The following is a 57671-nucleotide window of genomic DNA, read 5'->3' as shown; positions in this document are numbered from 1 at the left end:
GCTACGGCAAATACACTTATTAAAGGTGGTTTTAAAATTTACGATCCCACCAACAAGCTCGTTCTGGATGCATTCCCCTTTTCTAAAGGTATTGTAACATCGGGAAAAGGCATAAATCCAGTGAAAGCTTTGGAAGCCCTTAGAATGAGAAAAGACCTGGTTATGGATGCGAGCAGGTTGATTGGAGAAAACTATGCGCTGCGAATTGAGCCTTATCGCATTCGAGTGTCCCGCAATTATTTCGTAAAAGGAACAGATCAATTTGAAATTGCGAAACGCAAGGCGCAAACCGGGAATTGGAATGGAGCGGCTTTGCATTGGGAACGCGAACTCGACAACCCAAAGTCTAAAATTGCAGGGAGAGCTTGCTATAACATGGCCATAATTAATGAAATTAACGGCGATTTAAGTACTGCCATCGAATGGGCCTCAAAAGCGTATAGCGATTATAATAACAAAGAGGCATTACGTTATTTAAATATTTTGAAATATCGGGCATCCCAAAATCAGAGGTTGGTGCAGCAACAATGATAAGTTAGCTTCATTTAAACTTATTATTGGTGTTTCAAATTGTTTCTCCAAATTCATAAATTAAAAAAATCATGTACTTTTGCATCACTAATTTAAGATTACGATGAAGGCTTATATATTTCCAGGACAGGGAGCTCAATTTACAGGTATGGGCTTAGACCTCTACGAGCAGTCTCCTTTAGCTCAAGAATTGTTTGAAAAGGCCAACCATATCCTTGGCTTTAACATTACAGATATTATGTTTGAAGGTTCTGCGGAAGACCTTAAAGAAACGAAAGTTACCCAACCCGCTATATTTTTACACTCCGTAATTTTAGCGAAAACATTAGGAGCATCCTTTAAACCCGACATGGTTGCCGGTCATTCACTTGGTGAGTTTTCGGCATTGGTTGCCAATGGCACCCTGAATTTTGAAGATGGTTTAAAACTCGTATCTCAGCGCGCCAAGGCAATGCAGAAAGCCTGTGAGTTACAACCCAGCACAATGGCGGCTGTATTGGGTTTAGATGATGATGTTGTAGAAAAGGTGTGCGCCATGACCGAGGGTATTGTTGTGGCCGCAAATTATAATTGTCCTGGTCAACTTGTGATTTCAGGAGAAATTGATGCTGTTAATTCAGCTTGCGAAGCTTTAAAACAGGAAGGAGCCAAAAGAGCCTTAGTGCTGCCCGTTGGCGGGGCCTTCCATTCACCGCTTATGGAACCTGCACGTGAAGAACTCGCTGCTGCGATTGAAAATACGTCATTTAGCCAACCTAATTGCCCGATTTATCAAAATGTAACAGCTCATGCTGTTACTGAGGCATCAGATATAAAATCGAATTTAATTTCTCAATTAACCGCTCCGGTACGTTGGACGCAGTCGGTTCAACAAATGATAGCCGATGGTGCCACTCTGTTTACTGAAGTAGGTCCGGGTAAAGTCCTTCAAGGCTTAGTTAAAAAGATAGACAGAGAAGCCGAAACGGTTTCGGCAACTTTTGAAATCAATTCCTAGATGAAATTATCTTCTCGTTCTATTTTTATTATCGGTTCCATCGCCCTGACCATTGCTATTGACCAAATTTCGAAAATTGTTGTTCGTGCTTACATCGACCCCAGAGAAGTGATCCCTGTTCTTGGAAGTTATTTTACACTTCATAACGTGGAAAATAAAGGCGCCTTTTTAGGTATGGGCAGTGATTTAAATGAACCTCTTCGAATTATTCTATTACTTATTCTGCCTATCCTTGTTTTGGGTTTCGTCCTGCGCTATATATTAAAGGACAAAACCTTGGACAAGTGGTCCCTGTTCGCGTTTTCTGCCATTATTGGTGGCGGTATTGCCAATGTTTTTGACAGGATTGCCTTTGGTTCAGTTACAGACTTCTTTTTTATCAAGCTCACAGATACCCTAAGAACAGGTATTTTCAATATAGCTGATTTATTCGTTACTACCGGTATGACTATTTTAATTATTGTCAGTTTGAAAAAAAACAAAAATAAATAAGCCACCTATCATCCTTAATAATGACAGGCAGCTTAAAAAAGTAGTTGATTAATTAAAGGTTGGTATAAATGTATCGTCAGTTCCTCCTAGGGTATAAAGTATCTTCAGGAAAATCCGATTTAGACCGGTTCGAAGAGGCTTATAAATAAAAACCCAAAGCACAACTGCTTAGCTTCTAATTTTCTGTTCCCATTTCCAGGCAGATAACAAGGCGTCGTCTAAAGTAAGATTCGTTTTCCAGCCCAGTTCTTCATTCGCTTTTTTCGTATCTGCATAAGCCGCAATGACATCACCTTCTCTTCTTCCGACGATCTTATAATTTAATTTCTTGCCCGAAACACGCTCGAAGGATTGAACAACCTCAAGAACGGAACTTCCTTTTCCCGTACCGAGATTAAAGATCTCGTAGCGCTCCTTATTCTTATTCTTTAATAAGCGTTCAAGAGCGATGACATGTGCTTTGGCTAAATCAACCACATGAATATAATCTCTGATGCACGTTCCATCTGGCGTTGGATAGTCATCACCAAAAACCGACAATTGTTCGCGAATTCCAATAGCCGTCTGGGTAATGAATGGCACTAAATTTTGAGGTACTCCTATAGGTAATTCTCCTATTTTAGCAGACTCATGTGCCCCTATCGGATTAAAATAACGCAATGCTATGGCTTTTAAATTCGGTGCCACCTTGCAGGTATCCTTTATTATTTCCTCTCCTATCTGCTTGGTATTACCATATGGTGATTCGGCTTGTTTTACAGGGGCATTTTCGGTTATAGGCAATTCATCGGCCTGACCATATACCGTACATGAAGAGCTAAAAATAAAACAGGCCGAAGGCAATTTCTTTAATTCTTTTAATAGATAAACCAAAGTCCCAATATTATTTTCGTAGTACAACAGGGGTTTTTCCACGCTTTCTCCTACTGCCTTACTCGCAGCAAAATGGATAATCCCCTTTACATCATGATGTCTTTTGAAAAAACTTTCGACCTGGTCTTTTTCTTTTAAATCAATTTGTTCGAAAATTGGTTTTACTCCCGTTATGGACGTAATACCATCCAAAACATTAATTGAGGAATTCGACAGATCATCAATAATAACGACTTCATACCCTTCATTTTGCAATTCCACCACGGTATGCGATCCGATAAATCCCAAGCCTCCGGTGACCACTATTTTATCCATTTATAAACTTTATTATGGTTGATGTAATGTATTCAATTTGCTCGTCGTCTAATTCCGTATGCATTGGTAAGGAAATCACTTCCCGGGTCAATTTATTGGTGACGGTAAAGTCAGCTTCATCATAGCGATCGTCTGCATAGGCTTTCTGTTTGTGCAAGGGTATCGGATAATATATGCCACAGGGGATGCCCAAAGCGTTTAAATGTCCGGCTAAAGCATCCCTGTCAACTCCAATAACTCTCAAGGTATATTGATGGAATACATGACAATCACAATTGTCACATAGTGTAATACACCCATTGGACATCTTGGGGGTAATGATTTGATCTATGCCTTTTAAGGCTTCATTGTATTTTATTGCGGCTGTTTGCCGTGCTTTGTTATAAGCATCCAAATGTGGTAATTTAGCATCCAAGACGGCTGCCTGGATACTATCCAATCTGGAATTTACTCCAACCACATCATGATGGTAACGTTCGTACATGCCGTGATTCACAATACCCCTTATGGTATGAGCCAATTCGTCATCATTAGTAAAAATAGCACCCCCATCGCCATAACAGCCCAAATTTTTAGATGGAAAGAAAGACGTTGCCCCCACATGTCCGATCGTTCCGGCCTTTACCTTGTTGCCATTGGAATAGGTGTAATTTGCACCAATGGCCTGGGCATTGTCCTCTATCACGAAAAGATTATGTGATTTCGCTATTTCCATTATCGCTTCCATATTGGCGCACTGACCGAATAAGTGCACAGGTACAATGGCCTTTGTTTTGGAGGTAATGGCCTTTTCTATGGCTTCAATATCAATATTGAAATCATCCTGGTTAACATCAACCAAAACGGGTGTTAACTGTAACAGGGCAATCACCTCTACCGTTGCTGCAAAAGTGAAATCGGCCGTAATGACCTCATCACCAGGCTTTAAACCCAAACCCATCATCGCAATCTGAAGCGCATCCGTTCCGTTAGCACAAGGAATAACATGCTTTACCCCTAAATACCGCTCCAGATTCTTTTGAAATTCATGTACTTTGGGACCGTTTATAAAAGCCGTGTTTTCGATAATCTCCTGAATTGCAGGATCTAGAGTTTCCTTAATTCTTGAATATTGACCTTTAAGGTCTACCATTTGTATTTTCTTCATCTTTTCCTGGTATATGATATAGCTTAAAACAACCCGTCCCATGCCTTTTCAAGCGTTCAAAAATACAAAAATCATATAGCTTATCTATAGTTTTCTTCTAAAGAAATGTATTTTAGCAAAAACAATATTAGGGTGGGATTTATATATAATGGGATTATTCAATTTTTTGGTTTGACCTTAAAAATAATTGCGGGTTTCAATCAAAAAATTGCCTTAGGTGTACAAGGACGCTCCAAAACGTTTGACATCTTACGGAAAAATTTAACCCACGGGGACAAGACCCTCTGGTTTCACTGCGCCTCTTTAGGTGAATACGAACAAGGGCTACCCATTTTTACTGCATTGAGAAAACATTATGCCGACCATAAAATCATTCTTAGTTTTTTTTCTCCATCGGGCTATGAAATCCGTAAAAATTCATCTGTCACCGACCTTGTTATTTATCTGCCTCTGGATACCAGGCAAAATGCCAAACAATTCATAGATCTTGTAAACCCTGAACTTACCGTATTCGTGAAGTATGACATTTGGCCTAATTACTTAAACACGATTAAGAAAAGGCACCTTCGCGCTATTTTGATATCCGGTGTATTTCGGGCTGATCAGCGTTTCTTTAAATTTTATGGTGGTTTATTCAGACATGCGCTTTTTGCTTTCGAACATATCTTCACTCAAAACCAGGCCTCCAAAATTTTACTGGAATCCATTAATTACCTGGATGCCACTGTTTCGGGAGATACCCGTTTTGACAGAGTGTCAAATCAATTACATCAAGACAACAGCTTGGATTTTGTTGAAACTTTTAAGCAGGATGATCTGTGCATCGTTGCCGGCAGCACCTGGCCCGAAGATGAGGCCTATCTCGTCGATTTTATAACTTCTGCCTCCTTTACAAACCTGAAAATAGTCATTGCTCCTCATAATATTAAACCGAGTCAAATACGTAAATTAAAAAAGGAATTGCCAGTAAGAACGGTTTTGTACTCCGAAAGTGATTACACTTCACTCAAAAACAGTCAGGTGCTTATATTGGATACAATTGGTTTACTGTCCAAAGCTTACAGTTATGCCGATATTGCCTATGTGGGTGGTGCGGTGGGCCATACAGGTTTACATAACACCCTGGAACCTGCAGTCTTTGGTGTTCCAATACTTATTGGTCAAAATCATAAAAATTTTCCTGAAGCCAGAGCCATGATTGATCTCGGTGGCATGTTTTCAATTTCCAGTTCAGAAGATCTCCAAGCCCGTTTAACAGAACTAATTTCGAATAAGACATTGCGATTGTCTTCTGGTTCTAAAAACGCAGATTTTATTAAAGAAAATCAAGGAGCCGTCATCCAAATACGTAATTATCTTCGTATATAGGGCTAAAATTAGTTGGAATCAATCTTATATTGATTCACCGAAATGTCAAGACATTGACTGAGGGACTGAAAAAAGTAATTAACACTAAATCAATAATTTATGAAAAAAGTAATTTTAAGTTTGGCGCTCGTTATGGCATTAGGTATCGTCTTCACTTCATGTCGAGATACTAAAAAAACCGATTCTGTTGAAGAAGCTGTTGAAAATGCCACTGAAGCCGTAGAAGAGGCCGCTGAAGATGTTACTGAAGCAACTGAAGGGGCCATGGAAGAGGTCGGTGAGGCCGTTGATGATGCCTTAGAAGCTGCTGATGATGCTGTTGAAGCAGCCGAACAAGCAGTTGAAAAAACTAAAGATGCCATTGAAAAATAAGAGAGGTATAAACTCTAACTTATTAAAATTTTTATCGAAAGACCGCTCTCAGCGGTCTTTTTTTTTCATGGCGGGGCAAAGCAGCCCTTGTTGTCACAGCATAGTTTTTTTAAAATACCAACGGATCGCTACGGTGCACAGTTCGATCAACCCGGTATTATGGTAAATTTATCATACCTGACCCTTTAGGTCATTAAGGTTATCTTGGAGGCGACATGAAGCCGCTTCAAAATCCCATTGTAACCTCATTTATAAAGCCTTTATACGCTGGTGTTAACTGAGTTTTTGAAGGCTGGTTGAGGCACTAAATGACTTTCAAATCATCCTGAAGTATACCCCTTTTATAAACGATCCCAGCGTCTTACTTTTTATTGTATCTTAGGGAACTGGGGGACTACTAAGGACACTGTTTTGGGGATTAATTGGCCCATTAACAAACGTCCATTTAATTTAAATCCTGGTTGAAAAAGTCAAACATTATACTCGCCGTCATTGTCCTATCTCAATTCTGTTGTACCTCCCTGTGGTTCGCAGGTAATGGTGTAATGAATGACCTTGTTTCAACCTTTCAACTCGACAACAGTGCCTTAGGAAATTTGACCTCTGCTGTTCAATTTGGTTTCATTGTTGGAACCCTTGGTTTTGCTGTGTTGACGATAGCCGATCGTTTTTCACCTTCGAAAGTATTTTTTATTTGCGCACTTCTTGGCGCCATTTTCAATCTGGGCCTGATTTGGGATAAGAATGGTTTAGCTAGTTTATTGTGCTTACGATTTGTTACCGGCTTTTTCCTTGCCGGTATCTATCCCGTCGGAATGAAGATAGCAGCCGACTACTTTGACCAAGGGCTGGGCAAATCCCTCGGCTATCTTGTGGGCGCGCTCGTAGTTGGTACTGCCTTTCCACATTTACTCAAGGACATGACCGGAACCCTGCCATGGAAGCTAGTGCTGTTTATCATTTCATGCGTCGCATGTTTTGGTGGCTTAATTATGGTGATACTCGTACCGGACGGTCCCTTTAGAAAACCCAGCCAAAAGACTCGATTATTGGCTTTTATACAGGTGTTTAAAGATGACACCTTTCGTGCATCTGCTTTTGGTTACTTCGGGCATATGTGGGAGTTATATACGTTTTGGGCCTTTGTTCCTATCATGCTTCAAACCTATGCGATGGCACACCCTTCAATAACATGGAGTATCCCATTACTATCGTTTTGTGTCATTGGAATCGGTGGTGTGGGATGCGTATTGGGAGGCTATATGTCTGAAATCTTGGGTACCAGAAAGATGGCTTCTACAGCCCTCTTACTTTCAGGGTGTTGTTGCCTCATTTCTCCACTTGCATTTACCATTCCGTATGGGAATCTGTTTCTTGTCTTTTTACTCTTCTGGGGTATAACGGTCATTACGGATTCGCCGCTTTTCTCAACAATGGTGGCCCAAAGTGCTCCAGTAGAGCTCAAGGGTACCGCCCTTACAATTGTGAACTGCATCGGATTTTCAGTTACCATTGTTAGCCTCCAGATCATGACACTGCTTAAAGCCTATACCGACTCCAGCAGTGTTTATACTATTTTAGCCTTAGGTCCGCTATTTGGTTTATTTGCACTTTGGAGAATATCTGCCGTATCATAAACCAATGGCGTCCTTTAAGTGATTTGGAAAGCGCTACCGCTATGCATAACAACATCTATCCCCTATCCCAAAGAACTATCGATTAAACTTGATTTTTTTTAAAACCAATAACGATGTGAATTACAATTCAAAAATGATGTTAAAACCTGTTAAATGTCTATTAAAATTCTCTATAACACTGCTAAAGTGTCCTATATTTCTTCAAATTAAAACTTATTTTTACAGCCAAAATTGAAGAAAAAGGAATGATAATTAAACAGTGGCTTGGATTTATTCGAAAATATTTTCAAAATACCATTTTCTTTTGGGTTTTAATGTTTAACCTAAGTATGGCACTAGCCCAGGAAAAATCCATTTTAATCGTGGGTTCTTTGGTTGAGGATGCGTCAGGTCAACCCGTTCCATATGCAACTGTCGCCCTATACGATGCAACATCCAGATCACTAATAACCGGTGCTACAACAACTGACAATGGTTCGTTTAAAATAAAAACCTATAGCAGGGATTTCTACGTCGAAATTAGTTTTATGGGCTATAAGACGAAATCCATTTCGGAGTTTCAGGTAGTCGATGGGAAAGTAGATTTAGGTATCGTTCACCTCGAACCGAATAACCAAGCACTTGAAGCAGTGGATGTAACCGGCGAGGTATCCAAAACGGTGTTTAAACTAGATAAGCGTGTATTTAATGTGGGCAAAGATATAAGTTCGACCGGAATGAGTGCTCTCGAAGTTTTAAATAATGTCCCTTCAGTGAATGTCAGTATTGAAGGTGCCATAACCTTACGCGGGAGCAGTGGTGTACAGATCTTGATAAACGGTAAACCTTCAGTTCTTGCAGATCAGTCGAGTAACGCCTTGGGCACCATTACGGCAGATATGATTGAAAGTATTGAGGTCATCACCAATCCATCGGCTAAATATGAAGCTTCAGGGACATCGGGTATACTGAACATTATCATAAAAAAAGAAGACAAAGAAGGATGGAACGGTTCGATTTCTGCAAATACGGGATCTCCGGATAATCACAGTATTGGAGGTAGTATAAACCGAAGGACAGAAAAATTTAATCTATTCACACAATTTGGAGTTGGATACCGTTCGTTACCCGAGAATAATGAAGCCAAGAACAGCAACCTCATTAATGGTGAAACAGTTTTCAGTAAAGGCAAAGAATTTCGAAATGAGACGTTTTTCAATATTACACTGGGTACTGACTATCACCTGAACGAATTCAATGTGTTTACCCTTTCAGGCAATTTTGCTTATGAGATTGAAGACCAGCCGTCGGAAACCAATTTTAGTTTTTTCGAAGAAAACAATCTGATATCCAAATGGGTGCGAAAGGAAACTACAGATGCCGATAATCCGAAATGGCAATACGAATTCAACTGGAAGAAAACGTTCCCGAACAACGAAGAACACACCTTTCAATTGAGTGCTTTGGGAAGTTTTTTCGGCAAAGATCAGGCCTCTTTTTTCACAGATACAACTCTCGAAGGCGATAATGTCGATAACAATCAAAGGACAGCCACCACGTTTCAACAGGCAGATTACACCTTTAAAGCAGATTATGTCGACCCCCTATCAGAAGAATACACTATTGAAACAGGGGCTCAATATGTGATTAATGATGTGGGCAACGATTTTACAGTAAAGGATTTAATAGATAATGTATACGTTACGAATGACAACCTAACCAACAATTTTGAATGGAACCAAAAGGTATTGGGCATATATGCCACCGGTGCTTACGAAAATGACATCTGGGGCATTAAATTAGGGCTACGAGTTGAAAACACCGATCTTAACACACTTCTTACCAATACGAACGAAGCCAATTCACGGAATTTTACCAACCTCTTCCCGACGGTTCACTCCTCCTATAAATGGAGTGAGAATTTTTCGCTTCAGCTTGGCTATTCTAAACGTATTTTTAGACCCCGCTTATGGGATTTGAACCCCTTTTTTAATATCAGGAATAATTTTAATATCAGGGTCGGTAATCCGAACCTTCAACCTGAATTTACCAATTCATATGAATTGACCAGTATTTACACTATTGGAAAAGCCTCGATGAGTTCCAGTTTATACCACCGTTATACCACTGACGTCGTTGTACGTGTTTCAACCTTTGAAAACAACGTTACCGTAAGGAGACCGGAAAACATAGGCACAAATTCAACCATTGGTTTTGAAACCAACGGAAAGTGGAGTCCGAATACATGGCTTACCCTGACGGGTGATTTCAATTTCAATTATTTTGATCGCAAAGGAACTTTCGAAAGTCAGGTTTTTGACTTTACAGGTCGGCAGTGGTCAACCCGTTTAGGATCTAAAATAGGGCTCCCGTCTGACATTGACGTCGAATTGAATGGAAATTACCAATCCGGGTTCGAAACGGTACAGGGCGAACAAAGTGGTTATGCCTTTATGGATTTTGGATTGCGAAAAAAAATATTAAAAGGTAAAATAGTTCTTAACCTGGGAATCCGAGATGTATTTGCCAGTAGGATTGAGGAACGGTTTATAAATCAGCCTACATTTGAAGTCTACAATTTTGAACAACGCGGCCGTTTTTTTACGTTTGGAATAAGCTATGGTTTTGGGAAGGGGGAAGCGATGACCTATTCAGGTAGAAGAAGGTGATCCTTACAGGCTATGGCTTTTAAATGTCTTATGATTTTCCTCACCATCATATTTATTGATTTTCTAATTTAATTAGAACAGATGAACAATGAATTGATGCACATCAGTTAACTCATTTAGAATGCTATCCCTTTTTATGAATTTTAAACAGAACACGCACAAGCATTGATAGGGGAATTATCAATTAATTTAGTAAAAAAACACAATGAAAGTGCATCTGTAACGCTCAGGGAATATCAATATCTTCCAGGCCACTCTTCATTAAGTTTTATAACTTGAATTTCATCTTGATGAGCGGTTAGTATCCTTTTTCCTGTTTTAAAGTCCTTCACCATAACAGCGCGATCATATTACTCTCCCAAAGCAGTGTATGCCACATAGGTTAATTGGTCAGTTTTAAAATTATTCACTCCGCACGAATAAAGAACTAAGAATCGGATATCGGTCTGAATATAGAATAACCTCGACACAATCTTTCAGCCGATTTAGCTTTTTAAGACGACTGTTTATAACTCCATTAGTCTAATACACGCTTTATCTTACGGCATTTAATATATTTGATTTGTGAGCTGGCATATGAGAAGATAACTAGTCTATCTGTTTAGTTATTCATTAAAATTCAAAGAGTGAATACAAACCGTGTGTTGTCTCGAAACAAAACCTATTAAGTTGTGTTTATTTCGAACAATAGAAAATGATAACAACTCAATGTAATGAAGAATAAATTTCTTTCTTTCACCATTACTTTCTGGGCATTTGTTGCCTGGACACAGCAACCCGTTGACTTTGTAAATCCCTTTATAGGAACTGAAAATTCAATACGCCCATCCATTTGGGAAGCAAATGGAGGCACTTATCCTGGGGCGGTCCTACCATTCGGAATGGTGCAGGCAACCCCGGAGGATTATCACTATAACACACGGTTCATAAAATCCTTCAGTCTACTGAATCATATCAGTGGCTATCCTCATGGTTCTAAAGGCAATTTTCAGATTATGCCTGTTAGAGGTGATTTTTCCGACATAGCAACAGTAGGATCGTCTTTTCGACATGATAATGAAATCGCAACACCAGGTTACTATTCGGTGTTTTTAGAGGATTATGCAGTTCGATCAGAAATGACAGCTACTGTTCATGCAGCCTTTTTTAGATTCACTTTTGAAATGGGAGAATCAAACGCCATTTTAATCCATGACCTCGACGAAGCCCATCAAGACCCTGCGGGTAAGATTACTGGAAAAAGTCATGGTTACCATTTTGTTTTGATGTTCGATGCCCCTTTGGATACCGTTAATTTTAATGGTAACGGTCTTCTTCTCAGTCTCAAGGGCAATGTGTCTGAAGTTTTAGTAAAAATTGGATTTTCCCCAACATCAAAGGAAAAAGCAATTGCTAATCTTAATGCTGAAATTCCGCATTGGAATTTTAATTTAATAAAAGATACGGCTCACGATGTATGGAATGAACAGTTAAATCGCATCATTGTAGAAGGCAACAATGCAACCGATAAAGAATTGTTTTACACTGCCCTTTACCATACTTATTTGGCTCCACAGATTATTTCAGATGTGAAAGAACCAAATCGTTATGCTAATCTCTCACCATGGGATACCTATAGGTGCAAACAACCCCTGTTAACCCTGCTGGATTCGGAGATTCAAAAAGATATGGTTCAATCTGTGCTCGATCAATATGAAAAGGACGGGCTAATGGATCCAGGACCCATGACAGGCGTTCACAACATTCCTATTCTGACTGATAGCTATTTTAAAGGAATTGATTTCGATATTAAAAAAGCCTACAAGGCCATGGAGACCAGTCTGATGATCCCGCCCTATGGCAGAAAGGATATAAAAAGCTTTTATGAACACAATTACGTGCCTGCCGAAATAGGTTACTCGGTTACTAAAACAATGGAATACGCTTATAATTTTTGGGCAATGGCCCAAATAGCCAAAGAACTTGGAAAAGCATCCGATTACAGTCAACTTCTAGAAAAGAGCACGTATTTTAAAAATATTTATAATCCTGAAACCAAGTTTATGACGGCAAAAACCAAATCAGGAGCCTGGGCAGAAGGAGGTTACAGTGAAGGGGACAAATGGTCATACAATTGGACATGTACCTATGATATTCAGGGTTTAATCAATCTGGCCGGTGGAAACGAAGAATTTGTAAAACAATTGGATACCTGTTTTTATACCGGACACTATTTTCATGACAATGAACCACAGTTACACAATGCCTATTTGTATTCCTATGCAGGGCAACCATGGAAAACACAGGAAACTGTGAGAAATATTCTTGATTTGGATTACAGCAATCATCCTGGTGGAATCTCCGGAAATGACGATTTAGGAGCACTTTCGGCATGGTATGTTTTTAGTGCAATGGGCTTTTATCCTGTTTGTCCGGGAAAAGCGGAATATGTTATTGGAACGCCGCGCTTTGAAAAAGTTACTATTTCACCCTTCGGCGGTAAGCCATTTGTTATCCATTCCAAGGAGGTGTCAAAAAAAAATAAATACATACAATCCGTAAGTTTGAATGCTCAAGAATACTCCAATCTTTGGCTGAGTCATCAGGACATAGTTTCAGGTGGTACGCTAACCTTTAAAATGGGTGAAAAACCAAACATCAGAGCTATTCATCATAGTGCTTTACCATTTTCAGAGACTAAGACATCACCGGAATTTAAAATAGAAGAATGGGGGCTTTCAAAGAATAAATTTGGAGCAGGAGATCCCGTGGAAATTTCTATATTAATAGAGAATAATACTGCCTGTGCAGGCACTGTTCCAATAACTATTTTTATTAACGACAAGATAAAAACAACAAAATGGTTTCTTGTTGACGGCCCGGGTCATACCTTTAAAACTACTTCTCTAAAATTTTATAAACCCGGCACATACACAATTAGAATAAACGAGGAAGGAACTAAAACATTTGAAATAGAAGCAGATAAAAAGGCTGAATTTAGTTATGAAAGTTTGAAACTGCCGTTACCATCTATAGCCAAGACAAATACTGACGTTGAAATTAAAACGAGATTGAAAAATATTGGGAGTTTCGCAGGAACGGAACGTGTTGAATTAGTGATAAACGGTAAAATAACTGACCAGTTAACACTGCATTTGGAACCGGGAGAGGCTAAAAACATAAGATTCGAAAAAACGTTTCCTAAGGGGGGACATTATGAAATTCAGGTGGGTAAAACAAAAGCTGAGACCTTGTTGGTTTATGGGCCTGAATTTTCTGAAGAAGTAGTATACAATAAACGTATTAAACCTATAATGGCTTATGATTTTAACAGTCCTGGCGTATCGGTTATAGAAGATTTCTCCTATTTACATAATCCCGCAATCGTGCATGGTGCAGTCGAATGGGTGGATGGTATTTTTGGAAAAGCAATAAAAACGAACGCTTTCAGAACGGCCTATATTGAAATTCCCAACCATCCTAAGTATGATAACATTGCCAACGGAAAGATTATGACCATGATGCTTTGGGTTTATCCTTTAGATGAAAAAAATTTTTCCGATATTATCAGCAAAGGTGATTTGAACGTCATTCAGGTAAGGGCAAGTAATACAGAAGTGAATTATTATTCCGGTGGATATCAACGTGGGGAAGCCTATACGCTTTTACCTGAAGACTGGAACAGAAACTGGCATCACCTTGCCGGCGTCAGTGACGAACAAAACTTAAAACTCTATATAGACGGACAACTCATGGTAACAAAACCATTGGAAGAGGGTATTAATTTTACAGGTACAACAGATCATCCATGGAATATTGGACGAAATGCGAGCCACCCTGACCGTGTATTTGACGGTTATATCGATCAGCTGATGATTTTTGATAAAGCCCTTTCACAGAAGGAAATAAAGGAATTCATGCTCTTTATGAAAGATTGAACTCAGTAAACTTCATTATATTTAACCATTATGAACGCAATTAAATCTATGGGAATGAGATCAACACTTCTTTTTCTAATGGCCCTCTTACTTTTCTCTTGCGGAAAAAAAACAGGCAGCAAATCAGTTCCGTCAGACAAGGCTAACCAAGTTAAATTAGCAGCATATAACGTGGAGTACAGTAAAAATGCCTCGGCATCGGAAATCGGAGAGGCTCTCAAAGGCTATAATTTTGATGTGATCTGTTTTTCTGAGGCGCCCGGCGGAGATTGGACAAAGGAGGTAGGTTCGATACTGGGCCTGAATCATATTGTAGTCGGTAAGTACTCCACCGCAGGACATGAAGATAAGTACAAAACGATTGCCAGCAGGACCCCTTTATTTCATCCTGAGGAAGTTTTGATGGCCGATACACTTCATACCGCTACCCGAGCTCAAACAAAAATTAACGATACTGAATTTACTATTTATTCTGTTCATTTTCCCTTTGGATGGAGAGATCAGGCCCATATTGATGAGACTACGAACAAAGTCCAAACTTTTGTTAATTATTTAAAAGAACGTCAAAATAAAGAGTTAGCTATAGTGGCTGGTGACTTTAATTTCATACCAATACATAAAGACAGCATAAACGCCTATCACAAAATGTTTATAGATATCAACCTCGATGTTCATTGGAAAGCATTGGGCATAGATTGTACAAAACGCAATACATACAATGCACTGGTACCAGAGGACCATGGCAATGGTGAAGTCATCGACCATATTATGTATAATCCCTCTAAAATGAACGTTCTAGACGGTAATATTATTGAAATGGAAAAACCATTATCCGATCATAAACCGGTATGGGGATTGCTCGAAGTAAAATAAATGGTCCGGAAAAAGAGTATGTGGTTATTTTTAACTTTCAGTGGACCATACATTTCATAGTCTATTGACTCGAATACGATTGAACCGTTAAAAATCACCATTCTTGCATCGATTTCACTTTGGGCGTTTTCACCTGATGACCATCCGCCCAAAGCGGGGCAAACAGGACGGAAATGGTCGTCTCCGCATTAATTTCTTCCAATTTTATTTCCAGCCTACGCACGCCCTGATTTATTTTTTGAGGTGCTAACTGTACCGCGGATTGTTGGGTAAATCGGGCATGCTCCGGAGATAAAAGTCTCACTTCCAATCTTTTTTCTTTGATGTTAAGCATGGCCAATTTTCCGTTCTCAGAAATCTTAATCTGAGCATCAGTGGTGATACCCCATTTCAATGGTGTAGGATGTTTTGGTGTTATTTCATCTTGAATTAGAATTCCCTGGTGCCCTTTTAAAAGTAGCGCTCCCCGAGTAACTTGCCACGATTCTGCGGGATAAGCTGTGCTCAAGTCAATAATTCCAAATGGGGTTTCAGACATTGTTTTTACTTTTATAAATTTGGCATTACCCAATACATCCTGACTTCTTTCTCCTAGCATTGGCACATTATGACTGTCCGAAAGCATCCTGTAATATTGCCAGCGCTCACCCCGTTTTCTTTTATCAAAATATCCAGGTAAATTGTAATAATCACTACCTAAATCACGAACCCAGCGCTCCCCCAACGCGTCCAATTCAAAATTACCAAGATCCAGATGCCCATGATTTACGGCATTATATCCCGCTTTTATGGCGAAAAATAAAGCATTCGGATTATCCCATTCGCTGCGAAACATCATGACTTCCACATCGCCGTCAAAATATTTGACCAACTCCTTGGGTTGATCGGACAAGGAGGGGGGATAATACCAGATGACATGTTCTGGTGTTGCTTCTAAAGATTTCATGACGGCATGTTCATGATTCGCAAATGACTCATTGCCGTATCTATTGGCTAACCATAACATACAGGGGGATGAACCCATCCTGTTCCTTTCAGCACTATCAGCAAAGTTGAACATATAGCCTGTCGGGCCTTCACAATACATCATAAAGTAGCCTGTTTCTGCCATACCCTCAATTTCAGAAAGACCAAAATCAGTACCTAATGCTGTCCGCATAGCTTCGAGTCCATAAGCCGTATACATCGTAGCATAATTCCAATAGGCAGGCCCTTCCATCCAAGCGCCATCGGGTCCATAATTAAGTAATGCATAAGGAAGCGAAGCCACAGCCTTAGAAACGATAAAATCTGCATATTCGGGGTCCGACTCCCCAATAGCCAAAGCGCCAACTATCAAACCCCCATTACACACCTGATTCCAATTATGCTCGTCTTTTGGCCATCCGTTATAACCTAGATCCTTTCCGGAAAGCCCATTCTTACCCGGTTCTAAGGCATGTTTTATTAATCCTTCTTTAATCGTTAGTCTTTCATCGGGCTTCAAATAGGCATACAGCCAATCATATCCTACACCAACGGCATGCGACATTTCGGCGACATCCAGGAAATGTGAGGTATTCCAATCCATAAAGGACACCACCTGCAACAAATTTTGTTTTGCAGCCGCTGCATATCGGTCTTCACCAGTCCATCTATACGCTAACCCCAGGGCATAAATACGAGCACGACAAGCTCTGCTTACATGTAACAAACGCGGACCAATAAGTGTGTGCTCTAAAGGTGTAGCCTCCAAATATCGATTTGCTGCTGTTATGACGTCATTTATGTAGCGCTGCAGCAATGTATCTGACTTCGACAGAACTTTCAATTCGTTCAGTCTGTCATCCGTCAATATTAAACGTGGATGATCTGCTTTGAAATGAGAAAGTACTGCCTGAGGCGCTCGACGAAGTAAAGGATGCTGAGCAGGAAGAGATAGCTGAACCGTCAACAACAAAAGAAACATACTATTTTTCATAAACATTATGTTAACTTTTTACAAGTTACTCAAAATAATACGTTTCCCTTTTCAGAGCCATTAGAAAATTGCAGTGTCAATTTAAAGTTAGATTCAGTATAAAATTAGCATATGCTGTACTTTGGCTTCTTATAAGAAGACATTCTTCAAGATAGTTAAGAACCTGAAACTTCTCCTGTCTTCCGATATAGGAGCAATTCCAGAGCGTTTGAAAAACAAGATAATGTCATCAAACATATATCTAGGTTAAACTTATTAAAATAAAAAAGCCAAAACGTAAGTTTTGGCTTTTTCCATGCACAACATATTAATGTATTGTCGAACAAAATATTAGAATTGTTTCATATTTAAGGAAAGCTTTTTGGATTTATTTAATAAATTCGACAAAATCAAGATCAACTATTTTAAAATTGGCATTATTTTAAATCTACAATGGATTAATTGAATCTAATTCATAAATAAATTTACTTTAATATATGTCTGAACTACTTTCTGAATTTAAGTTCTGGATAATTTTCCTTGTATTAAATTATTTAAACTATTTAGTTGTTTATATTTTGCATTATCGAAAGAGTAGGTTTTTACCCTATATCCGTAATCTAAAGAACAAAAAAATTGGGCTAATAGCTGAAGGTAATTTGGACTTCTTTAGATACAGTGTTGAAATATCCTTCATTATTATTATTTCTCGTTTTTTTGATTTACATAATTTTTCAATTCCTCTTCTCATACTTTATTTTATTTTTTTAATTTTTAACTTCTATCAATATTCATTTAGAAAAATATATGAAACCGAGCCAATTATATTTAATGACTTAAAGCTGATAAAAAACGGTATGGCAATAATCTGGCATGAATCAAAATTTAAGGTTTTAGTCGGAATTATTATTTCGATTTGGTTTCTGTTTTTTTTGAATAAGCTACTTAAGGTTTATCTCATCAGTAATTACGAGATGCCTCTATCTCAAAGCTTTATTTTAATAAGTTTTGGCAAATTTTTACTCGTTGTTTATTCAGTTTATAAATTTAAAAAAGGCTATAGAGATTATCCTAATGACATCTATCTACGCTACCACTTTACTTCGATAGAATTATTCGTTAACCTTGTAAAAAGTTTTGATTGTTATAAGTTATCAAAATTAAAATTTGGCAATAACTATAAGATTGCAAGGGAAAATATTGATATTGAGCTTAACGATATTGCTCCTAATATACATTTCATTTTTGTAGAATCATATGGATCACTATTTTACAACGAAAAAAAATTACAAATTCAAGCCTATAAAACTTTAAGAGACTTTAAAAGAAAAATTAAAGACAAAGGTTTTGGTGCTATTTCAAATTTCAGTGAATCTACGACGACCGGAGGTCAATCATGGCTTACATATACGTCAGTCCTTTTTGGTTATAGAATCGATAATAATACATTATTTGAAAATCTTTTGAATGATCCACATTTCTGTAATAGTAATGGATTCATGCAATTGTTTAAAAAAATGGGATATACCAATTATAATCTGAACCCTATAAATCCTATAAATGGTATCACTGTACCATATGAGGCCATGCGAAAGATGTATAGTATTGATCGCTGGATTTTGAATAAGGATATTCAATATACAGGTGACAAATATGGTTTCGGCGCTGCTGCCCCGGACCAATACTCTATGAATTTCACTATGGATATAATAAAAAAGGAAAATAAAAAACCTTACACATTCTTTTATTTAACCAAAAGTTCTCATTCACCTTTTCCCAAAGTTGAATTAGTTGATGACTGGAGAACCCTGAACCATACCAATGGAAGTATTCATGAACACAAAGGATTTCTAAAATACCCAAGTTTAGACGACTATGCCCAAGCCATAAACTATCAGATTATGAATCTACAAAGGTTTATTTCTGATAGTGATAATAATGATGATATATTTATTGTTTTTGGAGATCATCAGCCACCAATTTTAAGTAATCCGAGCTCTGATGGTTTAAAAACACCTGTTCATATTATTTCTAAAAATCACAAATTCTTAAATGAGTTTAAAGCGTTTAATTTTGTTGAAGAATTGTCAAATGCGACAAAGAGCATAAAACATGAAGCGTTCTATTCTATATTTTTAAGAGCATTTTGTAAAAATTATGCTAAATCTTATGCAAACATCCCCAAATATGAACCAGATGGGCTTCAATTTTGATAAGTTCTATGAAAGGTGGATTCTAATAAGTGGTTTAATACATCTTACAGGGTTTATTATCACCTATCTGAATGGTTCTTCAGTTATTTGGAGCTTACTCTGTGTTATAATTTTCGGTATATACTTATTTAAAATTATAAGTGTTTTGCCAAACCTCCCGTTTATTTATGGTTATGCTAACTGGATTAGCATTCTAAGATTACTCATTATAATCACTTTACTTGGAATTTTTCCATTACTTAAAGATTTACAACTCTTTTTGTTTTTTTTGATCGCCATAATATTGGATGGCATCGATGGTTTTGTAGCAAGAAAACTTAACAGTGTCACCAAGCAGGGTGGTATACTCGATATGGAGATAGATGCCTTAATGGTTCTTATATTAACTTGTATTCATGTTATTAATTTTAAGATCTCCTTTTGGATTGTTTTACCTGCTAGTTTCCGGTATATTTATGCATGGATACTTTATGTTCATCCTTTAAAAAGTAAAAAAGAAATGCTTCCCAAAATAATAAGAGCCACTATTGCCGTGTGTTTCTTTTTAGCCCTATTACTTCCGTTTGTTGTAAATTCTTTAATTAGTGATATCATTATAAATATATCAGGGGTGTTAATAATGCTATCTTTTGCTAGTTCTTACTTAATCAACAAAATAAAATCACGTACAAAGTGATATAATGTTACATAGGTAAATGAAAAAATATTTCAAAATAAGAAAAAATTAAATGCGTATTAAAAGGGCAGTTAATTTAATATTCCAAGCAAAATAAAGTTGAAGCTTTATTTAATTGAGGAGTACGATTTAAATACGATTTAAAATTAACACACTTAATTCGCTTAATTATTATATTTCACAATAATGACGACCTAAAGTAAAGTTAATGCTATTGAGGCTAACAATATGCTCTGATAAGAAATTATTTATTAAAAAGCTCTTATTGAAATAAACTTAATTAATTGTAAAAGTCAATATCGTTTCTCCCTGCTACTATAATACAATAGTCCATCTGTTTTTTTTGATAGAGCCTTTCAAGCAGTAACGCCCCAAGATAAGTTTCTACAAGAGTTTTAACACTTTTAGTAACTATTTTCCTTAAAAATTTAAATAAGAAAATTAAAATTATTAAAACGAATTTCGATTTTATATTCACTTTATCTGTAAAGAAATAAAGGTTAATAATATTTAGACCTTCTTGTTCCATAAGTTCCTTAAATATAGGGACGGAGAACAACGATGGGGCATTCCACAATACCATTTGTTGTTTACTCTCGGCAGAAGGGTGAATAATAAAATCATCTGCAATGATAAATACGGTATCCTGATGCGAAGCTTTTAATAAATTTTTGAGTGTTTTTGAATAATTCGTACTATGTTTTAAGGATTCAATGGCTATGATGATGTCAAATTTTTCATGATTAATTGGTTCATCAAAGCTCTGATTATGAAACTTAATTGAAGAGGTTAAATTTAGTTTTTTCAATTGAGAATTTGCAAACTCAATTTCCTTTTCACTTATAGAGATACCAAGGCCAACAGCTTGCTTAAATTTAGCCAATTTAAAAAGTGTATTTCCAGTACCGCATCCTACATCTAATACAGACGACCCCGCAGGACAAAGTTCTTTTTTTAAAATCCAGTCCGCGATGTCTGTACAATTATCTTCAACAAATTCTATACGCTTATGAATAGGGTAGGCTTCCTTTTTTGAGAAAATTTCGAATGTAAATAAAGTATCATATATCTCGGCTATTTTACTCATTGTTTCTTCAGATGAAAAATAAACTCATAGGCATAAGAAATACGCATTGGAAATTTTATAATTTTGCCTGTGTTTATTTTTTTCCAAGGCTTTAAAATATGCATCATCCTGTAATAAGGCCAATGATCAGGATAAACTTTTACAATTTTTAAACCAGCATTTTCGAATAGCGTTTTCCATTGTTTAAAGTTCAGGGCATCCTGATGCCCCTTTCTGTTATATAATTTCAATGGTTTAAGTAAAAAGCGCCATGTAAAATTCTCTGAATTTCTTACCATATAACAAATGTCCGCCCCTTTTTTTGTTACTCTCAATTGTTCTGAGAGAACTTGTTCTCTATCTATCATTCTTTCAAGAGAACCTAAACAAGTTAAGGAATCAAAAGTGTTATCCTTGTAAGGTAACTTTTCGGCATTACCATGGGTGATATGTGCGCTCGGACATAATTTTCGGCAACCTTCTACAGCAACTTCAGAAAGATCAATGCCATAACATGTTACATCCTTATCTTCAAGAACCTTTAACATTAAGCCAAGACCGCAGGCCACATCTAAATGCTTACTTTTAGGTTTTGGATTCAATATTGTCACAAAAATTTCATAAGCCCTTAGCGGTCGTAAGTATCTTAAACCTCTTGTTTTATAAATATTGTCAAACCAAGTTTTGATTTGCTCTTGCTCCCTATTTACTACCATAAGTACCTTGGTGTTTTTTCCTTATATCGCAAATACTCATTTCCATATTTACTTTCCAAAAAAGTCTCTTCCATTATGATTTTTCCATGAAAAATCCAGAGGTAAAGAGGAAAAATAATCCATAACAGCCAAAATTTAAAGCAAAGCAATAAACCAAATATAGTTAAATGCATTCCTATTGTTATAGGGTTTCTGCTAAGCTTAAAAATTGCAGATTCCACTAAAGATTTTCCATAGTTTTTTCTCAATGTTATTGTCCCTTTAACAGATATTACGCGACCCAAAATAGCAATAAAAACCCCTGTAACAACAATGTGAAAAGGCATTATTTCAATATTTGAATTCAACAAGAAAAGAATAGAAATAAACAGTGGTGATAAGTAAAAGAGCAGGCTGATTAGGAATCCAAACAGCGATCTTAGTGACTTTAATGAAAAAAAAGCCTTTTCAGAAGAAATTATAGAAACCGTAGAGGCCTCGCTAGGTATAGGTAAAACCAATAAATCAAGGACGAACGAAAAATAAATGCAAATAATGATTACACTAATCCACATATTGAAATAGCTTTAAATAATTTGAACTGGCGCGATCCCAAGAATAAGAATCAACAGTTTGCGAATTCGCTTTAAATGGGTTTGCCAGCATCTCCTTAAGGACCCGATACATATCTTTAATATTAAAAGCATCTACCATTCGACCATTTTCAGTCGAAATAATCTCTGGTGCTCCCCCTGTGTTGAAGGTAAGCACAGGTGTTTCATTATATATTGATTCGTAAAAGACCAACCCAAAACTTTCAGAAAAGGAGGTATGCAACAATAACTTATATGCACTATATGGCACATTCTCAACAAAACCTTTAATTTCTACAAAAGGATAACTCTTTAACTTTTTGGCCAAATCTTTATTTACAATATGACCATAAATGTCAATTGAAATTCCATCGTGAACTTTTAATAAATCGAAAAGTTTAATTGCAAGATTATACTTGCGTTCATCTATGTTTCCAACCATCAAAACCTGTCTTGATTTATGCTCTTTTATACATTCTTGATTCCCTCGGCTAAATCCATTAGATATGAAATGTAATTTTTCTTCGTATTGGATTAAGTTAATTCTCTTAAAATTGGAAACAGCAACTAACGCTTTGGCTTTTTTAAAAATATAAGTGTAAACAGTGTTAAAAAACAAGTTTTGAAAATATGATTTAGTATTTAGTTTAGACAATTCTGGCCAATTATCGTGATAGGTAAACACAAAAGGCGCTTGTGCTACTCCTAACAAAAAAGCATTATAGAAATCTCCATAAAAAATAGTGCAATCGTCCTTTAATCTCATTATTTTAAATAAAGCATCAATCCAATAATTTGTTTTTATGAATTTAACATTTTTGATTTGATGATTTCCAATTTCAGTACCCAAAACAGTTATACTTTCAAATTGGTTTTGAATTCTCGAGAACACCTCGCAAGTTGCTTTTGCACCCCCTGAAAAATTTGTTCCAAAACGAGTAGTTAATATGACCAGCTTATGTCTCATAATTAACTTTCATAACTAGCTGAAGCCACATGAGATTCCAATAATTCTACTTTTAGCTTTAAATTATTATTAATCTTTTTCTTAATTTCCCCATGAATGTATTGCGCAAGATACTCCGTAGTTGTTAATATGCCTTTAAACTGTGGTAATTCATCCAGGTTTTTATAAGCTAGTTCGCTTAAGACGTTTTTAGTAATTAATGATGCTTCACCTATATCTATAACTACATTTTTACTGTTTAACTTTTCGCTCATGAACGTTACCTCTGTAACATAAGTAGCTCCGTGCATATTTTGAGCTGCACCGAAAAAAGGATCTGGAAGTGAATGAGCGATCATAATATGATCAGTAACTTTTACACTAAACATAATAAATAATTAATAACAAATGATTGTACTTAAATTTTTTATTTCATTTCTCCGTAACTGTTTGTAAAACTCAGGAGTGTCTTTAAAATTAATTTCGTTATCCAATAGATAGGAAAAATCTATTTCAGCAATCAAGTCAAATACCAATTGTTTTCGTTTTGTATAATTCCAGACTGGTAATTTTTTATGCGGTATTTGACTCACCTGTGATGAAATGACTTGCTTTCTTCCATAATGAAATTCCGAACCTAAATTTAAAGTCGTATTCCTGCTACCATACCAACTCAACTCGATTATTTTTCCTTCATGTCTAGATAAGGATAATGCCTCTTGAAGTGCTTTTTGGTCACAAGTAGAATTAAATATGATATCATAGTCATTCATTGATCTTTCAGGAAGACCATGTGCAAGATGTAACCCCTTACGGTGATTATTTGTTTCAGCAACCTCAATATTGACCCCGGGTATTTGATTCACCAGGGCAGCAATTAGGCCTCCTATTAAACCGTATCCAAATACTAATACTTTATCTCCAATAGCAACTTCAGAATCCCAAATAGCATTTACTGCAGTTTCCAAATTACTGGCTAAGGTAGCGGACTTAAGATTAATCCCTTCTGGGACTTCTACTAAATCGTCTTCTGAAACAATAATAAAATCCTGATGAGGGTGCATTAAATGAACGTTTTTCCCAATCCAGAACTCTGGCCCACTAATCACTTCGCCTACCACGGAGTAACCATAGGTGAAGGCATCCATTAGACTGCCTTTCATATATGGTACTGCCATTTGTTCTGACAATTCATTTGAAAAATTTTGAGTGATAATCGTTCTTTCGGTACCCAGACTGATCATGGAATAAATGACCTTAACCAATACGTCTTTTTCTTCTAGATAAGTCTTCTTTAAAGACTTAATCCAAGATTTTTCTTTGTTATGCCATATTTCATTTAATTCTATTTGCATCTTATAAATTGCCTATGAACATCATTTCATCACCTATTGGAAAAAAACGAACAGATTTAAAAACAATGGCATCACTTATTTTACCGATATTGCCAAATTCAAATGCATTCAGACCAGATCCTAATATTTTACACGAAAAATGAATCTGCACCTGATCTAGGGCATATTGCTCTAAAAAGCATGATGTTGTATATGAACCACCCTCTATGTAGACCGAATAAATTTTCTTTTTAGCAAGTTGATTCAATATGTTGTGTAAGTTAAATGGAGTCTCTTCTGATATCTCTATACAATCACCAGAATCACGAAGATTCTTGGGACACTTAAACACTATGGATGAAGGCTCTATAGCGTTATATTTTTCTAAATTTAAATTACCTTTTCCGCCAAGAATAATTTTTACCGGGTTATCTCCGTGTACTTTCCTAACATTTAACCTGGGATTATCTATTTCTAAAGTTCTCGCCCCGACCAGAATGCCATCACATAAGGCTCGCATTTTGTGGGCATGAATTAGGTTTTCTTCGTTACCAATCCACTTACTATCACCATGATTTGTTGCAATTTTTCCATCCAAAGTCTGTGCAAAATGAGATATTGAAAAACACTTTTGATATTTCCTTCCAAAGAAATTAGCAAATGCATAAGGCAAGTAAAATTTAAGCTGTTCTATATCGGCATCATTGACTAAGCTTTTATCTAAAATTTGAATATCAAAAAAACAATCTGTTAATGGGTTAATTTCATTTTCTATTTCAGTATTAACAGATATCAAAGCACATACATTTTCACCAGCTCTATCAAAACTCACCTCTTCAGATAAGCCAACAAAAATTTTTTCAGGTAACTTACTTGCAATTTTAAGCTTTGTGCGTATTTTAACTATAACGTCCCAAATATCAAACATCCCTAGAAGTTCTGGGAAAACAGATGTCCCATACGGTTTTTTTTGGTTTTCAAATACTCCGCATTATCATTAGAAGCTTTAATTTCAATAGGCAAACGTTCAACTACCCTAATATTTGAATGTTCGAATGAATTAATTTTTTCGGGATTGTTAGTTAAAAGACGAATGTTAAAAATACCTAAGTCTTCCAAAATTTCTATAGCATCTCCGTAATCTCGTGAGTCTTCATGAAATCCCAATTCCAAATTAGCATCTTTAGTATCAAATCCTTTTTCCTGCAGATTATATGCTTTTAGTTTATTTATAAGCCCTATTCCTCTTCCCTCTTGTCTTAAATAAACTACTACCCCGGCATTTTTATGGGCCCATTTCAAAGAATACTTTAATTGTTCTCCGCAATCACATTTAACCGAGCTAAAAACATCTCCAGTCATACATTCAGAATGTATTCGTACGTCAACCACTTTTTTCGAATTCAAACTTGATGTATATAACGCAAGATGAGGAAAATCTTCAATTGTAGACCTATATGCTTTTACTAAGAATTCACCATATTTAGTTGGTAATCTCGATTCTACTAAAAATTTACTTTTGTTCATTCTTCAAAATCATAAATAATTTTTTTTCTTCGTGTATGCTAAATACTTCTGGATAAAGTTAAAAAAAGTAATAAAACAATCCTATCTAAATTATTCTGTCAGAAATTACAAGATTAATTCTTAAACCAAAGTCGGTATAGTAATTTTATAAAAGCTTTTTGATGATTTATTTGCTCTAAGAATATTATTTTATGGTTCTGCTACACGTGAATTCGAAAATACTGATCATATATCCTAAAAACAAAAAAATAAAAGATTACCAATTTTCGTAAAATTCATGGCTATTAGCACAGTCGAGCATTATAAATAAATATGGAGAGAACTTAAAACGAATAAAAAAGAAAACCCTTATAAAAGAAATGATTTATAAGGGTTTCGTACTGAAGGCGGAAGTACTTTGATCCGAAAACACAAACAAGCTCAATCATTATAAAAGCTATTCTAATATCAATAAAAACAGTACTTTCAAGCATATGATACAATTTCCTTTTTTGACTTAGTTTGCATAAATTTGTATAATATTTTGTTCAATCGTACAACAATCGTACAATTTTTTAATTAATGCATGGCAGCTGTAAACTATCTATATCGCTCTAAAAAGGATAAGGCATTTTTAAATTTAAGACTGCTTTTCACATACGGTAATACAAATCACGTTATCGGTGGTAAAACCAAATTGGAGGTTTCCAAGCTGTATTGGGATAAATATCACCCTCAGAAAAACCCAAAGGATATAGACATCAAGAATCAGCAGGTTAAGATTAATATGGAGCTTAATAAAATTGAAAACCATATCCTTAAAGCCTTTCACAATACTGCTCCAGAGACAATAGATAAAGAATGGTTGGCGAATCAATTGGATTTATACTACAATCCACCTAAAACAACAAAAGCTTTACCTAAGGAGCTTCTAAAATATTTTGACACTTTCTTAGAATATAAAAAAACTGAAATCACAGATAGTACTATTAAAAAATATAAGGTCGTTAGGAATCTCTTGGGAAAATACGAGTTAACATTGCCTAAGCAGTTATTAATCATAGATGTAAATGAAGATTTCAAAAGAAACTTTGAAGAATACTGTATAAACAATAATTATAGTGTAAACACAATTGCATGGGCTATTCGATCCATTAAAACAGTTTGTAATCATGCCAAATTTAACGGCTTGGAAACTGATAATCAATTAGGAAGAATGAAGCCAAAATCCTCAAAAGTAGAGAAGATATATTTAACAACTAAAGAGCTAAATTCGATTGAAAAACTCGATGATAAAAAACTTAACGAGAGCTTATTAAACGCAAGGGATTGGCTAATAATAAGCTGTTACACTGGTCAGCGTGTGTCAGATTTTATGCGATTTACCAAAGACCAAATTAGGATTGAAAAAGGCAAACACCTTATCGAATTTACCCAAAAGAAAACTGGCAAGAACATGACGATACCTTTGCACCCCAAAGTGTTAAAGATATTGGAGGAAAGGGATGGTGAGTTCCCTAGGCCTATTTCAAGCCAGAAATACAACGACTATATTAAAAAGGTCTGCAAAAAGGCTAAGATCAAACAAAAAGTTAAAGGCAGCAAGCTTGAAAAAGTTGATGTTCGTGCCAAGTTTCCATACAGAAAGCAGGTTGGCGAATACGAAAAATGGGAGCTCGTGACCAGTCATATTGGAAGAAGATCATTTGCTAACAATTTTTATGGAGAAATACCTACGTCGTTCCTTATATATGTAACAGGCCACAAAACAGAGCAAATGTTCCTAAACTATATTGGTAAAAGCAATAAGGACATTGCTTTAGAATTAACTAAATACTTTTAATGTGAAAAAAAGGGGATTAAAAATCTTTATTGACAGACTTAATAATTATGACGAAATGAGGTATAACTCATTTTTGGATTACTATCCCCAATTATTTAATCAACTACAAGTACATCTTCAAAATGAAATAAAAGAAAATCTTATAAACTCCAACATTAATAAAAATAATTATCTCGATTATGTGAAATCTGAAATTCAAAAATATCTACCTTACAATAATAGCGCAGTTTTTACATCAAAATGGGTAAGCATATTCAAAGCAGAAGGATTTGATTTTCCTTATATTCAGATCAAAGAAATTAACAAACTTCTGGCGTATTCTTTACCAAATGTATGTAGTCAAAGCATGTACACCAATTAGGATTAAAATTAAGTCTTTAATTCAGTGTTTGCGCTTGCTACACGTTGTACTGAACTCAGACACCCCCTATACCCGAAATCAACTAACACCATAAACAGGTATATTCAACACACTAATTTTTTGGTTGTTCTCGGAATAAGTTGGTTATAAATACTTCGTTCATTATTATTTACAAAAAACCCCTCATTTGAGGGATTAAACAATCTTTACTTGTTATCAAATCCAATTCTTTACTAAATTGCCTTCTGATTCAAGTGACATCAATTTTCTCCATATCACACGCATATAAAAATTTTGATTTTTCATTAAATCACTCGTTTTCTTATTTATCTTCCATGGTATTCCATGTTTGGTATTGATTCTTCATTTTTCAAATATCTATCAAACCAGTTCAGCACTTGTCCATTTACCTCATCTCTATGCTCTGAAATTCCGTGGTCGCCTCCTTCAAACATTATCAACCTGTACGGAATTCTATGTTTCTCAAATTCTAAAGCCAATTTTAGGCTCTGTTCTGGTTTTACTCGCCAATCAGCATTCCCGTGCAAAATAAGAATTGGCACATCTTTCGGAAATTTATCTGCCCACATTATTGCCGACCTTTTGGTTAGTTCTTCTTCCTTTGCTTCTTCATAATTCGGGATTAACTCTGCTATGACATTAGTTTCCATCTCAGGTCTGTCTTTTATTGTTTGGTAATTATCCGAAACCGCACCTCCGACAACTGCCGCTTTTATTTTTTTTGTCTTTGTCAAAGCAATATAGGTCATCATTCCTCCTCTGCTCCAACCATACATTCCAATTTTTTCGGTATCAGCACTTTCAACTTCTTTTAAAACTTCTGTTAAGATGACAACATCATTTACGTCTTTACCCCCAAATTCTTCTTGCCCTTCGCTACCCCCGCTTCCTCTGTACTGACTTGCTATAACCACATATCCTTCTTTTGCAAGCTCTCCTAACCACAATGCCCCATGAGCAACTTTCAATGACCCAAAATCTCTGTTTCCACCTCGATTGTAAATTATACATGGATAGTTACCTGCTTTTTTAGGTTTTGCCATTAAGCCTCTAATATGTAATCCGTCACTCAAATAAATGATTTCATAAATTTCTATGCTATCCAAATATTTGTATTCTTCTTTCCATTTTTCCGAACCATTTTTGTCTTCAATTAATCGTGAATAAATTGGGTATTGCGACAAATCTGAAATCAAACGTTCACTTATGAGTATTTTATTCGTCTGGGCATTGCAATTCGAGAAAAGAATAATTAGCAGAATTAGTTTGATGTATTTCATTTTTGTTTTTTTTAATGAGTAAGAACAATTAGATAAACAAATTCGTATGTTTATTATTACTAAAAGGTACCAAACGCTCTAATAGGTCAATTTGTAAGGCTTAAATGGATTGTAGAACACTTTAGAATAACAAATTTTTCAAAAAACTATCATATTCAGGGGATAAAAAGAATAATATCTTGAATTTCGAGTGTAATTTAAGTATAATAATAGATTATATTAAAAAAATAAGTTCTTTATTGAGGTAATTTATGATTCTTAATGATCTACTTTTTATTTCCTCCCCTTTCCCATGCAGTAGGGCTTTCAAAGAGAATTTTCCAAATCATATTCGGACGTTTCTTAATATCCATTAATAAATCACCCCAGGCGTGAAATACCAGGTATACGGGATTAAATGAGTTGACGGGATTAGTAATACCATAAATTGCCTGCTCTTTTTCTTCTTGAAAAGTTCCAAAGATACGATCCCAAATAATTAGGGTAGATCCATAATTCTTGTCAATATAATTGTCGTTAACTGCGTGATGGACTCGATGATGCGAGGGCGTTACAAAAATATACTCTATTAGTTTGGGTAGTTTCCCAATCAGCTCGGTGTGAATCCAGAACTGATAGAGTATTTCAAGTTGATGAATAATAATGAAGACCATAGGATCAAAACTTAACATAAATATTGGTAAAAAAAATACCAGTTTTAAATGCTGAACCCAAGAAAGTCTAAATGAGGTAGAAAAATTATAATAGGTAGAACTGTGATGCACTACATGAGTGGACCACCAAAAGCGTTGCACATGTGAAATTCTGTGAGACCAATACCTCACGAAATCCAATGAAAGAAAGCACAGCAAATAGGACCACCAGGTATGAGGGACGCTCCATGGTGTAAGGTTGTAACATATTACAACAATATAGAAGATGCCGACTTTAGTTAGGGCATTTACAAATAAGTTCCCAAAACCAATTACAGATGACGCTAAAAAGTCTTTTCCGTGATAAAGCTTTTTTTGTTGTTTGATAGATAAATAATACTCAAGTCCAACTAAAGCAAACATAAAAGGGGCTGCCACCCAAATAATAGTATTAAAATCTAATTGGAGAAGAGTGTCTAATGATAATCTATTTTTTTCGATGAAGTTATTCTTTACATTTTAACCCGGAAATTCTTTTAAGTGTTATAAATATTTTTTTAAAAGATTAGACCGTTCGGTTTTTTTTAATTTACGGATAGCTAATTCTCTAATTTGCCTAACACGTTCTCTTGTTAAATTAAATAATTGGCCAATTTCATGGAGTGTCATAGAAGATTCACCTCCAACACCATAATATCTTTTAATTACTTCTGCTTCACGTTCAGAAAGTGAATTTATTGTCGCTTCAATGTCAATTTTAAGTGAATTAATTAATAAAGAGGCATCAGGCGGATCTAATTCATCCGTCTTAATTAAATCATGCAAGTTTAAATCAGTCTCTTCAGATAAAGGGGTGTCCATCGAAACGGAATGTTTATAATTGTTGAGACAAACCTCTACTTCCTTAATGGGCACATCAATAATGTCCGATATTTCTCTTGCCGAGGGAGGACGATTATTCTTCTGCTCAAAAAATACTGTCGATCTTTTTATTTTTCCCAGTATAGCAATCTTATTTAAAGGCAACCTTACGATTCTCGAATTCTCGGCTATAGCTTGAATAATACCTTGCCTAATCCACCATACGGCGTAAGAGATAAATTTAAACCCACGAGTTTCGTCAAATCTTTTCGCAGCTTTAATTAAGCCCAGATTACCTTCATTTATTAAATCAGATAGACACAGTCCTTGATTTTGATACTGTTTAGCTACGGATACCACAAATCTAAGATTCCCATTTACGAGTTCATTTAAGGCTTGTTCATCTCCTTTTCTTATTAAAACAGCTAGCGTCACTTCCCTCTCAACAGAAATTAAATCAAATTTGTTTATGTCCATAAGATATTTGTTCATGGAATCCGATTGTCTAATCGTAATTTGCTTACTTATTTGTAGAGATCTCATTAATTTACAGGTGATTTAATCAATTTCCAGAACGCAAATAAGATAATTTTTGCCTATTTCGACTTATTGATCTAGGTGTCGCCCAATAATTATAAATATTCATTAAGGTAGTATTATCATACTTGGCAATTTCCTCGAGGAACTGTTTTGCAATTCTAAAAGGAAAATACTCATTATAAATTAAATCGGCTCAGTACTGATCTTTGACTGTAGAATTCATATTTCTTGAGAACGTTCATACTGTTCTTTGTATTTAGCCTTAGCAATTTCTTCTCTTTTTTTAGTAGATTTTTTAGTGAAAAATTTATTATTCTTCAATTGCTTATGTTGCTTGGTATTTCTAACCTTTAGCCTTAATCGCTTTATGGCACGTTCAATTTTTTCCCCAGGAATTACGTTTATAATGAGCACCTTTTTTTAGGTTTTAATAACTGTTTGAAGAATTATTTTAAAAGTCGAACGGTTAGTGCATTCAACCCCTTTTTACCATGTTCAACTTCGAACTTCACCTTGTCATTTTCCTCGACGATATCGATTAATTCTGATTCATGAACGAAAATATCCTTTCCTTCATCTGAGGTAATAAATCCAAATCCTCTAGTTCTGTTAAAGAACTTAATTGTTCCTTCTTGCATACTTTTAAAATTTTAAATATTAATTGTTTATTGTTATACCGCTAAAACTTATGCATCAATTAACTTAAAATATAAGTACGCTGACACATTGAATTCACAGTATATTTCTTTAGCTAGTTATAAAAATTAAGATAGAAAGGAGTTAAATGGAAGTATAAATGTCTTTGCTAAATACAATAATTTCGCTAATTATACAAAGAACAACTTTTAAATTGGAATAATCTAATTTTGGATGGTTTATTTCCCAACCTTGTCTAATCATACTGTCAGAAGGACGTGTAAGGACGTAATAATAAAACCTCATTTCTTAACGAGTAATGAAAATTTCTTCGTTAAAGTTAAACTTGATATTTTTTTTATAGAGTTGAATTATTTTAGAGCCTCTCCTTTCCTGTGTAGCGTCAGCTAAATGTTTACCAGTTAAGGAATAGACCTCGTCATCCCTATCAGTAAAAAGGTCTGATACACGGACGATAATACCAGAGATAGGGTAAACCATTAGAAAATCCTAAAACGCTCTGCTACACGCTGTGGGGAACTGAAACACCCCCATCCCCCGAAATCAACTAAGACCATAAACAGGTATATTCAGACACACTAATTTTTTGGAATTTACTGTTAAAACCGTCAATTTTTAGGGCTTTTTCTCGTTCTAAGTATAATTACACTTAGCAATTGTTCAAAACACAATGTAAAAACTTGATTATCAAATATTTAATGTTTGTTTTATTGGATGTTTACCTAGGCGCACAGATTACAATAATTTTAAAAAATTTCGGGGGTATGTTTACCATGATGATTTAAATGCCATTTAAAAAAATTGGATGAGTAATAGTTATAGAATTCAGGAATAATAGAAGTTAGGAGTTTTAAATTTGGAATATTCTTGACACATATGCATTAAAGTTCTAAACACCTCAAAAGAGTATAAAATGCACTTTTTTTAATTTTGTTGGGAAATAGTTGGGAATTATGAAATAAAAAAACCGTAAAATATTGAATAACAATATAATTACGGTTTTCATCTGTACTGAAGGCGGGACTTGAACCCGCACGGCCATAATGGCCATTGGATTTTAAGTCCAACGTGTCTACCAATTCCACCACTTCAGCATCGACCGTCGATATGTGAGCATACCGGCATACATTCAGAGCGAAAGATGGGATTTGAACCCCTGCCTGCCATAGACGTGCCGCATGGCTGGTAGGCAGGCGCGACCTTGGTCGCTGATCTTTACACTCAACTACAAACTACTTTTATCAAAGTAGCACTGTAACTTTCGAGCGAAAGACGGGATTTGAACCCGCGACCCTCACCTTGGCAAGGTGATGCTCTACCCCTGAGCTACTTTCGCAATATTACTTTTAAGAACTTACCTCATTCATGTAAAATTACATCGAGAAAACAAGGTTTTATCTCGCCCCATTGTTACATAGGCGGGTGCAAATTTAAAATATTTCTAGCAAATGCAAAGCCTTTTCCCGAAATAAATTGTATTTCTTTCAGGCTTGTTTTTTCTTGACCAGCATGCGCTTAATTTCATTAAGCTTCATCAATGCTTCCACAGGTGTTAGCGTGTCAATATCGGTATGTAAAATCTCTTCTTTTATGTTTTCAAGTAAAGGGTCGTCTAAATTAAAAAAGCTGAGTTGCAAATCGTTGTTCAGGGCCTTTACCTTGTCCGTGAGTTCTTCACTGGAATGCGATTGCTCTAATTTTTTTAGGATCTTATTAGCCTTATACAATACCTGTTGCGGCATACCCGCCATTTTTGCCACATGAATTCCAAAACTATGGGCACTACCCCCTTCTACAAGCTTCCTTAAAAACAAGACCTTATCTTTTAATTCTTTAACAGATACATTAAAGTTCTTAATCCGTTCGAAGGTTTCGGTCATTTCATTTAGTTCATGGTAATGTGTGGCAAATAAGGTTTTAGGTCGTGCCGGATGCTCATGAAGATATTCACTAATAGCCCATGCTATGGAAATCCCATCATAAGTACTTGTACCTCGCCCAATTTCATCCAATAAGACCAAACTTCTTTCTGAAATATTGTTCAAAATGGAAGACGTCTCATTCATTTCTACCATGAAGGTCGATTCGCCCATAGAGATGTTATCACTTGCTCCTACCCTGGTGAAAATTTTATCGATCAGACCAATTTTCGCCCCTCTGGCAGGTACAAAACTCCCAATTTGCGCCAATAACACAATTAATGCCGTTTGTCTTAATATGGCAGATTTACCCGACATGTTCGGCCCGGTAATCATAATTATTTGCTGCGTTTCACGATCTAAAAACACATCGTTTGGAATGTAAACTTCGCCTAAGGGCAACTGCTTTTCTATGACAGGATGGCGACCGGATTCAATACGCAATTCAAAAGAATTATCGATAATGGGGCAAACGTACCGGTTATCATTTGCCAGCTGTGCAAATCCTGATAAACAATCCAATTGCGCAATATAATGGGCGTTTTGTTGAACTTGCTTAATGTACTGCCCCATCCAACCTACTAACTCATTAAATAACTGTTGTTCAATGGCAGATATGCGTTCCTGTGCTCCTAATATTTTGGCTTCATAAGTCTTGAGCTCTTCGGTAATATACCGTTCGGCATTTACAAGAGTCTGCTTTCTGACCCAATCTGAAGGCACTTTATCCTTGTGCGTGTTGCGTACTTCAATATAGTAACCGAAGACATTGTTCGATGCGATCTTAAGGGAACTTATTCCAGTTCGTTGTGTTTCGCGTTCAAGCATGTCCTCCAAATAGGCTTTACTCGATTTCGAAAGTTGCCTGAGTTCGTCCAGTTCAGAAGAAAACCCGGCGGCAATGGTATGACCCTTTAAGACATTTACAGGTGCTTCTTCGTTTAAGGTTTCCTTTATTTTCTCACGCAGCGCATCACATCCTTGCAATCCATCACTAATAACTTGTAAAGCCTCATTATCGCAATCTGCGGTCAAGGCCTTAACGGGAATAATGGCTTCCAATGAATTTTTAAGCTGAATCACCTCCCGAGGATTGATCTTACCAGTGGCCGTTTTAGAAATTAACCGTTCAAGATCACCGATATGAGCAATATGGCTTTGAATTTTTTGAAGCGTGGTATTATCCTCACTGAGATAACCAACAACCTCATGCCGTTTTTTGATTTGATCTAATGTTTTTAATGGTAAGGCCAACCAGCGCTTCAACATGCGCCCACCCATCGGGGAAATCGTTTTATCAATAATATTAAGTAAGGTAACCGCATTATTTTGAGTGGAATTGTACAGTTCTAAATTCCGAATGGTAAACTTATCCATCCAAACATAATCGTTTTCAGCAATTCTGGATATGGATGTGATATGCTGTAATTTATGATGCTGTGTCTCTCCCAAATAATGGAGAATGGATCCCGATGCAATAATACCTTCATATAAATCCTCAATACCGAATCCTTTCAGGGATACCGTGTTAAAATGTTTTATTAAGGTTTCATAGGCATAATCCGTTTGATAAACCCAATCCTCCAGAGAAAAAATATGAAATTCATTCCCAAATGTATTCCTAAAATGTGAGCGTTTTTGTTTGGATACCAACACTTCACTGGGTTTAAAATTCTGAAGCAGTTTATCGATGTATTCCACATTGCCCTGGGAAGTGAGAAACTCCCCAGTAGAGACATCCAGAAATGAAATACCAATAAACTTATCGGCTGAATTTAAGGTTCCATCAAAGAACAGGGAACATAAAAAATTATTCGATTTCGAAGTAAGCACTTCGTCATTAAGGGCCACTCCGGGCGTTACCAGTTCGGTTACACCGCGCTTCACGATGGTCTTTGCCATCTTGGGATCTTCCAACTGGTCGCAAATGGCCACGCGTTGTCCGGCCTTGACCAACTTAGGCAAATACGTATTTAATGAATGGTGCGGAAACCCGGCCAGCTCGGTTTCACTTTCACTACCTGATCCCCTTTTCGTTAAAACAATATCCAAAATGCCTGCTGCCTTAATGGCATCCTTGCCGAAGGTCTCATAAAAATCACCAACCCTGAACAACAACAAAGCATCAGGGTATTTTGCCTTTATTGCATTATACTGCTTCATCAGCGGCGTTTCCTTTTTTGCTTTTTTAGCCAATGGTAAAGTGATTTTTAAATATTATTTTTGCCAAAATTGTAGCATGCAATGTACTACTAATTTCATGTTTTTTGAAGTTGATATTCTACAAGTTATCTACAATTGAAATAAGATTTCAACAAAAACAATAGGTCATAAGAAGTGTGGCCGTCGTATTTTTATACCGGCTTCGTTTAGGGTATCTCCCAGGACATGACATTTGAGAATTATGCGGAAACTAAAAAATAGCGAATTAGACAGATTAAGTACAGACGCATTTAAAAAAGCCAATAAAACACCTCTTATAATTGTTTTAGATAACGTTAGGAGTTTAAATAATATTGGCTCTGTGTTCCGAACGAGTGATGCCTTTTTGGTTGAAAAAATATACCTCTGTGGTATTACGGCAACACCACCCCACAAAGACATTCACAAAACAGCATTGGGAAGTACCGAAACTGTAGACTGGGAATATGCTCAGGACACACTTGCCCTAATCGAACGATTAAAAAATTCGGATATAAAAATAATTAGTGTTGAACAGGCCGAAAATGCGATGATGCTGAATGATTTTGAACCCGAACGCAACACAACCTATGCCATCGTGTTTGGTCATGAAGTTAAAGGGGTGTCACAGGAAGTCGTAAATGCGAGTCACCAGGTTCTGGAAATCCCACAATTCGGCACAAAACATTCCCTCAATATTTCAGTGAGCTGTGGTATTGTGGTTTGGGACCTGTTCACCAAGCTAACATTGGAGAGTTAACCATTTATTTCAGGCCATTCTAATGTTAGTATTGCCACCAAACAAGGAAAGTTTCTGCCGATCCTGCAAATTATAGTGGCCTCTTTTGGTTTTTAAAACACATTGGACCTGCTTTTGGTATTCCTGTAAGACTAAATCTGACAAAATTAATAGGCAATCCCCGTTGATTCTAAATTATATAAACTAAATTCGCCCATGTGTTAACTCAGTTACGTTGACCCTAACTATTATTATTAATTAGTACTTAACATACTATGGATCAAAACATCAACTTGGCCGTCCTGATAGATGGCGACAATATCCCTTCGGCTAACGTCAAGGAGATGATGGAAGAAATTGCCAAATATGGCAACCCAACGATAAAAAGGATTTATGGCGACTGGACCAGACCGGATTTGAACAAATGGAAGAACCTACTCTTGGAAAATGCCATCATCCCCATTCAGCAATACGGTTATACCAGCGGGAAGAATGCAACTGACTCCGCCATGATTATTGATGCCATGGATATTCTTTACAGTGACAGGGTTAACGGGTTTTGTATCGTTTCCAGTGACAGCGACTTTACACGACTGGCAACGCGACTTAGGGAAGCAGGCATGCAGGTGATCGGAATTGGCGAGAAAAAGACCCCCAATCCATTTATAGTGGCTTGCGACAGATTCATCTATATTGAGATCTTAAAGAAAAAAACGGAGCAAAAAACAGATAGTAGAGACTCTCAAGAAACATTAATCGACAAAATAACCGAGAAAGAAATACAGCTCATTCAAACCACCATAAATGACCTGTCAGATGATGAAGGTTGGGCCTTTTTGGGTGATGTTGGAAGTTTGCTGCAGAAAAAACGTCCTAATTTTGACTCGAGAAATTACGGCTTTGAAAAACTGACCCCGCTTATCAAATCAACCAATCGATTCGATATTGAGCAACGTGAAACTCCAAGGAGTCGACACAAATTAATTTATGTAAAGAATAAAGAGAAGCAATTGAGAAAAGGGAAAAGATAATTACCCATATACCAAATTGCCTATTTAAGAATTTCGTTCAGCACCCACAAATAATCCACTCTGTTATCCACAAAATTCCGATCGGTAATATCTATGATATTCACACTTACATCAGATTGGGTTTTTAAGAAATCCATATAGCCTGTATTAATTTTTTCCAAATACGCATTGTCTATATTTTGTTCATAATCACGACCCCGTTTTTTGATATTCTGTTGTAACTGTTCAGTGCCCTGATGTAAATACACATACATATCCGGCTTCGAAATGTCCTTATACATCAAATAAAAGAGTTTGCGATATAAATTAAACTCTTCTTCGGGTAACGTAATCTTAGAAAAAATCAAGGACTTAAAGACATCGTAATCGCTCACAACAAAATCTTTAAACAAATCAAGCTGGGCGAGGTCATCGCTAATTTGCTGGTACCGATCTGCCAAAAAAGACATTTCCAACGGAAAGGCATAGCGATTGGCATCTTCATAAAACTTGGGCAGAAAAGGATTATCTGCAAATCGTTCCAAAATCAGTTTTGCGTTGAAATCTCGAGCTATTTTTGAGGCCAGACTGGTTTTACCGGCCCCTATGTTCCCCTCAACAGCTATGTAATTGTATTTTGAAAAGTTAAATTGCTTAATGGGATTTTTTAACCAAATATTAATAGGTTCCAATACCGATTCGTCTTCACAGGTATCAAGTAATTCGGCTATGGTTTTATTTAAACCGGGATGTATGACTTTCGGAGCTACATCATTAAGCGGCCCTAATACAAAACGACGGTTCTGCATCTCGGGGTGAGGAACCTTTAAGGATTTTGTCTCTATCATGAGATCTTCCGTCAGAATTATATCCAAATCTATGGTTCGTGCCTCATAGGATTTACGTTTTGTTCTTACGCGTCCCATGGATTTTTCGATATCCAACAATTGGTCTAATACGTCCTGTGGCTCCAATTCTGATTCCAAAACCAAACAGCAGTTTAAAAAGTCTTCGCCGTCGAAACCAAAAGCAGGCGATCTGTAAACTTTAGATATTGATTTTATATGGCCTATGCGTTCATGAATTCCATATACAGCGTCTTGAAGATAATTAAATTTTTCCCCCTTATTACTTCCTAATGCTATATAATATGTTTTCGATGTCTTCATGACGAAAACAAAATAAATAAAACAATTTTTAATCCATTATATTTACAAGACCTATTTATCCACAATTTGCATGACTCATAAAGATAAGCTAGCTGCTCTACGCATCTATTTACTGCTAGGAGGCCTATTTATAACCTCTCTGGTAGTTTCAAACCTCATTTTTCAAAAATTCTTTTATTGGTATCCCATGGACATCGAGGTCTTTGGCAGCAGGTTATTTGAGATATCCGTTGGGATTTTGCCCTATCCGATTACCTTTTTAATTACCGATCTTATAAGTGAAATCTACGGAAAAAAGCGCGCCAACGATATTGTGGTCGTCGGTATTTTTGCATCACTGTTTTCCCTTTTAATCATTTTGGTAGCCAGTTATGTTCCCGCTACCTCCTGGTCTTACGTTAACGACGAATTATTCACCAGGGTATTTGGCAATTCCGCGATAGCGGTCTTTGCCAGTATGCTCACCTATTTATTCGCCCAATTTGTAGATATTCAGATCTATCACTTTTGGAAACGCTTAACAAAAGGAAGACACTTATGGCTACGCAATAATTTCTCCACCTGGTTTTCGCAGTTTGTCGACACCTTTACCATTGTTACCTTACTCTGTTCTTTTGGTATCATAGAGTGGGAAAATTTTAAAGGCTTATTGGTGAGCGGATTTCTATTTAAAGCCCTGGTAGCGGCCTGCGACACGCCTTTGTTATATATTGGTGTATATTTCTTCAGGAGACGATTCAATTTAAAAGTAAATGAGGAAATAGATTTGCTTTTTGTCCCGGATTTCGTAAAAAAATAAGGTGTGTTTTTCAACTATTAAGCCCTATTTTACGTATATTATCAGTATCCTAAAATATAGAACTACCTATGAAAAAAGCGCTGAAAATATCGGGTCTGTCATTCCTCATATTATTTTTACTCCTTATCGCTGTACCTTTTGTTTTTCAGGGTAAAATAAACGACATCATCAAACAAATGATAAACGAGAACCTTAATGCCAAGGTTGAGTTTAGCGATCTAAGCTTAAGTTTTATACGAAGCTTTCCTCAGGCACATGTTAGGGTCAATGATATACTGATAAAAAATGTCGCCCCTTTCGAGGATGACACCTTAACGACCGTCAAAGACATATCATTTACCATGTCCCTTAAAGAGTTATTTAAAAAAGAGGGAGAACCTCTGATTATCAATTCAATTCGTATTGATGAGGCCCTGCTGACATTAAAAACAGATGCACTTGGAAATTCTAATTATGATATTTCTAAAAAAAATGATTCGGATGCCTCAAGCGATCGAAAAATCACCTTCGACATAAAGGATTACAGTATTAATAACAGTGCTTTGACGTTTAAGGATGAGACCTCGAACATGACCCTCCATCTCACGGAGTTTAACCATTTGGGTCATGGTATGTTTTCTTCTGAGGTATCAGAATTAGACACCAGCACTGAAACTCATGTGAGCTTCAGCATGGATAGCACCTTCTATCTCAAAAATACCTTGTTAAAATTAGATGCACTTATCGATTTAGATTTAAGTAACGACACCTATACGTTCAAAGAAAACAAAGGATATATCAATCAGTTACCTATTACCTTCCAGGGCTACCTCAGGCAATTGGACCAGGGACAGGAAATGGAGATCAGTTTTGAAAACCCGGAATCTGATTTCAAAAATTTCTTGGCAGTATTACCGGAAGCCTATTCCAAAAACATTGAGGAGGTTGAAACTTCAGGTGATTTTAAAGTTAAGGGACTTGTAAAGGGAACCTATTCCGACGAAACCATTCCTAACTTCGATATTACGATCACTTCAAATAATGCCGCATTTAAATATCCGAATTTACCCAAACAGGTGCGCAATATCAACATTAATTCCTCGGTGAAAAATACAACGGGACATACCGATGATACTTTTATTGACATAAAAACCTTAGACTTCATTATTGATTCCGACGTTTTTAAGTCCTCAGCAACGTTAAAAAATATCACAAAAAACATGGTAGTGAATGCTCGTGTTAATGGTGTAATAAACCTGGAAAATCTATCGAAGGCATACCCTATAGAATTGGACACCCCGGTAAAGGGTATTTTAAAAGGCGATATAACTACTGCATTCGATATGGAGGCCATTGAATCCAATACCTACGATCGCATAAAAAATAATGGATCCATACAGATAAATAATTTTGAGTTTACATCAAAATCCTTCAACCATCCATTCCTTATTTCAGAGGCCAATATGAAGCTAAATACAGGAACGGTAACGCTCAACCAGTTTAAGGCGAAAACCGGCGACAGTGATTTATCTGCTACCGGAATAATTAAAAACCTTACCGGGTTTTTATTGAGCGATGGTACCTTACAGGGTGATTTTAAAGTAAATTCCAACAGCTTCAATGTCAATGATTTTATGACGGTTGATGCCTCTTCCAAAGATCAGAATTCCAAAAAACAAGCGGAAGCTTTGAAAATACCGGAGGCTCTCGATTGTACCATAAATGCCACTGCGGCAACGGTAATTTATGATAATTTAAACCTAAAAGATGTTAAAGGCATTTTAGTTATAAGAGACCAAAAAGCATCACTGAACAACCTAACTTCTACGATTTTCGATGGTGCATTGGCCATTACAGGGGATGTGACCACCAAAGCGCAAAACCCAAGTTTTAATTTAAGTCTAATGGCAAATGATTTTGATATTGGTAAATCGTTTACCGGCATGGAATTGCTTCAAAATCTGGCCCCTATTGCCAAGGTCCTTCAGGGTAAATTAAACACTAAAATTAACTTAAAAGGCGATTTAGACGAGGCCTTGTCTCCAGTTTTAAGTTCGGTTTCAGGTAATGCTTTTGCCCAGTTATCAGGTACCAGGGTGAAAACCGATGAATCGAAAATAATTAATTCTCTCGAGGGTGCACTAAATTTTGTGGATTTCAAAAAGTTGAATTTGAATGACTTAAAAACCCAATTCGAATTTGCCGATGGTAAGGTTGCCGTGAAACCCTTTCATATAAACTATGAGGATATAAAGATTGAAGTTTCCGGAACCCATGGCTTTGACAAGAGCCTGAATTACAATGCCATATTTAATGTGCCTGCCAGATACTTGGGAAGTGATATCAACAGGCTTATTGGTAAAATTGATACTGCAGAGGCCAATAACATATCCATTCCGGTTGCAGCTAATATCACCGGATCCTTTACTAACCCAACGGTTAAAACCGATTTGTCCAGTGGTGTAAAAAATCTTACCCAACAACTCATTGAAATCGAAAAACAAAAACTACTAAATCAAGGTAAAGACAAGGTTAAAAGTTTAATCGGTAATGTTATTGGTGGAAATCAAACAAAATCGGACTCCCTGAAAAAGGCACAGAACAGTACAGTAAACACTATTCTAAAAGATATTGTTGGCAACAAAACAACACAGGATTCTACGTCATCGAACACTGACAATGCAGTTAAAAATGTACTTGGCGGTTTACTTGGTAAAAAGAAAAAAGGAAAAGACAGTGTAAACTAAGTGACCTATTAAAGCACTGAGATTTTAACCACCAGTCCCTCATTGGCTCTAATATTAAAGACGGTTTCATCCTCAAAAATAAGGTATTGTCCCTTAAGGCCAACCAGCTTACCGGTATAACTTTGCTGTTTCACGATATTTAAACTTTTAGGTTTTTCAGGGTACTGAATCACGGGAAATTCCAGATGGGTTTCAGAATTCCTTTCAATAAAATAATCTCGGACTTCATCTGGCAGATAGGATTTCAATTGTTCACGCCACGCCACCAGATCTTCATCTTTAAGATCGTTTTTCAGCATGCTGCGCCAATTTGTTTTGTCGCTAATATGTGCCTTTAGGGCAACCTCGGTAATACCCGCCAAATACCGATTGGGAACCTCTACAATCTCAATGGCCTCATGAGCACCCTGGTCTATCCACCGCGTTGGTATTTGACTCTTTCGTGTTACACCGACTTTTACATTGCTCGAATTTGCCAAATAAACGACATGGGGTTGTAATTGTACTTGCTTCTCATATTCCAAATCACGCTCTTCCTTACCTAAATGTGCCATACTTAGTTCCGGTCTCATAACCCAGTCAGCCGCCTGCGGAACCTCGAAAAAACATTGTCTGTCAAATCCCTGTCTATAAATGGGTTTGTCCATCCCACAATTTAAACATTGATACTTAACAAATTCAATGGTTATTGATTTTTCCAATAACTGATTCATGATGATAAAGTCATTTTCAAATACCAAATAATATTGTATCGGACTGCTAAACTCAGTTTCCATTTTTGTTAAAACACCTTGGTAGAACATGAAAAAAAGTATTATTTTAGAATTCCTAAAGATAAAATAAATATGCCAATACCATTAGTCAATTCGATTGCTTCTTGGTTCTTAAAAAAACGGTTTCATCAAATCGAACTGTTTTTAAAATACCCCAACGAAGTTCAAAATGAATTACTATTTAGTCTCTTGGATTTTGCAAAGCATACCGAACTGGGGAAACGTTATGATTTCAGTTCGATAAAGAATTACAGCACCTTTGCGGAACGCGTTCCAATAAAAAATTATGATGGATGGCAGGACATCATAGAACGTGCCCGTCTTGGCGAAAACAATATCTTCTGGCCGACACCAATCAAGTGGTTTGCCAAATCCAGTGGGACAACACGGGCCAGAAGCAAATTCATACCGGTAAGCCCAGAGTCACTTGAAGACTGCCATTATGCGGCCAGTAAGGATTTGTTGTGCATGTATTTAAATAATAATGAGGATTCACAACTCTTTACCGGAAAAAGTTTGCGCTTAGGTGGCAGTAAAGAACTGTATAAGGAAAATGGAACTGTTTTTGGTGACCTATCTGCAATCTTGATCGACAATATGCCGTTTTGGGCCGAATTCAGCAGTACACCAAGCAATAAAGTCTCATTAATGAGTGACTGGGAACATAAAATGCAAGCAATTGTTGATGAAACCATCAATGAAAATGTGACCAGTCTTGCAGGGGTGCCATCCTGGATGCTTGTGCTCCTGCACCATGTATTAGAAACAACGGGTAAAACCAATTTGGTAGAAGTTTGGCCAAACTTAGAAGTTTATTTTCACGGTGGTGTGAGTTTTACGCCCTATACGAATCAGTATAAGAACATCATTCCGGAACGAACGTTTAAATACTACGAAATATACAATGCCTCAGAAGGCTTCTTCGCGATACAAGACCAAAATAACTCCAATGAACTGTTACTAATGTTGGACTATGGGATCTTCTATGAGTTCATTCCAATGGATTTATACGATACCCCGAACGAAAAGGCCATACCGCTTAGCGAGGTAGAACTGGACGTAAATTATGCGATAATTATTACGACCAATGCCGGGCTTTGGCGTTATAAACTGGGAGATACTGTTCGCTTTACATGCTTAAGTCCCTATCGCATAAAAATATCGGGAAGAACGAAACATCATATTAATGTTTTCGGTGAGGAACTGATTATTGAGAATGCTGAAGAAGCTTTAAAAAGAGTGTGCAAGCGAACCAAGGCCGAAATTGTGGATTTTACAGCGGCTCCAATTTTTATGGAAGGTAAGGAAAAAGGGGCTCATGAATGGCTGATTGAATTTAAAACGCATCCAAAGGATCTCAACTATTTTACCGAATTATTTGACAACGCCCTCAAGGCCTTAAATTCAGATTATGAGGCTAAGCGTTATAACAACATTACGCTCAATAAGCCAACCATTAATGTAGCACGGCGTCATTTGTTTTATGACTGGTTAAAACAGAACAACAAATTGGGGGGGCAGCATAAAATACCTCGCTTATCGAATACAAGACATTATCTTGAAGCCCTTCTCGAACTCAACGTGAGGTGAGCAGGTCTTTAATCGGTTAAATGAGCACCTTGATTTTTTTTAACGACTATTATCATCGATATATCTAAAAGTAAAACGAATTTTTGCCCTTCTCTTTTAATGTTGTTAATTTTCCTTTAAATTATCTCAGATAATTCCTCATAATGCACACGAATTAATTAACCATCAATAAGAAAACCACGCTCATGGCGTGGTTTTTTTTTATCTTAATCTCTGTGCGTTTCAGGAAACCGCCTTGAGTTTCTTCAATGTGGTCTTGGTTAACTTTTCTTCGGCATAGAGCTTATTAACATTCAATTTTTTCTCTTCGCTGCTTGGCAACTCAAACATGGCATCGGTTAATATTTCCTCACATAGGGAACGCAACCCTCGAGCACCTAATTTATATTCAATAGCTTTATCGACTATAAAGTTTAAAGCCCCTTCCGTAATACTAAATTCTATATCATCCATGGCAAACAATTTTTTATATTGCTTGATAATGGCATTTTTTGGTTCTGTCAATATGGCTCTTAATGTTTGAGCATCCAAAGGATCCATATAGGTTAAGACAGGTAATCGCCCTATAATTTCAGGGATCAAGCCAAAGTCTTTAAGGTCTTTTGGAATGATATATTGTAACAAGTTATTTTCGTCTACCACATCGTCTGAAATTGATGCACTATACCCCACAGCCTGCATATTTAATCGCTTAGAAATGATGCGCTCCATACCATCGAACGCACCTCCTGCAACAAAAAGGATGTTTTCGGTATTGACTTCAATAAACTTTTGATCCGGATGTTTTCTTCCTCCTTTTGGCGGCACATTAACCACGGTGCCTTCCAGAAGCTTTAACAAGGCTTGTTGCACCCCTTCCCCCGACACATCCCGGGTAATTGAAGGGTTGTCACTTTTACGGGCAATTTTATCTATTTCGTCAATAAAGACGATTCCCTTCTCCGCCTTATCCAAATTGTAATCGGCAGCTTGCAATAAACGCGTTAAAATGCTCTCCACATCTTCTCCAACATAGCCCGCCTCCGTTAGAACTGTAGCATCGACAATAGCCAATGGCACGTTTAACATCCTGGCTATGGTTTTTGCCATGAGTGTCTTTCCCGTTCCGGTCTGACCTACCATGATGATATTACTCTTTTGAATATCGATGTCGTCATTTGAAGCCGGTTGCAATAATCGTTTGTAATGATTATACACCGCTACAGACATCACTTTTTTAGTAGCTTCCTGACCGATAATGTAGGTGTCAAGAAATTCTTTGATTTGCTGCGGTTTTCTAAGCTTGAGCTCCGCAGACAAATCACTGCTATCGCTTTGCTTAGACTCTTCAATAACAATACCATGTGCCTGCTCAATACATCGATCGCAGATGTGAGCATCCAATCCGGCTATTAATAGGTTCGTTTCTGGTTTTTTTCTACCACAGAACGAACATTCCAATTCTTCTTTTGCCATTAAATTAGTTTTAAACCCTCTTACATCCTTATTACTAAGGCATTATAAAACTACAAATTATATTTTAATTGCGTACGAGCACCTCGTCTATCATACCATATTCCTTGGCTTTATCGGCCTTCATCCAGTAGTCCCGATCACTATCGTTATAGACTTTGTCGTATTCTTGTCCGGAGTGTTTACTTATGATTTTATAGAGTTCTTCCTTTAGAGTCAATATCTCCCTTGCCGTAATTTCTATATCGCTGGCCTGACCTTGTGCACCCCCAAGCGGTTGGTGAATCATGACTCTGGAATGCGTCAATCCGCTACGTTTGCCTTTCTCTCCGGCACATAAAAGTACCGCACCCATTGATGCCGCCATGCCTGTACATATGGTCGCCACATCCGGTTTGATAAACTGCATGGTGTCGTATATTCCCAAACCGGCATAAACACTTCCTCCGGGCGAGTTAATATATATTTGAATATCCTTTGAAGCATCTGCACTTTCCAAAAACAACAATTGCGCCTGAACGATATTTGCCACCTGATCGTTAATCGCCGTACCTAGAAAAATAATTCTGTCCATCATTAACCGCGAAAACACATCCATGGCAACAGCGTTCATCTGGCGTTCCTCAATGATGTTAGGTGTTAAATTAGTGGGGTACATACTACTAATAATTTTGTTATAGTAGGTGCTGCTAATGCCTTGGTCCTTTATTGCGAATTTTTCAAATTCCTTTGTATAATCCATAATTTATAATCTAATTTTATCTTTATTATCCTTTGCTATGGGAAGACCTTTTTGTTCCTGAATAATCTGTTAAACTCAATAAAAAAAGCGCTTAAACCCATTATCGTTTAAGCGCTTAAATATAAGGAATTATTATTTGATTTATTTGTCGCCGTAGACTTCTTTAACAAAGTTTTCGTAACTTAATTTTTTTACCTTTAAATTTGCCTTTTCCTTGTAAACAGCTAAAAGTTTTTGACTGACTAATTGCTCTGAAATGCGACGTGCCTCGTCCTGATTCGACAATACTCGAGCTGCAATATCATCCAATTCCTTCTCGGAAGGATTCATTTGACCAAATTGCGCCATCTGCCCTTTTATCATCTCTCGAGCATGATTTTTAATGTCATCCATGGTCACCTGAATGTTATTTTCTTCAATGAGTTTACCCTCTATTAATTGGTAACGCAAACTCTTCTCACTCTTTTCATATTCTTCTTTAGCCTGTTCAGAATCCATTTCCTTTTCACCGGCAGTCTGAAGCCACTTGGTTAAAAATTCAGCAGGCAGGTCAAATTTCGTATGCTCAATCAAGTATTCTGTGACATCATTTAACAGTTTCTGGTCTGCTTGCTGGACAAATTGCTTTTCGGCATCCTCCTTTATTTTTGCCTTCAAATCAGTAACTGTTTTGATCTTATCCTTACCAAATAACTTATCGAAAAGGTCCTGGTCTAAATCGGCCAATTCCCTCTTATTTATTTCCGTTATGGTAAAGGTGACTTCAATATCCAAACCATGAACCTCATCGTGGCCTAATTTTAACGCGTGCATCAGTTCGTGTTCATCCTCATAAAGGCCTTTCGTTTTTAAAGGAATGACATCGCCAATCTTAGCCCCAATAAATTTTTTCTCTGTGGCCTTGCCCTTAAACTTGTCTAAGGTCAAGGTTACCGTATTGTCAATTTCCTTCTCTTCATTCTTAAAGGTTCCTGTAACCTCACTGTCCTTTTCTACCGTATCCTGGGACACGAGTTTACCGTATTGTTTTTGAATCCGTTCCACCTGCTCGTCTATCATTTTATCATCGGCAATAATGTTGTATTGGGTAATGGCTTTTTTGCTTTTTAAATTAACTTCAAATTCCGGGGCCAATCCCAATTCAAATTCAAACGTGAAAACCTCAGCATCCCAATCTATATTGTCCTGTGGTTTTGGTAATGGCTGACCTAATACATCCAGCTTTTCTTCCGTAAGATATTTGTTCAGTGCATCTTGCAGTAACTTATTCACCTCATCAACCAAAACGGCCTTACCATATTGCTTCTTCACCATGCCCATGGGCACATGTCCTTTTCTAAATCCGGGTATATTCGCCGTTTTACGATAATCGGATAAGATTTTTTCAACCTTCTCACTGTAGTCTTCTTTGGCAATATCTACCTTTACTACCGCATTCAATGCATCGACGTTTTCTCTTGTAATATTCATGTTGTATTCTATAATTTTATATCACTAAAATTGGCATGCAAAAGTATAACTTTTTTTGCAGCCCAACAAAGTTTTAAATACTTGATTTAGAAGCTATTTTTTATCCTCCTTCAATAGGGAATGCAATATGGATTGCAGTATGGATAACAACACGCTAAAGAGTATGGCCCACCAGATGTTATTCACCGAAAAACCAGTAATCAGATTATCCGCCAGAAGAATTATAAGGGCGTTTATAATGAGTAAAAACAACCCGAGGGTAATTACGGTAATGGGCAATGTAAAAATAATTAAGATCGGTTTAACGAATAAGTTCAATATAGACAGTACAACTGCCACAATAATGGCGGTCACATAGCCATCTACATAGACGCCGGCTAACAAATTGGCCAAAACGATCACCGCCAGGGCATTTAATAAAAGTTTAATAATGAGTTTCATGTTATAAAAAATATAATAGTTTTCAGCCGAAGCCTTCGGAAAGGCCTTTTTTAAACTGTTCCCTTCTCAGCTTACAAATTGATGACCTCCTTTAATTTTTCTTTCTATGACGAAACAATCCCTTAACAAGGAAGGCCACTAAAATTACAAAAATCTATCCCACAAATCTTATAACTGCCTCAAAAAAATCCTCGGGATTCTCAGCATGCAGCCAATGACCTGCATTAGCAATGGTCACAATTTCGGCTTTCGGGAAATGCCGGCGGATAATGGTTTGGTCGTTTACCCCAATATATTCTGATCGATCACCTCGCAAAAACAAGGTGTCACCTTCAAAAGAGGCATATGACGGTAATGGTTCTCCTATTTCACCAACCTCTTCCTTAAGAACATCCAGATTAAGGCGTAATGCTAAGCGACCCTTATCTTTCCAATATAAATTTTTCAGTAAAAACTGTCTAATCCCCCAATCAGATATATAGTTCCCCAATACCTGTTCCGCTTCTCCGCGGCTTTTTAAGTCGTCAAAATCCAAAGCTGACAAACCCTCAAGAATCACATCGTGATGCACCGGATAAAATCGAGGCGAAATATCGGCCACCAATAACTTGGAAACCATTTGAGGATAGCGCGTTGCGAATAGCATGGCCGTCTTACCACCCATGGAATGCCCTAGCAAAATAATGTCTTGTAAGTGATGGGCATCACAATAGTGTTTCACGTCGTCGGCGAGTACCTCATAGTTAAATTCCCGGCTCCAAAAACTTTTTCCATGATTTCTTTGATCGACAAGATGGACCTGGAATCCGGAATCACTAAACTGTCTTCCAAGCGTTTTCCAGTTATCGCCCATCCCTAAAAACCCATGCAGAATAACAAATGGTTTTCCTTCTCCTATGATATTTGAATATAAAAGCATGTCTTATTAACGGTGGCTACGGCCCTTTAGGCCACATTTTTGACTTTTTTATCAGGTAGCTCGAGTGCCTCAGCTACCAAAACTAATCCTTTAATTTATGAAGATACATCTGAATCACATTTTCAACACCTAAGTACAAACTCTCCGCTACCAAGGCATGCCCAATGGAAACCTCAAGAAGTCCGGGTACTTCTTGTTTGAAAAAGGCAATGTTGTCCAAAGACAGATCATGACCCGCATTAACACCCAATCCTAACTGATTCGCCAGTTCAGCACATGCCGCATAGGGTGCCACCGCCTGCTGTTTTTCTACCCCATAGTGTCGGGCGTATGATTCTGTATACAACTCGATTCTATCTGTTCCAGTAGATTTTGCTCCTTCAATTTGAGCTAATACAGGATCAACGAATATGGACGTTCTTATACCCTTACTTTGAAATTCCCTGATCACCTCGGTTAAAAACCCCTTATGCTTTACCGTATCCCATCCGGCATTACTGGTGATGGCATCTTCTGCGTCAGGTACCAGAGTGACCTGGGTCGGTCTGACCTCTAATACCAGTTGTATAAATGATTCTATGGGATTGCCCTCTATGTTAAATTCTGTGTGAACTATCGGTTTTAAATCGCGTGCATCCTGATACCGAATGTGCCGTTCGTCCGGTCTCGGATGAATGGTTATACCCTGGGCTCCAAAACGCTGAGCATTCACGGCAAACTGAACCACATCGGGCACATTACCCCCTCTCGAATTTCTTAAAGTGGCTATTTTATTAATATTTACACTCAGTTTGGTCATATCTCATATTTAATGGCAAAAATACAAACTTGAAAAGGTTAAATACTATTTTTTTAATTAATTTGCACACTGTAATCCTGGTCAGAGATGAAACTTTCGGAATTAGTCATTAATGATATTAAACCGGTAAAGAATTCGGATAAAATTAGCGATCTGCAACAGTTATTCAATCAACTTATTTATTCCCATATTCCCGTTGTGGATGGCAATAATGAGTATATCGGTTGCTTATTTGAAACCGATGTTCATTGTTTTGATGGTAACAAAAACATAACGGATTACAGTTATGCTCTGGAAGTGTTTTACGTTAAAAACACCACCCTTTGGCTGGACGTCCTCGAGGCTTTTGCTAGAAATTCCAGTAACATCATGCCGGTCTTAGACGAAAACAATAATTACCTTGGTTATTACGAATTAAACGATGTAATAAGTTTGTTTGGAGACTCTCCCTTTTTTATTGATCCCGGGGGAATTGTAGTGGTGGAAAAGGGCATCAACGATTATTCTTTTAGTGAAATTAGCCAGATTGTAGAATCAAATGGGGGAAAACTCCTGGGTGCTTTTATCTCTAAAATGAAAAACGATGTGGCTCAAGTGACCCTGAAAATCGGAAATGCCTCTATTAGTGATATTCTACAAACGTTTAGAAGGTATAGCTATAATGTCGTATCCGGTCACGAAGACGATAACTATAATCAAACGCTAAAGGATCGCTCAGATTACCTAAACAAATATTTAAACATGTAAGGCATTATGAAGGTTGCGGTTTTTGGTCGATTTTATAACAAAACAACGAGTACCTCAGTATTGACCCTTTTTAACTATCTGCTTAAAAAAGACATACAGGCCTATATTGAAACAGAATTCTACAAATTAATTAAAAATAATTCCACCATTATAAAGGACTTTGAGTCGTTTAAAACCTTTGATCATTTGGATGACAGCTTTGATTTGTTAGTTAGTGTAGGAGGCGATGGTACCATTTTGAGAGCGATCACTTTTGTAAAAAACAGCAATATTCCAATTATTGGAATTAATACCGGTCGTTTAGGGTTTTTGGCCACTATTCAGGATAATGAAATAGAAACAGCCATTCAAAACATCATTGATGGCAAATACAGAATTTCTGAACGCAGCTTACTTTCGGTTGAGACTTTACCGCAGCATGAATCTATAGCTGCACTTAATTTTGCTTTGAATGAAGTTGCTGTTAGCAGAAAGAATACGACCTCCATGATTACTGTCGAAACTTACCTAAACGGCGAATACCTGACCTCTTATTGGAGTGACGGATTAATCATTTCCACGCCAACAGGCTCAACGGGATATTCGTTGAGCTGTGGCGGACCTGTTATAACTCCGGGAACCAATAGCTTGGTCTTAACACCAATCGCGCCCCATAATCTGGGTGCCCGTCCCCTTATTATACCGGATTCAACGGAAATTCAGTTAAAGGTCGACGGTCGGGAAAATCAACATTTGGTTTCCCTGGATTCGAGAATAGCTACACTTGATAATGGCACTTTAATAACGATAAAAAAGGCTGATTTTAAAATTAAAATGATAGATCTGTTAAACGAAAGCTTCTTGGTAACGCTGCGTAAAAAACTGCTCTGGGGAGAGGATAAACGGAATTAACCCCATTTAGGGCCTCAATCTTGCCTATTACCAGAAACAATATTTTAAGGTAATTACAGTTTTAAAGAATACTATTGAGCTCAAATTATTATGGGCTGATCTTATTTATTATATTTGCAAACTTTTGAACATTTATGAGGCATTTAATCATACTGGCAATAAGTATTTTGATCATCAATTCAAGCTACTCTCAAATAAACGAAGTGGGTCTTTTTTTAGGCGGTAGTAATTTTATTGGTGACGTCGGTGCTACAGATTACATTGCCCCTAACCAGCCGGTGATAGGAGTGATTTACAAATGGAACCGAAGTCCGCGTCATTCCTGGAGAGCCTCTTTACTATTTACGGAATTGGAAGGCATCGACACAAATTCGGATGATCCCAGGCGCATTCAAAGAGGATATGAATTCACAAATGACATTGTTGAGTTGTCCCTGGGAATGGAATTTACCTTTTTTGATTTCGATATGCATACGGGAAAAAAATTAACTACACCCTATTTATATGGTGGTTTAACCGTGGCGTACCATGATAATTTTTATTTTCTAAATGGTGTTCAAACAGCCGAGAATACCTCCAGCTGGGCTTTTGGGATCCCTATGGCGCTGGGGGTGAAGACCACGCTATTAGATCGTTTTGTTATCAGTGTCGAAGTCGGCGCCAGATATACGTTTTCTGATGAATTAGATGGGAGCATTCCTGACGATCAATTCCGACAACAGTACCGTTTTGGAAATATTAACAACTACGACTGGTATGTATTTTCAGGAATTACCTTAACTTATACTTTTGGACAAAACCCTTGCTGGTGTCCTTCAAATTAATATGGATATCCTAAACCGCATAAAAAGCAAAACACTTCCCAGGCATGTTGCCATTATCATGGATGGCAATGGCAGGTGGGCCAAACAGAAGGGGATGCTCCGTTCATTTGGGCATGAAAATGGGACGAAAGCCGTAAAAGAAGTTGTTGAGGCCTCCGCAGAATTGGGAATAAAGCACCTGACACTTTATGCCTTTTCTACCGAAAACTGGAAACGACCAAGACTGGAAGTTGAAACCCTCATGAAACTTTTGGTCTCCTCGTTAAGAAAAGAAATTAAAAGTTTACAGGACAACAATATAAAGCTTACGGCAATTGGCAATTTAAAAGCATTGCCAAATAAGGTGTATCATGAACTCCATGAGGTCATGAATGCCACGAAATCAAACCATCACATGACGCTTACCTTAGCCTTGAGTTATGGCTCCAGAGAGGAATTACTAAACTGTGTTAAAGAAATTAGCTTTAAAGTTAAAAAAGATATAATTTCGCCCGAAAAAATTGATGAATCAATTATAAATGAGCATCTTTACACGCGAAATTTGCCAGATGTAGATTTACTCATAAGGACCAGTGGAGAGAAAAGAGTAAGTAATTTTTTATTATGGCAAATTGCCTATGCCGAACTGTATTTCACGAATACCCTTTGGCCAGATTTTACAAAGCAACATTTGTATGAATCTATTATTGAATATCAAAAAAGAGAACGACGATTTGGGAAAACAAGTGAACAACTCAGCTAAGGGTTTACATTTATATACGTTTACAAAAGCCTGTTTATTGGTATTAGTTATTTTATTTTGCTTTAATAATCTACGAGCCCAGGACACCGCAAACACAGATGGCAAAAAATACATTCTTGGAGATATTACGGTCTCCGGAAATACCTCTTTCAACGACCAGACCATAGTGTCCTATTCCGGCTTAAGGAAAGGCCAGGAGATAACAATTCCCGGAGAGGATATTGCCAACGCCATAAAAAAGCTATGGGGTTCCAATCTATTCAGTGATATTGAAGTGTATTTAACTAAAGTTGAAGGGGACACAGCCTATTTACAGATCCAGTTATATGACCTTCCGCAACTTAATGAGCTGAAAATAAATGGTGTTAAAAAAGGAAAAAAAGAAGGCATCATTAAAGATAATAAACTGAATAAAGGGGTTAAAGTAACTGAAAATCTCATTAAAACGACAGAAAACTTTCTTGAGACCAAATTTAAAAAAGAAGGCTACTTAAATACCAAAGTTTTCATTAACACCATCGAGGTTAAGGACTCTTTAAAAACATCACGTGTTAATATGGTGGTTAATATCGACAAAGGTGAAAAGGTTAAAATTAAGGACATTGTATTTTCTGGTAATACGGTTTTAAGTGACAAAAAACTTAGAAAAGCCATGAAGAGTACCAAAAAAATAAATCGCCTTCGTCTTCTTAAACGTTCCAAGTTTACCGATTCAGCCTATCAGGCCGATTTAGGGCATGTCGTAGACAAGTATAAGGAAAATGGGTATCGGGATGCGCGAATTATTTCGGACAGCCTCATCATTAATAATGATAAAACCATTTCCCTTCAGATTAATGTCAATGAAGGCGAGCAGTATACCTTTGGAGATATCGATTTTATTGGTAACACGGTATATAACGATCAGATTCTTAACAGGATTTTACGAATCAAAAAAGGCGACACCTACAATGGCGTCCTGTTGGAAAAAAGAATTGCGGATCCTTCCAAGCCGGATGCGACCGATATCACCAACCTGTATCAAAATAACGGTTACTTATTTTCTACCATTAGTACCGTTGAAGTGAGTGCCGAAAACAACGTCATTGATCTGGAAATAAGGATAATTGAAGGTAAACCGGCCTATTTTAACAATGTGAGTGTCTCCGGTAATGACAAGACCAACGATCATGTTATTTACAGAGAAATTCGAACGCGTCCGGGACAACTCTACAGTAAGGCACAAGTCGTTCGAACCATAAGGGAATTGGGGCAATTAGGATTCTTTGACGCTCAGGAGCTCACCCCGGATATCCAGAATCCAAATCCGAATGAAGGTACCGTAGATATCGAATATCAGGTTAAAGAAGCCGGATCCAGTCAAATAGAATTACAAGGAGGTTATGGCGGCGGTGGCTTTATAGGAACTCTGGGGCTATCCTTTAATAATTTTGCCATAAAGGATATTTTTAATAAGAAAGCCTACAAGCCGATACCCATGGGAGATGGTCAAAAGTTAGCGCTTCGCCTGCAGGCCAGCCGTTTTTTTCAAACCTACAGCTTTTCCTTTTCAGAACCCTGGTTAGGAGGCAAGCGCCCCGTGCAGTTTTCGGCATCGATTTCGCACACAAAACAATTTTTATATGATTTTATAACCCGAAGAGCCGATAAATCAAGACGCTTCAATATTACCGGGCTAACCTTAGGTTTAGCAAAACGCCTGTCGGTTCCGGATGACTATTTTACATTATCACAAGCGATAAGTTTTCAACACTATGATCTGCAGAACTACAACACCGGTCTGTTTACGTTCGGAGACGGGAGTTCGAAAAACCTATCCTATACCGTTGGACTAAGCAGGAACGATACCCGCATCGATCCTATTTTCCCAACAGGTGGTTCCAATTTCGCTGTTACCGCCAAATTATCCATTCCTTATTCATTATTTAACGATGTGGATTACGCCGCACTAAAAAGTGAACGCGATGACAATGAGGCCATTATTTCAGATCCCACCAGTACATCAGCAGAAAGGACGGCAGCCTCTACCAGAATTGGTGAAATCGATCAGGAGCGCTTCGACTGGTTGGAATTCTACAAAGTAAGTTTTAAAGGCGACTGGTATACCCAAATCGTCAAAAACTTAGTCTTAAGGCCCAGTATTGAATTCGGTTTTCTAGGAGCTTATAATAATGACAGGGGTATCATTCCTTTCGAACGCTACTTCCTCGGGGGTGATGGCCTTGGTACATTCAGTTTGGACGGCCGGGAAGCTGTTGCACTGAGAGGTTATCCCAATCAGTCATTATCCGATCAGGATGGGGGAACCATTTACAATAAATTTTCCTTAGAGCTGCGATACCCTATAACCTTGGGTGCTTCGGCAAAGATTTATGGGTTGACCTTTTTGGAGGGTGGTGCATCCTATAATAGTTTTAGGGATTACAACCCCTTTAATATTAAACGATCTGCCGGTTTAGGTGTTCGGATCTTTATGCCTGCCTTTGGTTTACTTGGTATCGATTTTGGTCATGGTTTTGATACCATTCCGGGCGATACAGGTACGAAGCACGGATGGGAAACGCACTTTATAATTGGTCAGCAATTTTAGGGAATGCATCAATTTGGCATGATATTTTCTATCATCAACGTAATGGTTTGGACAGCAATGATAGGCAGATTAGAAAATAGACCATCTCCATATTTGAAAAACAGATGGAATTTTCTTATTAACCGATCTACCTGAGAGGAAAAGACACGAAGGAGTGCAAAGCATGTTTATACACGATCTTGATTTTATAATTAATTTATACAGAACGAATTATTAAAATTCGATTGTGTGAAATTTTTAAGATTAAAATTCGTTAATTTTGAAATGGCAAGCTAAAGTTTTTAATACCAATGAAAATGTTTATTTTGCAAATTGCATTCAAAAAATGAAAATTAATGACATTAATCAGATGAAAACTAAAGTTCTTTTTTTATTGACATTCATGCTCCTCATGTGCATTTCAATAAACGCGCAACGCGGTGTTCGCATCGGATATATTGATACGGAATATATTTTAGAAAATGTTCCGGAATACCAGGAAGCGACCACCCAATTAGAAAGTAAAGCGCAGAAATGGAAAAGTGAAATAGATGGCAGAATGGGTGAACTGGAGCAAAAGCGCACTGCATTGAGCAATGAAAAGGCCTTGCTTACGAGAGAACTGATAGAGGAACGCGAAGAGGATTTGTTTTATGAGGAAAAGGAGATCATGGATTACCAGCAAAAACGATTTGGTCCGAATGGCGATTTGTTCATTCAGAAGAAACAATTGATGCAACCTATACAAGATCAGATATTTGCAGCAGTTCAGGATGTAGCGGCAGGACGCAAATATGATTTTATTTTTGATAAGTCAGCCGATGTCGTCATGTTAT

General features: G+C 37.0%; 49 protein-coding genes and 2 tRNA genes (2 of these 51 only partly in view). 24 read left to right on the top strand and 27 right to left on the bottom strand.

Features of this window, described 5'->3' with window-relative positions:
* The 3 genes from MR041_RS06155 to lspA form a co-directional block, all read left to right on the top strand.
* Positions 1–531: the 3' portion of a DUF6340 family protein gene (locus MR041_RS06155; RefSeq protein WP_242092724.1), read on the top strand. 513 nt of this gene lie to the left of the window's left edge; 531 of the gene's 1044 nt are visible here — the last part of the coding sequence; its start codon lies beyond the left edge, outside the window; it ends in the stop codon at positions 529–531.
* Between the two features lie 103 nt (positions 532–634).
* On the top strand, positions 635–1528 hold the full coding sequence (gene fabD / locus MR041_RS06150) for an ACP S-malonyltransferase (RefSeq protein ID WP_242092723.1): 894 nt from the start codon (positions 635–637) through the stop codon (positions 1526–1528).
* The gene (gene lspA, locus MR041_RS06145; RefSeq protein ID WP_242092722.1) at positions 1529–2020 is read left to right on the top strand and encodes a signal peptidase II; all 492 of its coding nucleotides are present in this window, start codon (positions 1529–1531) and stop codon (positions 2018–2020) included.
* Positions 2021–2188: 168 nt separating this feature from the next.
* Here the strand turns inward: lspA and galE are convergent, their stop codons facing one another.
* Both galE and MR041_RS06135 read right to left on the bottom strand, forming a co-directional pair.
* Positions 2189–3208, bottom strand: a complete 1020-nt coding sequence (galE, locus tag MR041_RS06140) for a UDP-glucose 4-epimerase GalE (RefSeq protein WP_242092721.1) — start codon at positions 3206–3208, stop codon at positions 2189–2191.
* Positions 3201–4355, bottom strand: a complete 1155-nt coding sequence (locus MR041_RS06135; protein ID WP_242092720.1) for a DegT/DnrJ/EryC1/StrS family aminotransferase — start codon at positions 4353–4355, stop codon at positions 3201–3203. The genes galE and MR041_RS06135 overlap by 8 nt, the downstream gene beginning before the upstream one ends.
* A gap of 132 nt (positions 4356–4487) precedes the next feature.
* On the opposite strand from MR041_RS06135, the gene MR041_RS06130 reads away from it, so the two are divergent.
* The 6 genes from MR041_RS06130 (at position 4488) to MR041_RS06105 (ending at position 15170) form a co-directional block, all read left to right on the top strand.
* Positions 4488–5723, top strand: a complete 1236-nt coding sequence (locus MR041_RS06130) for a 3-deoxy-D-manno-octulosonic acid transferase (protein ID WP_242092719.1) — start codon at positions 4488–4490, stop codon at positions 5721–5723.
* A 99-nt stretch (positions 5724–5822) separates the two neighbouring features.
* A complete protein-coding gene (locus tag MR041_RS06125) occupies positions 5823–6095 on the top strand; it encodes a hypothetical protein (protein ID WP_242092718.1) in 273 nt (90 codons plus the stop codon).
* A 461-nt stretch (positions 6096–6556) separates the two neighbouring features.
* Complete coding sequence (locus MR041_RS06120) at positions 6557–7732, top strand: MFS transporter (protein WP_242092717.1); 1176 nt, start codon at positions 6557–6559, stop codon at positions 7730–7732.
* A gap of 245 nt (positions 7733–7977) precedes the next feature.
* On the top strand, positions 7978–10380 hold the full coding sequence (locus tag MR041_RS06115) for a TonB-dependent receptor (protein WP_242092716.1): 2403 nt from the start codon (positions 7978–7980) through the stop codon (positions 10378–10380).
* A 713-nt stretch (positions 10381–11093) separates the two neighbouring features.
* Positions 11094–14297, top strand: coding sequence for a GH92 family glycosyl hydrolase (locus MR041_RS06110; RefSeq protein ID WP_242092715.1), 3204 nt, complete (start codon positions 11094–11096; stop codon positions 14295–14297).
* Between the two features lie 54 nt (positions 14298–14351).
* The gene (locus MR041_RS06105; protein ID WP_242092714.1) at positions 14352–15170 is read left to right on the top strand and encodes an endonuclease/exonuclease/phosphatase family protein; all 819 of its coding nucleotides are present in this window, start codon (positions 14352–14354) and stop codon (positions 15168–15170) included.
* A 94-nt stretch (positions 15171–15264) separates the two neighbouring features.
* On the opposite strand, the gene MR041_RS06100 is transcribed toward MR041_RS06105, so the two are convergent.
* Complete coding sequence (locus MR041_RS06100; RefSeq protein ID WP_242092713.1) at positions 15265–17130, bottom strand: DUF4962 domain-containing protein; 1866 nt, start codon at positions 17128–17130, stop codon at positions 15265–15267.
* Between the two features lie 476 nt (positions 17131–17606).
* Between MR041_RS06100 and MR041_RS06095 the strand changes: the two genes are divergently transcribed.
* Together MR041_RS06095 and MR041_RS06090 are read left to right on the top strand one after the other, a co-directional pair.
* Entirely contained in the window at positions 17607–19322 is a 1716-nt protein-coding gene (locus tag MR041_RS06095) for an alkaline phosphatase family protein (protein ID WP_242092712.1), read from the top strand.
* Complete coding sequence (locus MR041_RS06090; RefSeq protein ID WP_242092711.1) at positions 19306–19998, top strand: CDP-alcohol phosphatidyltransferase family protein; 693 nt, start codon at positions 19306–19308, stop codon at positions 19996–19998. The genes MR041_RS06095 and MR041_RS06090 overlap by 17 nt, the downstream gene beginning before the upstream one ends.
* Before the next feature lie 280 nt (positions 19999–20278).
* On the opposite strand, the gene MR041_RS06085 is transcribed toward MR041_RS06090, so the two are convergent.
* From MR041_RS06085 to ribA, 8 genes are all read right to left on the bottom strand, one after another.
* Positions 20279–21085, bottom strand: coding sequence for an SAM-dependent methyltransferase (locus MR041_RS06085; RefSeq protein WP_242092710.1), 807 nt, complete (start codon positions 21083–21085; stop codon positions 20279–20281).
* Positions 21082–21780, bottom strand: a complete 699-nt coding sequence (locus MR041_RS06080; RefSeq protein WP_242092709.1) for a class I SAM-dependent methyltransferase — start codon at positions 21778–21780, stop codon at positions 21082–21084. Before MR041_RS06080 ends, MR041_RS06085 begins: the two co-directional genes overlap by 4 nt.
* Positions 21774–22106: a methyltransferase family protein gene (locus MR041_RS06075; protein ID WP_242092708.1), complete on the bottom strand. Its 333-nt coding sequence runs from the start codon at positions 22104–22106 to the stop codon at positions 21774–21776. Before MR041_RS06075 ends, MR041_RS06080 begins: the two co-directional genes overlap by 7 nt.
* 217 nt (positions 22107–22323) lie before the next feature.
* On the bottom strand, positions 22324–23319 hold the full coding sequence (locus tag MR041_RS06070; RefSeq protein ID WP_242092707.1) for a glycosyltransferase family 4 protein: 996 nt from the start codon (positions 23317–23319) through the stop codon (positions 22324–22326).
* A 2-nt stretch (positions 23320–23321) separates the two neighbouring features.
* The gene (locus MR041_RS06065; protein WP_242092706.1) at positions 23322–23687 is read right to left on the bottom strand and encodes a 6-pyruvoyl trahydropterin synthase family protein; all 366 of its coding nucleotides are present in this window, start codon (positions 23685–23687) and stop codon (positions 23322–23324) included.
* Between the two features lie 9 nt (positions 23688–23696).
* Positions 23697–24653 (bottom strand): zinc-dependent alcohol dehydrogenase, encoded by a 957-nt coding sequence (locus MR041_RS06060; RefSeq protein WP_242092705.1) that lies wholly within the window; start codon positions 24651–24653, stop codon positions 23697–23699.
* Between the two features lies 1 nt (position 24654).
* A complete protein-coding gene (locus MR041_RS06055; RefSeq protein ID WP_242092704.1) occupies positions 24655–25560 on the bottom strand; it encodes a RibD family protein in 906 nt (301 codons plus the stop codon).
* A gap of 2 nt (positions 25561–25562) precedes the next feature.
* Positions 25563–26159: a GTP cyclohydrolase II gene (ribA, locus tag MR041_RS06050; RefSeq protein ID WP_242092703.1), complete on the bottom strand. Its 597-nt coding sequence runs from the start codon at positions 26157–26159 to the stop codon at positions 25563–25565.
* 565 nt (positions 26160–26724) lie between these two features.
* On the opposite strand from ribA, the gene MR041_RS06045 reads away from it, so the two are divergent.
* Both MR041_RS06045 and MR041_RS06040 read left to right on the top strand, forming a co-directional pair.
* A complete protein-coding gene (locus MR041_RS06045; RefSeq protein WP_242092702.1) occupies positions 26725–27981 on the top strand; it encodes a tyrosine-type recombinase/integrase in 1257 nt (418 codons plus the stop codon).
* 1 nt (position 27982) lies between these two features.
* Positions 27983–28342, top strand: a complete 360-nt coding sequence (locus MR041_RS06040) for a hypothetical protein (RefSeq protein WP_242092701.1) — start codon at positions 27983–27985, stop codon at positions 28340–28342.
* Positions 28343–28668: 326 nt separating this feature from the next.
* On the opposite strand, the gene MR041_RS06035 is transcribed toward MR041_RS06040, so the two are convergent.
* From MR041_RS06035 to mutS, 8 genes are all read right to left on the bottom strand, one after another.
* Positions 28669–29643 (bottom strand): alpha/beta hydrolase family protein, encoded by a 975-nt coding sequence (locus MR041_RS06035; RefSeq protein WP_242092700.1) that lies wholly within the window; start codon positions 29641–29643, stop codon positions 28669–28671.
* Between the two features lie 266 nt (positions 29644–29909).
* Entirely contained in the window at positions 29910–30698 is a 789-nt protein-coding gene (locus MR041_RS06030; protein WP_242092699.1) for a sterol desaturase family protein, read from the bottom strand.
* Positions 30699–30818: 120 nt separating this feature from the next.
* Positions 30819–31679 carry a sigma-70 family RNA polymerase sigma factor gene (locus tag MR041_RS06025; protein ID WP_242092698.1) on the bottom strand — a complete coding sequence of 287 codons (861 nt, stop codon included), beginning with the start codon at positions 31677–31679 and terminating at the stop codon, positions 30819–30821.
* Positions 31680–31895: 216 nt separating this feature from the next.
* Positions 31896–32090 (bottom strand): 30S ribosomal protein S21, encoded by a 195-nt coding sequence (locus MR041_RS06020; RefSeq protein ID WP_242092697.1) that lies wholly within the window; start codon positions 32088–32090, stop codon positions 31896–31898.
* A gap of 32 nt (positions 32091–32122) precedes the next feature.
* A complete protein-coding gene (locus MR041_RS06015; protein WP_242092696.1) occupies positions 32123–32314 on the bottom strand; it encodes a cold-shock protein in 192 nt (63 codons plus the stop codon).
* A 1028-nt stretch (positions 32315–33342) separates the two neighbouring features.
* Positions 33343–33427: transfer RNA gene (locus MR041_RS06010), tRNA-Leu, on the bottom strand.
* Positions 33428–33597: 170 nt separating this feature from the next.
* Positions 33598–33669, bottom strand: a tRNA-Gly gene (locus MR041_RS06005).
* 148 nt (positions 33670–33817) lie between these two features.
* Positions 33818–36448: a DNA mismatch repair protein MutS gene (gene mutS / locus MR041_RS06000; RefSeq protein WP_242092695.1), complete on the bottom strand. Its 2631-nt coding sequence runs from the start codon at positions 36446–36448 to the stop codon at positions 33818–33820.
* 208 nt (positions 36449–36656) lie between these two features.
* Between mutS and MR041_RS05995 the strand changes: the two genes are divergently transcribed.
* Positions 36657–37193 (top strand): RNA methyltransferase, encoded by a 537-nt coding sequence (locus MR041_RS05995; protein ID WP_242092694.1) that lies wholly within the window; start codon positions 36657–36659, stop codon positions 37191–37193.
* 254 nt (positions 37194–37447) lie between these two features.
* Positions 37448–38203, top strand: coding sequence for an NYN domain-containing protein (locus MR041_RS05990; RefSeq protein ID WP_242092693.1), 756 nt, complete (start codon positions 37448–37450; stop codon positions 38201–38203).
* A gap of 20 nt (positions 38204–38223) precedes the next feature.
* On the opposite strand, the gene folK is transcribed toward MR041_RS05990, so the two are convergent.
* Complete coding sequence (gene folK / locus MR041_RS05985) at positions 38224–39351, bottom strand: 2-amino-4-hydroxy-6-hydroxymethyldihydropteridine diphosphokinase (protein WP_242092692.1); 1128 nt, start codon at positions 39349–39351, stop codon at positions 38224–38226.
* A 70-nt stretch (positions 39352–39421) separates the two neighbouring features.
* On the opposite strand from folK, the gene MR041_RS05980 reads away from it, so the two are divergent.
* Entirely contained in the window at positions 39422–40150 is a 729-nt protein-coding gene (locus MR041_RS05980) for a queuosine precursor transporter (RefSeq protein WP_242092691.1), read from the top strand.
* A gap of 68 nt (positions 40151–40218) precedes the next feature.
* Complete coding sequence (locus MR041_RS05975; RefSeq protein WP_242092690.1) at positions 40219–42876, top strand: AsmA-like C-terminal region-containing protein; 2658 nt, start codon at positions 40219–40221, stop codon at positions 42874–42876.
* 8 nt (positions 42877–42884) lie between these two features.
* Here the strand turns inward: MR041_RS05975 and MR041_RS05970 are convergent, their stop codons facing one another.
* Positions 42885–43679 (bottom strand): DUF2797 domain-containing protein, encoded by a 795-nt coding sequence (locus tag MR041_RS05970; RefSeq protein ID WP_242092689.1) that lies wholly within the window; start codon positions 43677–43679, stop codon positions 42885–42887.
* Between the two features lie 42 nt (positions 43680–43721).
* Between MR041_RS05970 and MR041_RS05965 the strand changes: the two genes are divergently transcribed.
* The gene (locus tag MR041_RS05965) at positions 43722–45239 is read left to right on the top strand and encodes a GH3 auxin-responsive promoter family protein (protein WP_242092688.1); all 1518 of its coding nucleotides are present in this window, start codon (positions 43722–43724) and stop codon (positions 45237–45239) included.
* A 222-nt stretch (positions 45240–45461) separates the two neighbouring features.
* On the opposite strand, the gene clpX is transcribed toward MR041_RS05965, so the two are convergent.
* From clpX to MR041_RS05935, 6 genes are all read right to left on the bottom strand, one after another.
* Positions 45462–46694, bottom strand: a complete 1233-nt coding sequence (gene clpX / locus MR041_RS05960) for an ATP-dependent Clp protease ATP-binding subunit ClpX (RefSeq protein ID WP_242092687.1) — start codon at positions 46692–46694, stop codon at positions 45462–45464.
* 64 nt (positions 46695–46758) lie between these two features.
* On the bottom strand, positions 46759–47433 hold the full coding sequence (gene clpP / locus MR041_RS05955) for an ATP-dependent Clp endopeptidase proteolytic subunit ClpP (RefSeq protein ID WP_242092686.1): 675 nt from the start codon (positions 47431–47433) through the stop codon (positions 46759–46761).
* A 141-nt stretch (positions 47434–47574) separates the two neighbouring features.
* Positions 47575–48903: a trigger factor gene (gene tig / locus MR041_RS05950; RefSeq protein WP_242092685.1), complete on the bottom strand. Its 1329-nt coding sequence runs from the start codon at positions 48901–48903 to the stop codon at positions 47575–47577.
* Positions 48904–48996: 93 nt separating this feature from the next.
* A complete protein-coding gene (locus tag MR041_RS05945; protein WP_242092684.1) occupies positions 48997–49344 on the bottom strand; it encodes a phage holin family protein in 348 nt (115 codons plus the stop codon).
* A 154-nt stretch (positions 49345–49498) separates the two neighbouring features.
* Positions 49499–50263: an alpha/beta fold hydrolase gene (locus MR041_RS05940; RefSeq protein WP_242092683.1), complete on the bottom strand. Its 765-nt coding sequence runs from the start codon at positions 50261–50263 to the stop codon at positions 49499–49501.
* Between the two features lie 82 nt (positions 50264–50345).
* Entirely contained in the window at positions 50346–51062 is a 717-nt protein-coding gene (locus MR041_RS05935; RefSeq protein WP_242092682.1) for a pyridoxine 5'-phosphate synthase, read from the bottom strand.
* Positions 51063–51149: 87 nt separating this feature from the next.
* On the opposite strand from MR041_RS05935, the gene MR041_RS05930 reads away from it, so the two are divergent.
* The 6 genes from MR041_RS05930 to MR041_RS05905 all read left to right on the top strand — a co-directional run.
* Positions 51150–51809 carry a CBS domain-containing protein gene (locus MR041_RS05930; RefSeq protein ID WP_242092681.1) on the top strand — a complete coding sequence of 220 codons (660 nt, stop codon included), beginning with the start codon at positions 51150–51152 and terminating at the stop codon, positions 51807–51809.
* A 6-nt stretch (positions 51810–51815) separates the two neighbouring features.
* Positions 51816–52700: an NAD kinase gene (locus tag MR041_RS05925; protein WP_242092680.1), complete on the top strand. Its 885-nt coding sequence runs from the start codon at positions 51816–51818 to the stop codon at positions 52698–52700.
* Between the two features lie 134 nt (positions 52701–52834).
* Entirely contained in the window at positions 52835–53524 is a 690-nt protein-coding gene (gene porG, locus MR041_RS05920; RefSeq protein WP_242092679.1) for a type IX secretion system protein PorG, read from the top strand.
* 1 nt (position 53525) lies between these two features.
* The gene (locus MR041_RS05915; protein WP_242092990.1) at positions 53526–54266 is read left to right on the top strand and encodes an isoprenyl transferase; all 741 of its coding nucleotides are present in this window, start codon (positions 53526–53528) and stop codon (positions 54264–54266) included.
* On the top strand, positions 54199–56856 hold the full coding sequence (gene bamA, locus MR041_RS05910; RefSeq protein WP_242092678.1) for an outer membrane protein assembly factor BamA: 2658 nt from the start codon (positions 54199–54201) through the stop codon (positions 56854–56856). Before MR041_RS05915 ends, bamA begins: the two co-directional genes overlap by 68 nt.
* Before the next feature lie 349 nt (positions 56857–57205).
* A protein-coding gene (locus MR041_RS05905) for an OmpH/Skp family outer membrane protein (protein WP_242092677.1) crosses the window boundary here: on the top strand, positions 57206–57671 show its start. 563 nt of this gene lie beyond the right edge of the window; only the first 466 of its 1029 coding nucleotides appear in the window; the start codon lies at positions 57206–57208; its stop codon lies beyond the right edge, outside the window.

The organism is Aestuariivivens sediminicola (assembly GCF_022662015.1).
GTDB lineage: Bacteria > Bacteroidota > Bacteroidia > Flavobacteriales > Flavobacteriaceae > Aestuariivivens > Aestuariivivens sediminicola.
The sequence above is the reverse complement of the archived record's forward strand: the minus strand, read 5'-3'. Positions and strand labels throughout refer to the sequence as shown.

What these genes read in the sequence shown, in the direction of transcription:
- galE (WP_242092721.1), bottom strand. Translation starts at nt 3,208, where the DNA reads ATGGATAAAATAGTGGTCACCGGAGGCTTGGGATTTATCGGATCGCAT.
- MR041_RS06035 (WP_242092700.1), bottom strand. Translation starts at nt 29,643, where the DNA reads ATGAAATACATCAAACTAATTCTGCTAATTATTCTTTTCTCGAATTGC.
- MR041_RS06055 (WP_242092704.1), bottom strand. Translation starts at nt 25,560, where the DNA reads ATGTTTGATATTTGGGACGTTATAGTTAAAATACGCACAAAGCTTAAA.
- MR041_RS05965 (WP_242092688.1), top strand. Translation starts at nt 43,722, where the DNA reads ATGCCAATACCATTAGTCAATTCGATTGCTTCTTGGTTCTTAAAAAAA.
- fabD (WP_242092723.1), top strand. Translation starts at nt 635, where the DNA reads ATGAAGGCTTATATATTTCCAGGACAGGGAGCTCAATTTACAGGTATG.
- MR041_RS05940 (WP_242092683.1), bottom strand. Translation starts at nt 50,263, where the DNA reads ATGCTTTTATATTCAAATATCATAGGAGAAGGAAAACCATTTGTTATT.
- porG (WP_242092679.1), top strand. Translation starts at nt 52,835, where the DNA reads ATGAGGCATTTAATCATACTGGCAATAAGTATTTTGATCATCAATTCA.
- MR041_RS05925 (WP_242092680.1), top strand. Translation starts at nt 51,816, where the DNA reads ATGAAGGTTGCGGTTTTTGGTCGATTTTATAACAAAACAACGAGTACC.
- tig (WP_242092685.1), bottom strand. Translation starts at nt 48,903, where the DNA reads ATGAATATTACAAGAGAAAACGTCGATGCATTGAATGCGGTAGTAAAG.
- MR041_RS06075 (WP_242092708.1), bottom strand. Translation starts at nt 22,106, where the DNA reads ATGCCTTTTCACATTGTTGTTACAGGGGTTTTTATTGCTATTTTGGGT.
- MR041_RS06065 (WP_242092706.1), bottom strand. Translation starts at nt 23,687, where the DNA reads ATGTTTAGTGTAAAAGTTACTGATCATATTATGATCGCTCATTCACTT.
- MR041_RS06090 (WP_242092711.1), top strand. Translation starts at nt 19,306, where the DNA reads ATGGGCTTCAATTTTGATAAGTTCTATGAAAGGTGGATTCTAATAAGT.
- MR041_RS05915 (WP_242092990.1), top strand. Translation starts at nt 53,526, where the DNA reads ATGGATATCCTAAACCGCATAAAAAGCAAAACACTTCCCAGGCATGTT.
- MR041_RS05945 (WP_242092684.1), bottom strand. Translation starts at nt 49,344, where the DNA reads ATGAAACTCATTATTAAACTTTTATTAAATGCCCTGGCGGTGATCGTT.
- MR041_RS05995 (WP_242092694.1), top strand. Translation starts at nt 36,657, where the DNA reads ATGCGGAAACTAAAAAATAGCGAATTAGACAGATTAAGTACAGACGCA.
- MR041_RS06060 (WP_242092705.1), bottom strand. Translation starts at nt 24,653, where the DNA reads ATGCAAATAGAATTAAATGAAATATGGCATAACAAAGAAAAATCTTGG.
- MR041_RS06115 (WP_242092716.1), top strand. Translation starts at nt 7,978, where the DNA reads ATGATAATTAAACAGTGGCTTGGATTTATTCGAAAATATTTTCAAAAT.
- MR041_RS05970 (WP_242092689.1), bottom strand. Translation starts at nt 43,679, where the DNA reads ATGTTCTACCAAGGTGTTTTAACAAAAATGGAAACTGAGTTTAGCAGT.
- MR041_RS06135 (WP_242092720.1), bottom strand. Translation starts at nt 4,355, where the DNA reads ATGAAGAAAATACAAATGGTAGACCTTAAAGGTCAATATTCAAGAATT.
- clpP (WP_242092686.1), bottom strand. Translation starts at nt 47,433, where the DNA reads ATGGATTATACAAAGGAATTTGAAAAATTCGCAATAAAGGACCAAGGC.
- MR041_RS06100 (WP_242092713.1), bottom strand. Translation starts at nt 17,130, where the DNA reads ATGAAAAATAGTATGTTTCTTTTGTTGTTGACGGTTCAGCTATCTCTT.
- lspA (WP_242092722.1), top strand. Translation starts at nt 1,529, where the DNA reads ATGAAATTATCTTCTCGTTCTATTTTTATTATCGGTTCCATCGCCCTG.
- MR041_RS06095 (WP_242092712.1), top strand. Translation starts at nt 17,607, where the DNA reads ATGTCTGAACTACTTTCTGAATTTAAGTTCTGGATAATTTTCCTTGTA.
- MR041_RS06070 (WP_242092707.1), bottom strand. Translation starts at nt 23,319, where the DNA reads ATGAGACATAAGCTGGTCATATTAACTACTCGTTTTGGAACAAATTTT.
- MR041_RS05935 (WP_242092682.1), bottom strand. Translation starts at nt 51,062, where the DNA reads ATGACCAAACTGAGTGTAAATATTAATAAAATAGCCACTTTAAGAAAT.
- MR041_RS05930 (WP_242092681.1), top strand. Translation starts at nt 51,150, where the DNA reads ATGAAACTTTCGGAATTAGTCATTAATGATATTAAACCGGTAAAGAAT.
- MR041_RS05975 (WP_242092690.1), top strand. Translation starts at nt 40,219, where the DNA reads ATGAAAAAAGCGCTGAAAATATCGGGTCTGTCATTCCTCATATTATTT.
- MR041_RS06015 (WP_242092696.1), bottom strand. Translation starts at nt 32,314, where the DNA reads ATGCAAGAAGGAACAATTAAGTTCTTTAACAGAACTAGAGGATTTGGA.
- MR041_RS06110 (WP_242092715.1), top strand. Translation starts at nt 11,094, where the DNA reads ATGAAGAATAAATTTCTTTCTTTCACCATTACTTTCTGGGCATTTGTT.
- ribA (WP_242092703.1), bottom strand. Translation starts at nt 26,159, where the DNA reads ATGAACAAAAGTAAATTTTTAGTAGAATCGAGATTACCAACTAAATAT.
- MR041_RS06025 (WP_242092698.1), bottom strand. Translation starts at nt 31,679, where the DNA reads ATGAGATCTCTACAAATAAGTAAGCAAATTACGATTAGACAATCGGAT.
- MR041_RS05990 (WP_242092693.1), top strand. Translation starts at nt 37,448, where the DNA reads ATGGATCAAAACATCAACTTGGCCGTCCTGATAGATGGCGACAATATC.
- MR041_RS06045 (WP_242092702.1), top strand. Translation starts at nt 26,725, where the DNA reads ATGGCAGCTGTAAACTATCTATATCGCTCTAAAAAGGATAAGGCATTT.
- clpX (WP_242092687.1), bottom strand. Translation starts at nt 46,694, where the DNA reads ATGGCAAAAGAAGAATTGGAATGTTCGTTCTGTGGTAGAAAAAAACCA.
- MR041_RS06085 (WP_242092710.1), bottom strand. Translation starts at nt 21,085, where the DNA reads ATGAGTAAAATAGCCGAGATATATGATACTTTATTTACATTCGAAATT.
- folK (WP_242092692.1), bottom strand. Translation starts at nt 39,351, where the DNA reads ATGAAGACATCGAAAACATATTATATAGCATTAGGAAGTAATAAGGGG.
- bamA (WP_242092678.1), top strand. Translation starts at nt 54,199, where the DNA reads ATGAATCTATTATTGAATATCAAAAAAGAGAACGACGATTTGGGAAAA.
- MR041_RS06080 (WP_242092709.1), bottom strand. Translation starts at nt 21,780, where the DNA reads ATGGTAGTAAATAGGGAGCAAGAGCAAATCAAAACTTGGTTTGACAAT.
- MR041_RS06105 (WP_242092714.1), top strand. Translation starts at nt 14,352, where the DNA reads ATGAGATCAACACTTCTTTTTCTAATGGCCCTCTTACTTTTCTCTTGC.
- MR041_RS06125 (WP_242092718.1), top strand. Translation starts at nt 5,823, where the DNA reads ATGAAAAAAGTAATTTTAAGTTTGGCGCTCGTTATGGCATTAGGTATC.
- MR041_RS05980 (WP_242092691.1), top strand. Translation starts at nt 39,422, where the DNA reads ATGACTCATAAAGATAAGCTAGCTGCTCTACGCATCTATTTACTGCTA.
- MR041_RS06030 (WP_242092699.1), bottom strand. Translation starts at nt 30,698, where the DNA reads ATGTTTGCTTTAGTTGGACTTGAGTATTATTTATCTATCAAACAACAA.